General features: G+C 65.3%; 52 protein-coding genes (2 of these 52 only partly in view). 40 read left to right on the top strand and 12 right to left on the bottom strand.

Annotation, left to right across the window (positions count from 1 at the left end):
- On the bottom strand, nt 1-157 hold the beginning of the coding sequence (locus ACVCNR_RS05275; protein WP_447074033.1) for a helix-turn-helix domain-containing protein. It extends 1,256 nt beyond the left edge of the window; 157 of the gene's 1,413 nt are visible here — the first part of the coding sequence; the start codon lies at nt 155-157; its stop codon lies beyond the left edge, outside the window.
- 190 nt (nt 158-347) lie between these two features.
- On the opposite strand from ACVCNR_RS05275, the gene ACVCNR_RS05270 reads away from it, so the two are divergent.
- From ACVCNR_RS05270 to ACVCNR_RS05210, 13 genes are all read left to right on the top strand, one after another.
- A complete protein-coding gene (locus ACVCNR_RS05270; RefSeq protein ID WP_354194006.1) occupies nt 348-1,880 on the top strand; it encodes an acyl-CoA carboxylase subunit beta in 1,533 nt (510 codons plus the stop codon).
- Between the two features lie 32 nt (nt 1,881-1,912).
- Nucleotides 1,913-2,194 carry a hypothetical protein gene (locus tag ACVCNR_RS05265; RefSeq protein ID WP_447074032.1) on the top strand — a complete coding sequence of 94 codons (282 nt, stop codon included), beginning with the start codon at nt 1,913-1,915 and terminating at the stop codon, nt 2,192-2,194.
- A 24-nt stretch (nt 2,195-2,218) separates the two neighbouring features.
- On the top strand, nt 2,219-4,222 hold the full coding sequence (locus tag ACVCNR_RS05260) for an acetyl-CoA carboxylase biotin carboxylase subunit (protein WP_447074031.1): 2,004 nt from the start codon (nt 2,219-2,221) through the stop codon (nt 4,220-4,222).
- Nucleotides 4,222-6,360, top strand: a complete 2,139-nt coding sequence (gene scpA, locus ACVCNR_RS05255) for a methylmalonyl-CoA mutase (protein ID WP_447074030.1) — start codon at nt 4,222-4,224, stop codon at nt 6,358-6,360. Before ACVCNR_RS05260 ends, scpA begins: the two co-directional genes overlap by 1 nt.
- Before the next feature lie 71 nt (nt 6,361-6,431).
- Nucleotides 6,432-7,748: a CRISPR-associated endonuclease Cas3'' gene (locus ACVCNR_RS05250; protein ID WP_447074029.1), complete on the top strand. Its 1,317-nt coding sequence runs from the start codon at nt 6,432-6,434 to the stop codon at nt 7,746-7,748.
- Nucleotides 7,745-8,554 (top strand): phosphonate ABC transporter, permease protein PhnE, encoded by an 810-nt coding sequence (phnE, locus tag ACVCNR_RS05245; protein ID WP_354194015.1) that lies wholly within the window; start codon nt 7,745-7,747, stop codon nt 8,552-8,554. Before ACVCNR_RS05250 ends, phnE (ACVCNR_RS05245) begins: the two co-directional genes overlap by 4 nt.
- Nucleotides 8,551-9,351: a phosphonate ABC transporter, permease protein PhnE gene (phnE, locus tag ACVCNR_RS05240; RefSeq protein WP_354194016.1), complete on the top strand. Its 801-nt coding sequence runs from the start codon at nt 8,551-8,553 to the stop codon at nt 9,349-9,351. Before phnE (ACVCNR_RS05245) ends, phnE (ACVCNR_RS05240) begins: the two co-directional genes overlap by 4 nt.
- Nucleotides 9,352-9,452: 101 nt before the next feature.
- Entirely contained in the window at nt 9,453-10,211 is a 759-nt protein-coding gene (locus tag ACVCNR_RS05235) for an HAD hydrolase-like protein (RefSeq protein WP_447074028.1), read from the top strand.
- A gap of 82 nt (nt 10,212-10,293) precedes the next feature.
- A complete protein-coding gene (locus ACVCNR_RS05230; protein ID WP_447074027.1) occupies nt 10,294-11,073 on the top strand; it encodes a phosphodiesterase in 780 nt (259 codons plus the stop codon).
- A 144-nt stretch (nt 11,074-11,217) separates the two neighbouring features.
- Nucleotides 11,218-11,751 (top strand): RNA polymerase sigma factor, encoded by a 534-nt coding sequence (locus ACVCNR_RS05225; protein WP_354194019.1) that lies wholly within the window; start codon nt 11,218-11,220, stop codon nt 11,749-11,751.
- Between the two features lie 115 nt (nt 11,752-11,866).
- Nucleotides 11,867-12,796 (top strand): FecR family protein, encoded by a 930-nt coding sequence (locus tag ACVCNR_RS05220; protein WP_447074026.1) that lies wholly within the window; start codon nt 11,867-11,869, stop codon nt 12,794-12,796.
- A 217-nt stretch (nt 12,797-13,013) separates the two neighbouring features.
- Nucleotides 13,014-15,650 carry a TonB-dependent receptor gene (locus ACVCNR_RS05215; protein ID WP_447074025.1) on the top strand — a complete coding sequence of 879 codons (2,637 nt, stop codon included), beginning with the start codon at nt 13,014-13,016 and terminating at the stop codon, nt 15,648-15,650.
- Between the two features lie 54 nt (nt 15,651-15,704).
- On the top strand, nt 15,705-16,319 hold the full coding sequence (locus ACVCNR_RS05210) for a biliverdin-producing heme oxygenase (protein ID WP_354194292.1): 615 nt from the start codon (nt 15,705-15,707) through the stop codon (nt 16,317-16,319).
- An 8-nt stretch (nt 16,320-16,327) separates the two neighbouring features.
- Here the strand turns inward: ACVCNR_RS05210 and ACVCNR_RS05205 are convergent, their stop codons facing one another.
- From ACVCNR_RS05205 to ACVCNR_RS05180, 6 genes are all read right to left on the bottom strand, one after another.
- On the bottom strand, nt 16,328-17,860 hold the full coding sequence (locus ACVCNR_RS05205; protein WP_354194022.1) for a hypothetical protein: 1,533 nt from the start codon (nt 17,858-17,860) through the stop codon (nt 16,328-16,330).
- Nucleotides 17,857-18,603 (bottom strand): SDR family oxidoreductase, encoded by a 747-nt coding sequence (locus ACVCNR_RS05200; RefSeq protein WP_447074024.1) that lies wholly within the window; start codon nt 18,601-18,603, stop codon nt 17,857-17,859. Before ACVCNR_RS05200 ends, ACVCNR_RS05205 begins: the two co-directional genes overlap by 4 nt.
- A 38-nt stretch (nt 18,604-18,641) precedes the next feature.
- On the bottom strand, nt 18,642-19,964 hold the full coding sequence (locus ACVCNR_RS05195) for an FAD-binding oxidoreductase (protein ID WP_354194024.1): 1,323 nt from the start codon (nt 19,962-19,964) through the stop codon (nt 18,642-18,644).
- A gap of 3 nt (nt 19,965-19,967) precedes the next feature.
- Nucleotides 19,968-20,384: a GtrA family protein gene (locus ACVCNR_RS05190; protein ID WP_354194025.1), complete on the bottom strand. Its 417-nt coding sequence runs from the start codon at nt 20,382-20,384 to the stop codon at nt 19,968-19,970.
- Between the two features lie 3 nt (nt 20,385-20,387).
- Complete coding sequence (locus tag ACVCNR_RS05185) at nt 20,388-21,812, bottom strand: UbiA family prenyltransferase (RefSeq protein WP_447074023.1); 1,425 nt, start codon at nt 21,810-21,812, stop codon at nt 20,388-20,390.
- Between the two features lie 247 nt (nt 21,813-22,059).
- Nucleotides 22,060-22,401: a hypothetical protein gene (locus ACVCNR_RS05180; RefSeq protein WP_354194027.1), complete on the bottom strand. Its 342-nt coding sequence runs from the start codon at nt 22,399-22,401 to the stop codon at nt 22,060-22,062.
- Between the two features lie 21 nt (nt 22,402-22,422).
- Here ACVCNR_RS05180 and ACVCNR_RS05175 point away from each other — a divergent pair, with 21 nt between their 5' ends.
- From ACVCNR_RS05175 to ACVCNR_RS05150, 6 genes are read left to right on the top strand one after another with little or no spacing between them, the layout of a single operon-like run.
- The gene (locus ACVCNR_RS05175; RefSeq protein WP_354194028.1) at nt 22,423-22,875 is read left to right on the top strand and encodes a c-type cytochrome; all 453 of its coding nucleotides are present in this window, start codon (nt 22,423-22,425) and stop codon (nt 22,873-22,875) included.
- 10 nt (nt 22,876-22,885) lie between these two features.
- Nucleotides 22,886-24,256, top strand: a complete 1,371-nt coding sequence (locus ACVCNR_RS05170) for a cbb3-type cytochrome c oxidase subunit I (protein WP_354194029.1) — start codon at nt 22,886-22,888, stop codon at nt 24,254-24,256.
- Nucleotides 24,257-24,262: 6 nt separating this feature from the next.
- Nucleotides 24,263-25,066: a CbbQ/NirQ/NorQ/GpvN family protein gene (locus ACVCNR_RS05165; RefSeq protein ID WP_447074022.1), complete on the top strand. Its 804-nt coding sequence runs from the start codon at nt 24,263-24,265 to the stop codon at nt 25,064-25,066.
- Nucleotides 25,067-25,069: 3 nt separating this feature from the next.
- Nucleotides 25,070-26,992: a nitric oxide reductase activation protein NorD gene (locus ACVCNR_RS05160; protein WP_447074021.1), complete on the top strand. Its 1,923-nt coding sequence runs from the start codon at nt 25,070-25,072 to the stop codon at nt 26,990-26,992.
- A complete protein-coding gene (locus ACVCNR_RS05155; RefSeq protein WP_354194032.1) occupies nt 26,992-27,528 on the top strand; it encodes a cytochrome c oxidase subunit 3 in 537 nt (178 codons plus the stop codon). The genes ACVCNR_RS05160 and ACVCNR_RS05155 overlap by 1 nt, the downstream gene beginning before the upstream one ends.
- A gap of 3 nt (nt 27,529-27,531) precedes the next feature.
- Nucleotides 27,532-27,768 carry a cytochrome C oxidase subunit IV family protein gene (locus tag ACVCNR_RS05150; protein ID WP_354194033.1) on the top strand — a complete coding sequence of 79 codons (237 nt, stop codon included), beginning with the start codon at nt 27,532-27,534 and terminating at the stop codon, nt 27,766-27,768.
- A gap of 10 nt (nt 27,769-27,778) precedes the next feature.
- On the opposite strand, the gene ACVCNR_RS05145 is transcribed toward ACVCNR_RS05150, so the two are convergent.
- The gene (locus ACVCNR_RS05145; RefSeq protein ID WP_447074020.1) at nt 27,779-28,555 is read right to left on the bottom strand and encodes a Crp/Fnr family transcriptional regulator; all 777 of its coding nucleotides are present in this window, start codon (nt 28,553-28,555) and stop codon (nt 27,779-27,781) included.
- Between the two features lie 297 nt (nt 28,556-28,852).
- Between ACVCNR_RS05145 and ACVCNR_RS05140 the strand changes: the two genes are divergently transcribed.
- Nucleotides 28,853-30,091 (top strand): M24 family metallopeptidase, encoded by a 1,239-nt coding sequence (locus ACVCNR_RS05140; protein ID WP_447074019.1) that lies wholly within the window; start codon nt 28,853-28,855, stop codon nt 30,089-30,091.
- A 17-nt stretch (nt 30,092-30,108) separates the two neighbouring features.
- A complete protein-coding gene (locus tag ACVCNR_RS05135; RefSeq protein ID WP_354194036.1) occupies nt 30,109-30,312 on the top strand; it encodes a hypothetical protein in 204 nt (67 codons plus the stop codon).
- Between the two features lie 61 nt (nt 30,313-30,373).
- On the opposite strand, the gene ACVCNR_RS05130 is transcribed toward ACVCNR_RS05135, so the two are convergent.
- Nucleotides 30,374-31,153 carry a creatininase gene (locus ACVCNR_RS05130; RefSeq protein ID WP_447074018.1) on the bottom strand — a complete coding sequence of 260 codons (780 nt, stop codon included), beginning with the start codon at nt 31,151-31,153 and terminating at the stop codon, nt 30,374-30,376.
- A 96-nt stretch (nt 31,154-31,249) separates the two neighbouring features.
- On the opposite strand from ACVCNR_RS05130, the gene ACVCNR_RS05125 reads away from it, so the two are divergent.
- The 6 genes from ACVCNR_RS05125 (at nt 31,250) to ACVCNR_RS05100 (ending at nt 37,739) form a co-directional block, all read left to right on the top strand.
- Nucleotides 31,250-32,164: a LysR substrate-binding domain-containing protein gene (locus ACVCNR_RS05125; RefSeq protein ID WP_354194038.1), complete on the top strand. Its 915-nt coding sequence runs from the start codon at nt 31,250-31,252 to the stop codon at nt 32,162-32,164.
- A 90-nt stretch (nt 32,165-32,254) separates the two neighbouring features.
- Nucleotides 32,255-33,391 carry a polyamine ABC transporter substrate-binding protein gene (locus ACVCNR_RS05120; RefSeq protein WP_447074017.1) on the top strand — a complete coding sequence of 379 codons (1,137 nt, stop codon included), beginning with the start codon at nt 32,255-32,257 and terminating at the stop codon, nt 33,389-33,391.
- A gap of 123 nt (nt 33,392-33,514) precedes the next feature.
- Nucleotides 33,515-34,360 (top strand): ABC transporter permease, encoded by an 846-nt coding sequence (locus ACVCNR_RS05115; RefSeq protein WP_354194040.1) that lies wholly within the window; start codon nt 33,515-33,517, stop codon nt 34,358-34,360.
- The gene (locus tag ACVCNR_RS05110; protein WP_447074016.1) at nt 34,357-35,193 is read left to right on the top strand and encodes an ABC transporter permease; all 837 of its coding nucleotides are present in this window, start codon (nt 34,357-34,359) and stop codon (nt 35,191-35,193) included. The genes ACVCNR_RS05115 and ACVCNR_RS05110 overlap by 4 nt, the downstream gene beginning before the upstream one ends.
- Nucleotides 35,190-36,284, top strand: a complete 1,095-nt coding sequence (locus tag ACVCNR_RS05105) for an ABC transporter ATP-binding protein (protein ID WP_447074015.1) — start codon at nt 35,190-35,192, stop codon at nt 36,282-36,284. Before ACVCNR_RS05110 ends, ACVCNR_RS05105 begins: the two co-directional genes overlap by 4 nt.
- A 129-nt stretch (nt 36,285-36,413) precedes the next feature.
- On the top strand, nt 36,414-37,739 hold the full coding sequence (locus ACVCNR_RS05100) for an MFS transporter (protein ID WP_447074014.1): 1,326 nt from the start codon (nt 36,414-36,416) through the stop codon (nt 37,737-37,739).
- Nucleotides 37,740-37,805: 66 nt separating this feature from the next.
- On the opposite strand, the gene ACVCNR_RS05095 is transcribed toward ACVCNR_RS05100, so the two are convergent.
- Nucleotides 37,806-38,810 (bottom strand): GlxA family transcriptional regulator, encoded by a 1,005-nt coding sequence (locus ACVCNR_RS05095; protein WP_447074013.1) that lies wholly within the window; start codon nt 38,808-38,810, stop codon nt 37,806-37,808.
- 126 nt (nt 38,811-38,936) lie between these two features.
- Here ACVCNR_RS05095 and ACVCNR_RS05090 point away from each other — a divergent pair, with 126 nt between their 5' ends.
- The 6 genes from ACVCNR_RS05090 (at nt 38,937) to ACVCNR_RS05065 (ending at nt 46,983) form a co-directional block, all read left to right on the top strand.
- A complete protein-coding gene (locus ACVCNR_RS05090) occupies nt 38,937-40,190 on the top strand; it encodes a sarcosine oxidase subunit beta family protein (RefSeq protein ID WP_447074012.1) in 1,254 nt (417 codons plus the stop codon).
- A 13-nt stretch (nt 40,191-40,203) separates the two neighbouring features.
- The gene (locus ACVCNR_RS05085) at nt 40,204-40,506 is read left to right on the top strand and encodes a sarcosine oxidase subunit delta (RefSeq protein WP_354194046.1); all 303 of its coding nucleotides are present in this window, start codon (nt 40,204-40,206) and stop codon (nt 40,504-40,506) included.
- Nucleotides 40,503-43,502 (top strand): sarcosine oxidase subunit alpha, encoded by a 3,000-nt coding sequence (locus ACVCNR_RS05080; RefSeq protein WP_447074011.1) that lies wholly within the window; start codon nt 40,503-40,505, stop codon nt 43,500-43,502. The genes ACVCNR_RS05085 and ACVCNR_RS05080 overlap by 4 nt, the downstream gene beginning before the upstream one ends.
- A 64-nt stretch (nt 43,503-43,566) precedes the next feature.
- A complete protein-coding gene (locus ACVCNR_RS05075; RefSeq protein ID WP_447074010.1) occupies nt 43,567-44,127 on the top strand; it encodes a sarcosine oxidase subunit gamma in 561 nt (186 codons plus the stop codon).
- A gap of 262 nt (nt 44,128-44,389) precedes the next feature.
- Entirely contained in the window at nt 44,390-46,003 is a 1,614-nt protein-coding gene (gene ggt, locus ACVCNR_RS05070; RefSeq protein ID WP_447075643.1) for a gamma-glutamyltransferase, read from the top strand.
- Nucleotides 46,004-46,023: 20 nt separating this feature from the next.
- A complete protein-coding gene (locus ACVCNR_RS05065; protein WP_447074009.1) occupies nt 46,024-46,983 on the top strand; it encodes a 2-hydroxyacid dehydrogenase in 960 nt (319 codons plus the stop codon).
- 21 nt (nt 46,984-47,004) lie between these two features.
- Here the strand turns inward: ACVCNR_RS05065 and ACVCNR_RS05060 are convergent, their stop codons facing one another.
- Nucleotides 47,005-47,934, bottom strand: a complete 930-nt coding sequence (locus ACVCNR_RS05060; protein WP_354194050.1) for a LysR substrate-binding domain-containing protein — start codon at nt 47,932-47,934, stop codon at nt 47,005-47,007.
- Nucleotides 47,935-48,038: 104 nt separating this feature from the next.
- Between ACVCNR_RS05060 and ACVCNR_RS05055 the strand changes: the two genes are divergently transcribed.
- The 6 genes from ACVCNR_RS05055 to ACVCNR_RS05030 are packed head-to-tail and all read left to right on the top strand — an operon-like array spanning nt 48,039 to nt 54,558.
- Nucleotides 48,039-48,962, top strand: coding sequence for an ABC transporter permease (locus ACVCNR_RS05055; protein WP_447074008.1), 924 nt, complete (start codon nt 48,039-48,041; stop codon nt 48,960-48,962).
- Nucleotides 48,959-49,798 carry an ABC transporter permease gene (locus ACVCNR_RS05050; protein WP_354194052.1) on the top strand — a complete coding sequence of 280 codons (840 nt, stop codon included), beginning with the start codon at nt 48,959-48,961 and terminating at the stop codon, nt 49,796-49,798. The genes ACVCNR_RS05055 and ACVCNR_RS05050 overlap by 4 nt, the downstream gene beginning before the upstream one ends.
- A 40-nt stretch (nt 49,799-49,838) precedes the next feature.
- On the top strand, nt 49,839-51,413 hold the full coding sequence (locus ACVCNR_RS05045) for an ABC transporter substrate-binding protein (RefSeq protein ID WP_447074007.1): 1,575 nt from the start codon (nt 49,839-49,841) through the stop codon (nt 51,411-51,413).
- Nucleotides 51,414-51,421: 8 nt separating this feature from the next.
- Nucleotides 51,422-52,243, top strand: coding sequence for a creatininase family protein (locus tag ACVCNR_RS05040; protein ID WP_447074006.1), 822 nt, complete (start codon nt 51,422-51,424; stop codon nt 52,241-52,243).
- Nucleotides 52,240-53,874, top strand: coding sequence for a dipeptide ABC transporter ATP-binding protein (locus ACVCNR_RS05035; protein WP_447074005.1), 1,635 nt, complete (start codon nt 52,240-52,242; stop codon nt 53,872-53,874). The genes ACVCNR_RS05040 and ACVCNR_RS05035 overlap by 4 nt, the downstream gene beginning before the upstream one ends.
- Before the next feature lie 12 nt (nt 53,875-53,886).
- Entirely contained in the window at nt 53,887-54,558 is a 672-nt protein-coding gene (locus ACVCNR_RS05030) for an RraA family protein (protein WP_447074004.1), read from the top strand.
- A 40-nt stretch (nt 54,559-54,598) separates the two neighbouring features.
- On the opposite strand, the gene ACVCNR_RS05025 is transcribed toward ACVCNR_RS05030, so the two are convergent.
- Complete coding sequence (locus tag ACVCNR_RS05025; RefSeq protein WP_447074003.1) at nt 54,599-55,357, bottom strand: IclR family transcriptional regulator; 759 nt, start codon at nt 55,355-55,357, stop codon at nt 54,599-54,601.
- Nucleotides 55,358-55,513: 156 nt separating this feature from the next.
- Here ACVCNR_RS05025 and ACVCNR_RS05020 point away from each other — a divergent pair, with 156 nt between their 5' ends.
- Nucleotides 55,514-57,082, top strand: the 5' portion of a protein-coding gene (locus tag ACVCNR_RS05020; RefSeq protein WP_447074002.1) for a GMC family oxidoreductase. The gene runs 33 nt beyond the window's last position; only the first 1,569 of its 1,602 coding nucleotides appear in the window; it begins with the start codon at nt 55,514-55,516; the stop codon falls past the right edge of the window.

Here is a 57,082-nt window from a genome sequence, read left to right as displayed (position 1 = left end):
GAAGCACGGTCGCCGAAACCGGACGCTGGTTGTTCTCGATCTGGTTGAGATAGCTGGTCGAAATGCCGAGCCGCTGGGCGAAGGCGGCTTGCGTGTGGCCATGGGCAAGGCGGGACTCGCGCACCTTGCGGCCGATATAGAGCTTGCCTGTTGTCATGTTCGCATTTTTACAATTCGCAATTTGCAAATTTCTACACTATGCAATTCCACCTGTTCCAGCATTTTCTTGAGCTCGCCTTCGCACTAGGGACAAGGTGAAGGAAGCCGGCTCACACCGGCGAGGGAGAGGCCATGCCCGCATATCTTTTCGCGCCCGTTTTGCGGCCCGCCGCGCAGGAGGCATTGTGATGCGCAACGTTCTCGATCAACTGGAGGCGCGCCGCGCCGAAGCCCGCCTCGGCGGCGGCCAGCGGCGCATCGACGCCCAGCACGCCAAGGGCAAGCTGACGGCGCGCGAACGCATCGAGGTGCTGCTGGACGAGGGCTCCTTCGAGGAGTTCGACATGTATGTCACCCACCGCGCCACCGATTTCGGCATGGCCAGCCAGAAGGTGGCGGGCGACGGCGTGGTGACGGGCTGGGGCACCATCAACGGCCGGCTGGTCTATGTGTTTTCGCAGGACTTCACCGTGCTCGGCGGCTCGCTGTCGGAAACCCATGCGCAGAAGATCTGCAAGATCATGGACATGGCCGTGAAGAACGGCGCGCCGGTGATCGGCCTCAACGATTCCGGCGGCGCGCGCATCCAGGAAGGCGTCGCCTCGCTCGCCGGCTATGCCGATGTATTCAAGCGCAATGTCGACGCGTCGGGCGTGGTGCCGCAGATTTCGGTGATCATGGGGCCGTGCGCGGGCGGCGCGGTCTATTCGCCGGCCATGACCGACTTCATCTTCATGGTGCGCGACAGTTCCTACATGTTCGTCACCGGGCCGGACGTGGTGAAGACCGTCACCAACGAGATCGTGACGGCCGAGGAGCTGGGCGGGGCGCGCACCCACACGCAGAAATCCTCGGTGGCCGACGGGGCCTTCGAGAACGACATCGAGGCGCTGGAGGGCGTGCGGCGGCTGTTCGACTACCTGCCGCTCAACAGCCGCGAGAAGCCGCCGGTGCGGCCCTTCCATGACGATCCGGCGCGCATCGACATGAAGCTCGACACGCTGGTGCCGGATTCGGCGGCCAAGCCCTACGACATGAAGGAACTGATCACCGCCATCGCCGACGAGGGCGATTTCTTCGAGATCCAGGAAGCCTTCGCCAGGAACATCATCACCGGCCTGATGCGCATCGAGGGCCAGACCGTGGGTGTGGTCGCCAACCAGCCCATGGTGCTGGCCGGCTGCCTCGACATCGATTCCTCGCGCAAGGCCGCGCGTTTCGTGCGCTTCTGCGATGCCTTCAACATTCCGCTTTTGACGCTGGTGGACGTGCCCGGCTTCCTGCCCGGCACCGCGCAGGAATATGGCGGCGTCATCAAGCATGGCGCAAAGCTCCTGTTCGCCTATGCGCAGGCCACCGTGCCGATGGTGACGCTGATCACCCGCAAGGCCTATGGCGGGGCCTATGACGTCATGGCCTCCAAGCATATCGGCGCCGACATCAACTATGCCTGGCCGACCGCCGAGATCGCGGTGATGGGCGCCAAGGGCGCGACCGAAATCCTTTACCGCTCGGAACTGGGCGACGCGGAAAAGATCGCTGCGCGCACGGCCGAGTATGAGGAGCGCTTCGCCAACCCCTTCGTGGCGGCCGAGCGCGGCTTTATCGATGAGGTGATCATGCCGCATTCCTCGCGCCGCCGCATCGCGCGCGCCTTCGCCGCGCTGCGCACCAAGCAGGTCGAGGGGCCCTGGCGCAAGCATGATACGATGCCGCTTTGACGGAGAGGCCGCTGTACGGGCCGATGGGAAGGATGGACAAGCCGAAGCTGACGCCGGAGGAGGCCCGCAAGGACCACCGGCAGATGTTGCGCTTCATGGCGATCAATGCCGCGGTTGGCGCGCTGATCGGCGCGCTCACCGCCGTGGCCCTCATCTGGCTCGACATTGGCGGGATCGGCACGCGGATCGGGCGGGCGGCCAATCCGATCATTCCGGCGCTGCTGATCATCGCGCCTTTCGCCTTCGTGTTCGGCGGCGTGGTGACGGCCTCGGCCATTCTCACCATGCCGTATGAAAAGAAATTCAAAGATTGAACCTTTAGGGGCTGAGACCGGCTGATGTTCAAGAAGATCCTCATCGCCAATCGCGGCGAAATCGCCTGCCGGGTCATCCGTACCGCGAAGAAGCTCGGCATCAGGACGGTCGCGGTCTATTCCGACGCCGACCGCGAGGCGCTGCATGTGCGGCTCGCCGATGAAGCGGTCCATATCGGCCCGGCGCCGTCGTCGCAGTCCTACATCGTCATCGACAGGATCCTCGAAGCCATCCGCAAGACGGGCGCCGATGCCGTTCACCCGGGCTATGGTTTCCTGTCGGAGAACGCCGCCTTCGCCGAAGCGCTGGAGCAGGAGGGCGTCGCCTTCATCGGTCCGCCGGTCAAGGCCATCGAGGCCATGGGCGACAAGATCACCTCCAAGAAGCTGGCGGTGGAAGCCGGGGTCAACACCGTGCCCGGCCATATGGGGCTTATCGAAGATGCGGACGAGGCCGTCCGCATAGCGGGCTCGATCGGCTATCCGGTGATGATCAAGGCATCGGCCGGCGGCGGCGGCAAGGGCATGCGCATCGCCTGGAACGATGCCGAGGCGCGCGAGGGCTTCCAGTCGTCGAAGAACGAGGCGAAATCCTCCTTCGGCGACGACCGCATCTTCATCGAGAAATTCGTCACCCAGCCGCGTCACATCGAGATCCAGGTGCTGGGCGACAAGCACGGCAACATTCTCTACCTCGGCGAGCGCGAATGCTCGATCCAGCGCCGCAACCAGAAAGTCATTGAGGAAGCCCCGTCGCCCTTCCTCGACGAAGCGACGCGCAAGGCCATGGGCGAACAGGCCGTGGCCCTGTCGCGCGCGGTCGGCTATTTTTCGGCCGGCACGGTCGAGTTCATCGTCGATGGCGACCGCAATTTCTACTTCCTCGAAATGAACACCCGCCTGCAGGTCGAGCATCCGGTGACCGAACTGATCACCGGCATCGATCTGGTGGAGGAGATGATCCGGGTGGCGGCCGGCGAAAAGCTGCGCATCGCGCACGACGATGTGAAGCTGAACGGCTGGGCCATCGAAAGCCGTCTCTACGCCGAGGACCCCTATCGCAACTTCCTGCCCTCCATCGGCCGGCTGACGCGCTACCGCCCGCCGGCGGAGGGCGAGCAGCCGGACGGCACCGTCATCCGCAACGACACCGGCGTGTTCGAGGGCGGCGAAATCTCCATGCATTACGATCCCATGATCGCCAAGCTGTGCGCATGGGCACCGGATCGCATCGGGGCGATCGAGGCGATGGGGCGCGCGCTGGACGATTTCGAGGTCGAGGGCATCGGCCACAATCTGCCGTTCCTGTCGGCGGTGATGGACCAGCAGCGGTTTCGCGAGGGCCGGCTGACCACGGCCTATATCGCCGAGGAGTTTCCGGACGGTTTTGCCGGCGTCACGCCAAGCGAGCGCCAGGCGCGCCTGCTCGCCGCCGTCGCGACCTTCATCCATGTGAAGCTCGCCCGCCGGGCGGCCCAGATTTCGGGCGTGCTTGCCAACCATCCGCGCGCCATCGGCAAGGACTGGGTGGCGACGGTGGCCGATCACGAGTTCGCGCTTGCCGTGACCGAAGGCGAGGCCGGCGACATCGTCACCTTCGCGGATGGTCCGAGCGTGAGCGTGGCGGGTGACTGGCTGCCGGGCGCCACCCATGCCGGCTTCACGGTGGATGGCGAGGCCATGGGCGTGAAGGTGACGCTCAATGGCTCGCCCACGCGGCTGCGCTGGCGCGGCATCGATGCCAAGGCCTATGTGCGCAGCCCGCGCGTCGCCGAGCTTGCGCAACTGATGCCGGTCAAGCTTCCGCCCGATACGTCGAAGATGCTGCTGTGCCCGATGCCGGGCGTGGTCACCGCCATAGCCGTGCAAGAGGGCGATGAAGTACAGGAAGGACAGGCGCTCGCCACCGTCGAGGCGATGAAGATGGAAAATGTCCTGCGCGCCGAAAAGCGCGGCAAGGTCAAGCGCGTCGCCGTCGAGCCGGGCGTAAGCCTGGCCGTCGACGAACTCATCATGGAGTTCGAATGATGACCGATCCGAAAATCGACAAATGGCGGGCGCTGGCCGAAAAGGAGGTCAAGCGCGATCCCGATGCGCTGATGTGGAACACGCCGGAAGGCATTCCCGTCAAGCCGCTCTATACGGCTGACGATCTCGAAGGCGTCGGGCATCTGGACAGCCTGCCGGGCTTCGCGCCCTTCGTGCGCGGGCCGCGCGCCACCATGTATGCCGGGCGGCCGTGGACGATCCGCCAATATGCCGGCTTCTCGACGGCGGAGGAATCGAACGCCTTCTACCGCAAGGCGCTGGCTGCCGGCCAGCAGGGCGTTTCCGTGGCCTTCGACCTCGCCACCCATCGCGGCTATGACAGCGACCATCCGCGCGTCGTCGGCGATGTCGGCAAGGCCGGCGTGGCCATCGATTCCGTCGAGGACATGAAGATCCTGTTCGACGGCATTCCGCTCGACCAGATTTCCGTGTCGATGACCATGAACGGCGCGGTCATTCCCGTGCTCGCCAATTTCATCGTCGCCGGCGAGGAGCAGGGTGTGCCGCGCGCCAAGCTGTCGGGCACAATCCAGAACGACATCCTCAAGGAGTTCATGGTCCGCAACACCTATATCTATCCGCCCGAGCCCTCGATGCGGATCGTTGCCGACATCATCGAATACACGGCGAAGGAGATGCCGAAGTTCAACTCCATCTCCATTTCCGGCTATCACATGCAGGAGGCCGGCGCGACACTGGTGCAGGAACTGGCCTTCACGCTGGCCGACGGGCGCGAATATGTGCGCGCCGCGCTGAAGAAGGGGCTGGATGTCGACGCCTTTGCCGGGCGGCTGTCCTTCTTCTTCGCCATCGGCATGAACTTCTTCATGGAAGCGGCCAAGCTGCGCGCTGCGCGGCTTTTATGGACGCGGATCATGGAGGAATTCGAGCCGAAGAAATCCTCTTCCCTGATGCTGCGTACCCATTGCCAGACCTCCGGCGTGTCCCTGCAGGAGCAGGACCCCTACAACAACATCGTGCGCACGGCTTTTGAGGCGATGTCGGCGGCGCTCGGCGGCACCCAGTCGCTGCACACCAATTCCTTCGACGAGGCGATCGCACTGCCGACCGAATTCTCGGCCCGCATCGCCCGCAACACCCAGCTCATCCTCCAGCACGAGACGGGCGTCACCAAGGTCGTCGATCCGCTGGCCGGCTCCTACTATGTCGAAAGCCTGACCAAGGAGCTTGCCGACGCCGCCTGGAAGCTGATCGAGGAAGTCGAGGCGATGGGCGGCATGACGAAAGCCGTCAACGAGGGGCTGCCCAAGCGGCTGATCGAGGAAGCGGCGACCCGCAAGCAGGCGGCCATCGACCGCGGCGACGAGGTGATCGTCGGCGTCAACAAATATCGCCTCGAAACCGAAGACGAGATCGACATTCTCGACATCGACAACAAGGCGGTGCGCGAGGCGCAGATCGCCCGCATCGAGCGCACCAGGCGCCAGCGCGACCCGAAGCGGACGGAAGAGACGCTGGCGCGCCTGCGCGAGGTGGCCCGCTCGGGCAAGGGCAACATCCTCGAAGCCGCCGTGGAGGCGGCACGGGCACGCGCCACGCTCGGCGAGATTTCCGACGCCATGCGCGATGCCTTCGGCGACCATTCCGCCGTGCCGAAGGTGGTGCGCGAGGTCTACGGCCCCGCCTATAAGGGCGAGCCGGAATACGAGAATCTGGTGGATCGGCTGGACCAGTTCGCCAGGACGCTGGGCTCCTCGCCGCGCATCATGGTGGCGAAGCTGGGACAGGACGGGCACGACCGCGGCGCCAAGGTGATCGCCTCGGCCTTCGGCGACCTCGGCTTCGAGGTGATCGCCGGCCCGCTGTTCCAGACGCCGGACGAGGCGGCCGACCTTGCGGTGAAGTCCAAGGTGCAGGTCGTCGGCATGTCGTCGCTGGCGGCCGGCCACAAGACGCTGGCACCGCAACTGGTGGAAGCACTGAAAGCGCGGGGCGCCGACGAGGTCATCGTCGTGGTGGGCGGCGTCGTCCCGCGTCAGGACTATAAGTTCCTGCTCGACCATGGCGTGGCCGCCGTGTTCGGCCCCGGCACCAATGTGCTCGACGCCGCCCGCGCCGTGCTGGATCTCATGGAAGGCAAGCGCCGCAACATATAAGCGGTCTGGCCCAATGGGCCAAGCTGGCCGGGCCAGGCGAATCGGATAGGCTGCTTCCCGGTGAAACGAGCATGTCGCGGGGGCGCATGGACTATTTCGCGCATTCCGGTCGGCTCGCCGACCGGAGCGACTGGCAGGCATTGCGGGATCATCTTTACGAGACCGCGGAGCTGGCGGCCTCGTTCGCCATACGTTTCGGTCTTGAAAAGGCGGCTTTCACCGCCGGCCTGTTCCACGATCTCGGCAAATATGCCGAGGCCTTCCAGAAGCGGCTCAACGGGGCGGAGATCCGCGTCGATCATTCGACGGCCGGTGCCGTGGTGCTGCGCGACCGCACCAGCGGCATGGACGCCGATGTCGCCCAGCTCATCGTCTATGCGATCCTCGGCCACCATGCCGGCCTGCCGGACAAGCAGAACGAATTCGGCCATTGCGTCAGGCGCCGGCTGGAAGAGTTTCAGGGGCGGCTCGATCCGATCTGGGAACGCGAAATCAAGGCCGATCTGACCGGGCTGATGCCGCCGGAACTGCTGCGCCAGCTTTCGGCACGAAAGAGCCGTGAAGATGCGTGTTTCGATCTTTCGGTGGTCACGCGCTTTCTGTTCTCGTGTCTGGTCGATGCCGATTTCCGCAACACCGAGGCCTATTATGCGAAGCTGGAGGGCTTGCAGCCCGACCGCGAATGGCCTCTGCTTCAGGACCTGCTGCCGGATTTCACCGCGCGGTTCGACGCGCATATGGCGAAGCTGGCCAGTGACAGCGATCTCGGCCGTCTGCGGGGCGAAATCCTCGCCCATGTCCGTTCCGGCGCGCGGATGGAGCCGGGATTCTTCACGCTCAACGTGCCGACCGGCGGCGGCAAGACGCTGGCCTCGCTGGGCTTTGCGCTCGCCCATGCGCGTCTCCACGGCCACAGCCGCATCATCTACGCCATTCCCTTCAACTCGATCCGCTACAAGTTCCCGCCCGAGGATATCCGGGCGGCCTTCGAGCTGCTCGACCGGGTCGGCCTCGAAGGCTACGAGAACCGCCGCGCCGACGCCCTTTCGGGCGGCCAGCGCCAGCGCGTGGGCATTGCCCGCGCGCTGATGCAGCGGCCGGAGCTGCTGCTGCTCGATGAGCCGACCGCCAGCCTCGACCCCAAGACGTCGCGCCAGATCATGCGTCTGGTCGGCGAACTGGTCAACGAGCGCAAGACGCCGGCCATCATCAACATCCATGACGTGGCGCTGGCCAAGGCGCACGCCGACCGCATCATCGGCTTCAACGATGGCCGCATCGTCTTCGACGACGTGCCGGCCAACCTGACCGACGAGGCGCTGGCACGCATCTATGGCGACGAGGACTGGAATCCTCCGGCTGACGACGGCGAGGCGACCGGGTCATGAGCGTCCTCGCCAGTTCCGACCGCGCCGCCGCATGGCGGCCGCCGACCCTGTTCGGCACGCGCCTCAAGCGCGCCGTCTTCTGGGGTTGCGTCATCGTCTACCTCGTGTGGTCGCTGACCACCATCGACATCGATTTCGCCCGTGCCGTCGCCGGCCTGCCGCGTGCGCTGGACATCATCACGCGCATGTTCCCGCCGAACTTCGAGCGCTGGCCGCTCCTGGTGACCGGCATGCTGGAAAGCGTCCAGATCGCCATCGCGGCCAGCATCGTGGGCATCGTGCTGTCGATTCCGCTCGGCATCTGCGCCGCCCGCAACCTGGCGCCGAAGCCGCTCTATCTGGCGGCGCGCGGCCTCATCGTGGTCGGCCGTACCTTCCACGAGGTCGTCATCGCCATCTTCTTCGTGAAGCTGTTCGGTTTCGGTCCCATCGCCGGCCTGCTGACGCTGGCCTTCGCCTCGGCGATCTTCCTCGGCAAGATGCTGGCGGAAGACATCGAGAACATGAAGGAAGGTCCGGTCGAGGCGGTGCGTGCCACCGGCGCGAGCTTCTGGCAGGTGGTGTTCTACGCGGTCACCCCGCAGGTGCTGGTCAAGACGCTCGGCGTCATCATCTACCGGCTCGACGCCAATCTGCGCCATTCCACCGTCATCGGCATCGTCGGTGCCGGCGGCATCGGCCAGACGCTGTCGGCGTCGTTCTCGCGTTACGACTTCGATTTTTCGAGTGCCATCCTGCTCACCATCGCCGCCATGGTCGCGCTTGGTGAATGGTTCAGTGACTGGGTGAGGAGGAAGCTGCGGTGAACACCAAGAATTATCCTGACATCTGGCAGCGCTACACCCCGCGCGAGCGGCTGGTCCAGTGGCTGTGGCTCGCGGGCGCGGCGTTCGCCGCCGCCTGGTCGGTGTCGGCCCTCGATATCGAATGGGCCTTCTTCGCCGATGCCCATGAGCAGGCGCTCGATCTCGTCACCCGCATGTGGCCGCCGAGATGGGAATATCTGCCGGTCATCATCCAGCCGCTGATCGAGACCATCCACATCGCCACGCTGGGCACGATGGCGTCCATCGTGCTGGCGCTGCCGGTCGCCTTCCTAGCGGCCCGCAACACCACCCTCAACTCGGCCACCTGGCTGCTCGGCCGCGCCATCCTGGTGGCGTCGCGCTCGATCAACACGGTCATCTGGGGCCTGGTGTTCGTGGCGATCTTCGGTCCGGGACCGCTGGCCGGCATCTTCGCCGTGGCTGCCCGTTCGGTCGGCTTCATCGCCAAGCTGATCGCCGAGGCGATCGAGGAGGTGGACCACGGCCAGATCGAGGCCATCGAGGCGACCGGTGCGCGTACCCTGCAAGTCTACGCCACCGCGATCATGCCGCAGATCCAGCCGGTGCTGATCGGCACGTCGATCTACCGCTGGGACATCAACGTGCGGGAATCGAGCGTGCTCGGCTTCGTCGGCGCCGGCGGCATCGGCCTCCAGCTCTACGCCTCGATCAACGGCTTCGCCTGGTCGCAGGTGCTGGTCGTGCTGATCGCCATCCTTGCCATCGTCGTCATCAGTGAAGGCATCTCGGCCTATGTCCGTTCTCGCATCTCCTGAGGCCGTCCGCGCCGCCGCCACATCCTTCACTTCGGTGAAGGGTGTGGCCGAGGCGGTGGCCGGATATGACGGTTTCCTCATCGACCAATGGGGCGTGCTGCATGACGGCAAGCGCGCCTATGCCGGGGCCGTCGAGGCGTTGCAGCGCCTGGGCGAATTCCGGGCGCCGCGCGGCCGAGAACGAGGACCTGCTGGCCGCGATGGGCTTCGACCGCTCGCTCTACAAGGCCGTGATGCCGGCCGGCGACGATGCTCGCGACGCCATCCTGAACGATCCCGATCCCTTCTATGCGGGGCTCGGCAAGCGGTGCCTGCTGATGGCCCGCGATGGCGAGGACCACCTGGCCGACGGGCTTGGCCTGGAACTGGTCAGGGAGGTCGACGACGCCGATTTCCTCCTCCTGCTCAGCATGGAACCTGCCTATCAGTCCGTGCAGGGATGGAACGGCCTGCTCCGGAAGGCGGCCGCGCGCGGCCTGCCCATGATCTGCGCCAATCCCGACTTCGTGCGGGTGAGCCCCGAGGGCAAGCTGCTGGAGGCACCGGGCGCCGTCGCCCGTGTCTACGAGACGCTGGGCGGCGCGGTTCGCTATCACGGCAAGCCGCATCAGCGCATCTACGCCACCTGCCTCAAGCTGCTCGGGCTGCCGGCGGAACGTGTGGCGGCGATCGGCGATTCCCTCGACCACGACGTGGCCGGTGCCCGCATGGCGGCGCTGGGCAGCATCTTCGTGGCCGGCGGCATCCACTACAAGCAATTGCACTGGACCGGCGGGATGCCCGATCCGGAGGATTGCGCGCGCCTGTTCGCCGAAACCGGGCTCGTGCCCGATTTCATGGTACCTTCCTTCCGCTGGTAATGGTCCTGCGGTCCGCTTCCGGCTGCCATTCGCGGCGGCCGGTCCGCGGCTGCGGGCGCCGTGACATTGTCGGGACTTGCTCATGCTGATCGCCCATATCTCGGACTTCCATCTGTTTTCCGACAGGCCGGAATCGGCGCTGGTGCGAGCCGATGCCACAGAAGCGGCCCGCAAGCTGGTCGCCAACATCGCGGCCTTCACGCCCGCCGTCGAGGCGGTGATGCTGACCGGCGATCTGGTCGATGGCGGCACCGAGGAAGACTATGCGCTGCTGAAGGACGTGCTGTCGCCGCTGTCGGTACCGGTCTTCGTCATTCCCGGCAATCACGACCGGCGCGCCACCATGCGCGCCGCCTTCGCCGACCGTCTTCCGTTCGCGGCCGGAACCTATCTGAACTATGAGGCGAGCCATGGCGATCTTCGCATCCTGGCGCTGGATACGCTGATCGAAGGCAAGGTCGAGGGCCGTCTGGCCGAGGAAAGCCTGGACTGGTTCGAGGACAGGCTGGACCGTGCCCATGCCGGGCCGACGCTGGTGCTCATGCACCACCCGCCCTTCGATTCCGGGATCGGCGCCATGGACCGGCGCGGCCTTGTCGAGGGTGGTGAGCGGCTGGCCAGGCTGGTGCGCGCCTATTCCGGAAGCCTGCGCATCCTGTCCGGTCACGTCCATCGGCCCTATCAGGCAATATGGAACGGGGTGCTGTGCACGGTCGCCGGCAGCCCGGCCTTCCAGATCGGCCTCGATCTCGACGGCCAGGCGGCCAAGTCGCGCCCGGTGCAGGAACCGTTCGCCTATTTCATCCACAGGCTGGACGCGGTAGGGGGCGTCGTGGTCCATGCGCGCTATGTGGATCTCTGATCCGGGTTCGGGCCTGACGGCGCGGTGAATCGAGGGCTGTCGGCGGGCAGCCCTGGCGCGTTGTTTAGAACTTCTCCAAATCATTGATGTTGCGTCACTTTTTCGATGTCGCTAAGAGGAGCCTCCGGTTCCAGCAACACAGCGATGACCATGAGTGCCGCCGCCTCGGATGCGTATCACGAACTGATCTCCGTCTATCTGCGCCAGTGGAGCGTGTTGTGCGCGCGGCTGAAGCGCCAGACCGGCTCCCGCGAACTGGCCGAGGATGCCTTGCAGGAAACCTGGCTGCGGCTGTCGCGGATGAAGGGCCAGCCTGTCGATATTCGCGACCAGCACGCCTTCATCCTGCGCGTGGCCGGCAACATCGCCATCGACCTTGCCCGCAAGGAGGGGCGTCATTCGGCCCGCTGCGTCAGCGACGAGGCGGTGCTCCAGGCCATTGAGGATGGCTGCCCCTCGCCGGAGCGGGTGGTTATCGATCGTGACCAGTTGCGCTTTCTCGTCCTCGCATTGGCGCAGCTTCCCCCGAAACCGCGCGCCGCGCTGCTGATGAACCGTTGCGACGGGCTTTCCCACCGGGAGATCGCCTCCCGGCTCGAGGTGTCCGAAAGCATGGTCGCACGCTATCTGATGCAGGCGCTGCGCCATTGCCGGGACCATTTCCGCGACCAGTCCTGAGCTTTTTTCGCGGGCAGGGTGCAAGTTCCCGGGCCTGGATTCGTCCTTGCTATAGAGGGCTCTGGTTCCGGGGTGCGCCTTTGCGGGAGCGTGGCAAAATCGTGAGGAGCGACAGATGGACACCGGCCTGAGCGACGAAGCGCTGGAATGGCTGGTCCGGCTCCATTCCGGCCGGGCCGGTGAGGCCGACCATGCCGCCTTCGACCGCTGGCGCAAGCGCAGCCCCGCCCATGAAGAGGCCGCGCGGGAAGCGCAAGCCATTTGGGACGGCGTGGGCCTTGCCGGCAGCACTGTGCGGCAGGCCGAGCGCAAGGCGCAGCGCGCCCGCGTCACCCGCCGCGCGGTGCTGGGCGGCGGCGTGGCCGCGATTTCGGGCGTGGCCCTCTATGGCAGCGGCGTGCTGGGGCCGCATCTGTTTGCCGACCATGTGACCGGCATTGCCGAGCAGCGCAGCATCGGCCTGCCGGATGGCTCGACGGCATTCCTCAATGCGGGATCGGCGCTTTCGGTCGATTTCAGCGAAAGCATCCGGGCCCTGCGCCTGTTCCGGGGGCAGGCGACCTTCACCGTCGCCCATGATGCGGCGCGGCCCTTTGTCGTCGAGGCGGATGGCGGCCAGGCGCGCGCCCTCGGCACCGTCTTCGACGTCGATATCCGCCCGCGACAGGTGGTGGTCACGGTGCTGGAAGGCGCGGTCGGCGTTTCGGGCAGGACCGGGCCTGCGGCGCCGGTCGTCGCGCATGCCGACCAGCGCGTGCGCTACGACATGCGGGGCGTCGTGTCGGCCATAGAGACGGTCGATGCCGAAATGGCGACCGCATGGCGCCGCGGCAAGCTGATCTTCAACCGCCGGCCGCTGGGCGAAGTGGTGGCCGAGATCGAGCGTTATCGAGCCGGGCCGATCGTGATCGCCGGGGCGCGCCTGCGGGCGCTGGAAGTGACCGGCGTGTTCGACCTTGCCGATCCCGATTCGGTGCTGGAGGTCATGGCACAGACCTTGCCGGTGCATGTCACCCGGCTGCCGTTCGTGACGGTGATCCGGTAGGGCCGCACGCCAGGGACGAAAATAGAACGCTTTGATATCAATAAGTTGATAGAAAATATCAAGTTTATTCGATTTTCCGGTGCAGGATCGTGCCCGTCATTTCGTCCTAGGGGATGAGGACCAAGCCAGACCGCGCCGAAGCACGAGTGCCCGGCAGCATAAGCGAAAGCTGCCAGCCACGTCCTCGAAGGGTGTCAACACGGCAGGACGGGTATTCATGCGCAAAGTGGCTTCGGGGCAAGGCTGGCATTACGGTTTCAGGCGGTTCAGGGCGGGGCTTCTCGGCTCGGTCGCCCTGCTGCTGGCGGCGGGGGCGTGGGGCACAGGCGTCGCGCATGCGCAGGCCGCGCGCACCGTTTCGGTCAATGTCCGCGCCCAGGATCTCGGTGCGGCGCTGACCATATTCGCCGATCAGGCCGGGCTTAGGCTCTTGCTGCCCTCGGGCGTCGTTGCCGGCCGCACCAGCCCGGCGCTTTCGGGAACGATGACGCAGGAGGAGGCGCTGTCGCGGCTCCTGGCCGGCACCGGCCTATCCTACCGCTTCACCAGCGCCGACACGGTGACGATCGGCGACCGCGTGTCGGCCGCTCATGCTCCGGTCGACGCGCAGGGTGCCCTGGTGCTCGATCCCGTCGATGTGGTCGGCACGGGCGGCGCCGACGCGCCCTACAGGACGCCGGCTTCGGTGAACCATATCTCGCGCGAGGAACTCGACCGCACAGGGGGCACCTCGACCAGCGACATCTTCCGCAACACGCCGGGCGTCATCGCCGCGGACGGGCGCAACAGCCCGGCGATCGAGGTGAACATACGCGGCGTGCAGGGCATGAACCGCACGCCGGTGCGGGTCGACGGCACCTTGCAGAACGTGCCCGTCTATCTCGGCTATTTCGGCGCCTCCAACCGCACCTATGTCGATCCGGACCTGCTGGCCGGCATCGACATCACCAAGGGGCCGGGCGCAGGCGCCGACGGCGCCGGCAGCATCGGCGGCGTCATCAACATGCGGACCCTCGATGCCGACGACATCATCAGGGAAGGCAAGGACTGGGGCATCCGCCTGCGCGGCAGCGTGTCCAGCAACAGCGTGAGCGCACCGCCGATCGGCACCTTCGACAAGAGGATCGGCGCTCCCGGCCTGTTCGATATTGCCAGCGGCCACGGCAGCATCGTCGCGGCCCGTCGTTTCGGGGACGCCGAAATCGTCGCCGGCCTGGCCCGCCGCAAGCAGGGCAACTATTTCACCGGCAGGCACGGCCCTGATACCATCCTGGAGGAGACCACCGAAGGCTCCTTCCAGGAACACCAGATCACCGCCGTCAAGCGCGACAGCGAGATCGTCAACAGCCAGCGCGAGGTCCTGTCCGCCTATGTCAAGGGCAAGGCCAGCTTCGACGGCGGCCACAGCGTCGAGGCCAGCTACGTCTACTATGACAGCGATTTCGGCGAGGTGATGCCCTCGCAGGTGTCGCGCTTCGGCTGGGACTTTGTCGGCCAGCAGGAGCCGAACCAGGTGACGGCGCACAGGCTGATCGCCAAATATGGCTACAAGCCCGACGACAGCGACCTGATCGACCTGCGCTTCAATGTGTGGGGCACCTTGCTGGATCAGAAGACGCGCTCGGCGACGCCCGTCATCTGGGACCCGAACACCCTGCCGATCAACAGCCGCTCGATCGTTCCCATCGACACCTACATGGTGGGGTCGGAAATCTCCAATACCTCCTCCTTCCATTCCGATTACGGCGACCTGACCCTGAACTACGGCGCCTCCTACCTGCTGGAGGACACCAAGCCGCTGGACGAAGGCAACTGGTATCTGCCGCAGAACGGCCGCCGGCACGAAGGAAGCGCATTCGCCCGCTTCGATTATGCGCCCCTGGACTGGCTGAGCTTCAATGGCGGCCTCCGATACACCGCCTACAAGACCAAGGACCGGGTTTCCTACCGCAACTACCCGCAATACGAGCAGTATTTCCTCGACGAATACGGCATCTCGCGCAATGCGCTCGACGGTTCGGGCTGGTCGCCGCATCTCGGCGTCGTGCTGACGCCGGTGGATAGCGTGCAGCTCTTCGCCAACTACACCACCGGCTATCGCGGGCCGAGCCTGACGGAAGCCAATTTCAAGTATGACTTCTTCCCCAACCCCTACCTGAAGGCGGAGCGCTCGCAGAACTGGGAGCTGGGGGCCAATGTGCTGAAGGACGATGTGTTCGTGCCCGGCGACAAGCTTCGCCTCAAGGTCGCCTATTTCGACAACACGATTAAGGACTACATCGCCCGCGGCACCTTCACCAAAGCCAGCTATCCGTGGCTGGGAATGCTCATTCCCTACAATATGGGCGCCGCCAAATTCGCCGGCACGGAGGCATCGGCCTCCTACGACGCCGGCTCCTGGTTCGTCGAGGCGAACGGCATCCGCTACAGCAGGATCGCGTTTTGCGACGGCGTGGCCGGCTATGGCGCCGGATTGCCGGTCGCGGGCTGCGTAAACCATTCCCTGCCGGAGGACTATTCCACCAACTACATCCCGCCGGAATACACGCTCTCCGGGACGCTGGGCGTGCGGCTGTTCGACGAGCGGCTGACGATCGGCGCGCGCGTCTCGAAGGTCGGCAAGCGGGCGATCAGCGCGCCCAGCAGCCTCGACGGCGGCCTGATCATGCCCAAGAAGCTATGGGCCCCCTATACCGTGGTCGACGCCTTCGCCAGCTACAAGGTCAACGACAGCGTGACGGTTTCCTTCTCGGGCGAGAATCTGACAAACCGGTTCTATATGGACGCAATGAGCCTTGCAGCCGTGCCCGCGCCGGGGCGGACCTTCAGGGCAAGTGTGACGACCAACTTCTGAAATGCCGCCTTGGGAGCGGTTCGTGACTATGCCCCGGGGGCAGGAAAGGACATGATGACTGTGGAAGTGCTGGACGCCGGTATCACGGCAGATGAGGCGAGCCGCGCGAAGCGGCTGAAGGCGGCGACGCGAGAGACGCATCAACGCCTCGACCAGGCGATCATGGCCGGCGAGCCGTTTGCCGGCCGCGAACGCTACGGGCTGTTCGTGGCGGTCCAGCATGCCTTCCACCGGGAAATCGATGCCCTCTATGACGACGCCGGGCTCGACCGGATGCTGCCGGATTTGCAGGGGCGGCGCCGGCTTTCCCAGATCGAGCAGGATCTTTCCGATCTCGGCATCAATGTGCCGGCCTATGACGGCCAGCCGGCCTTCGCCGCCGGAGCTGCGGTGGACGTGGCCACCGCGCTCGGCTGGCTTTATGTGGCGGAAGGCTCGAACCTCGGGGCCGCCTTCCTGCTCAAGGACGCGCAGAAACTCGGCCTGTCGGAAGAGTTCGGCGCCCGTCATCTGGCCGGCGCCCCGGAAGGGCGCGGCCTGCACTGGCGCACCTTCACCGCCGCCCTCGATGCCGTCGAGCTGTCGCCGGCGGAGGAAGCGCGGGTCATTGCCGGCGCTGAGAAGGCCTTCGGCCATGTCCACGCACAGGTAAGCCGGGTCTTCGGCTGAACGGCGCGTTACCCGAAAAGCGCTTCCCGCATCCGCCCGAGCAGGCCCTTGTGCCGTTCCGGCGGCGGCTGGCTGCAGGCGAAGCGGGCGATCTGCGCCAGGATCAGGGGATCGATCCTCGTGCCGTCGCCCAGCCGGACCCCGCGCTGCCGTTCGCAGAATGCAAAGGCGGATCGCCTATCGAGGACAATCTGGGCGGGGCGATAGTCGGGCGCGACCATGATGCCGGCATAGGGCCAGGTCCACGACGTTCCCGGCCCCCATCGTTCCAGTGCGGTCCTCAATTTGTCGGAGCCGGGCAGGTCCTCGAACAGAATCATATTGAGGGGGCCGGAGCCCACGCCGGCGTTCGTCGATTCGACGACCTCGTCCCTGATGCCGTTCCACTGGTGAAGGAATATCGCCGAAGACAGGAACACGGCGATCAATGAGGACGCGGCGAGGAAGCGGGAAGACCTTTCGGATCGTTGCCTGTCGACAGGTCTCCACAGTACGGATGCGTCTCGTCGCTTTTCCATCTGCCCCAGAAGGAAGACTATTCCGAGAGCCAGGTTTGCGAATGCCGCGACGGTTCTCGCGGAATCGTAGCGCCCATTGGAAAAGTTGAACCCGGCATAGATGAAAATGCAAAATATGAGGATGGCCGAAGACAGGAACGTTGCGATCCTGACTCTGGCCGAACCTATCCTCGCGCTGAAATAGCCGGCCCCCATAAGGAGAATGACAAGCCAAAGCGTTGGATTGTTGAGAACCCTTCTTGGGTCCAGGACATAGATGATGTTTCCATCTCCGCCCGAACTGGACCCGGACAGCTTCAGGTAAGCCCAGACGCAGGTCAAAGATACTATGTATATAATATGAATTATATTTTTTCTATTTATGAAATAGAAATACGATACGAAAATGAGAGAAAATAATATTATAGATAGCTCATGCGTGAATAATAAAAGCGTTTCCGACATATAAAAATAAATCAGGTTTGATTTGTCCTGAATCAGCAGGAAAAGACAGATCCAGAAGAATCCCGGAGACAGCATCATCTCGGAGGGGAAGCCATATCCCAGCGCAGGGCCGAGAACGTAGCCAAGCAGCGGAAAGAGCAGGAGGTTCCTGTGATTTTTTCCGGCGAGTTTATAGACGGCTATGAGTTGGAGCAGGATGACCAGGCTGAAAACGAAGGAATAGAGGCGGACAAGCGGAATTCCCTGCATGTGGAAGAGCTTGTTGGCGAGCCAGACCGGGGCGGCGGTGAACAGGAAGGCGGTGGCGCGCGCCGGGAAACGGTGCCAGTGCAAGGTCCATGGCTGGTCAGCGGCGATGACGAAGGAAAAATAGGACCCGTCCGCGAACAGCATGACCAGAAATGCCGCGCCAAGCACCGCCAAAACGGCCTGCATGGCGATCGCAAGCCGGAAATGAGGGCCGTAGTCATGCTGGCTCGTGGCCAGAAGACCGGAATATGATTTCAGCCCGTCGATCCATGAAACCATGATGGTTCCACGGTCCTTGCTTGCGGGGCGTCTTGAGTTGATAAAGATCATAGCGACATCTTCTTGAATGCCGTTTCCGGTATGGACCCGATAAGGAACATGATCGGCCGCCACACGCGCCGCACATAAATGACGTTCCTGCGCTTCTCGACGGCCCGGTAGATGGCCTCGCCAAGCTCGCGCGGCTCGGCGGTCAGCGCCGCGGGAAGCTTCATGCCGGCCGTCATCCGGGTTCTGACGAAGCCGGGCTTGACCGTCAGCACATGCACACCCTTGCCGGCGAGCCGGTTGCGCAGCCCGGAAAGGAAGGCGGAAAGCCCCGCCTTGGCGGCGCCGTAGACATAGTTCGACGCGCGGCCGCGATCGCCCGCCACCGAGGATATGCCGATGATCGCGCCTCGGCCGCGCGCCTCGAAGCGATCGGCGATGAGGCCGAGCAAGAGGCCGGGGCCTTCGAAGTTGGAGCGCATGATCAGCGAGGCATGGGCGGGGTCGCGCTCGGCCTGTCCCTGGTTGCCGAGCAGGCCCACGGCGCACAGCACCGCATCCGGCAGGGAAGGCAGGCGGTCGAGGAACGGCACGAAGCTTTCGGTATCGAGTATGTCGAGTGCTGCGGCCGCGACCCTGCTGCCCGGCACGCGCAGTTCGAGATTGGCCGCCTCGGCCGCGATATCGTCCGGATCGCGGCCGCTGATGATGACGGTCCAGCCGTTGCGGGCAAAGGTGAGCGCGGTCTCCTTCGCGATATCGGAGGTGCCGCCGATGACCAGCAGGGACCTTTTCTGTGTCGCCATGATCGGTTCCATGCGTGCAGACCTCCAGTGCCGGGGTGTCAGAGAAGAAGCCGCTCCGACTGCAATGAGGAAAAATGGTGGGCGGCGCCCGAGATGCTGCGCATTTCACGAAAGGCGCCGACGCGCGGGTCGGCCCTTTCGAGGGTCGCGGCATTCATGCGGGCATCCTTGGCCAGATAGAAGCGTCCGCCATGGGCGAGGGTGATGGCATCCAGCCGTTCCATCAGCGCCAGGCTGGCGGCGCCTACGGGGAAGTCGAGCGCCAGCGTGTAGCCTTCCATCGGGAAGGAGAAGCGGCTTTCCTGGGCACCCATGCGTTTCAGCACGGCAAGGAACGAGCCCTGGCGGGCGCTCGAAATGGCCGCCAGCAATTCGCTCAGGCCCTTCAGCGACGTGGCGAGCGGCAGCACGCACTGGAACTGCGCGAAGCCCCGTCGTCCGTAGATGCGGTTCCAGTCGAGGATCGTGTCCAGCGGATAGAAATAGCTGTCCCAGTCGACGAGGCTCGAACCGGCGTTTCGCCGGCCTTTTGCGTAGTAATATGCGTTGAAGGCGCGGATCGAGAAGCGGTTGAGCGCAAGGCGGGGCGCGTCCAGCGGCAGGCGGCGCCTGCGCCGGGGCGCCATGGCGTAGGGAGTGGATTTCGTGCTGCCGTCGAGTTCCGCGCGGACGGCATGTTCCCCCAGCATGACGATGGACCGGCCAAGCGCGTTGCCTTGCGCGAAGCAGTCGATCCAGGCCACCGAATAGGTCCAGCTACGGGACCGTTCGAAGATTTCGATGGCGTCCGCCAGGCAGCAGGCGGGAATGGTCTGTTGCCTTACCCATCCGCTTTCGACCGGCATCAGCCGGATGGCCGCGCGCAGGATGATGCCGGTGAGCCCCATGCCGCCGACGGTGAAGGCGAAGAGGTCCGGGTTTTCGCCGCGCGAGCAGCGCAGCACGCTGCCGTCCGCGACCATGAGGTCAATCCACTCCACGAAGGCGCCGAACGAACCGTGCTTGTGGTGGTTCTTGCCATGCACGTCGGCCGCGATCATGCCGCCCACCGAGACGAATTTGGTGCCGGGCGTCACGGGCGGGAACCAGCCGCGCGGCAGAAAGGCCTCGATGATATCGCCGAGAATGACGCCGGCCTCCACGGTGAGCGACCCGGTTTGCGGCTCGAAAGCCAGCATCCGGTCGAAGCCGGTCATGTCGATGGTGCGGGCGGGGTTGAGGGCGCTGTCGCCATAGGCGCGGCCGTTGCCGCGGGCGATGCTGCGGCCGGAGGTGACGAGCCTGCGCAGGCTTTCCTCGTCATGCGGAAAGCCGATCCGGCACTCGACCCGCGGAAAACGCCCCCAGCCGCAAATCTCCATTGCTCACGCCTCCGCTTTCCGGAGGGTGAACACGAACCTGCGGTCGAGATTGTACTTGATGACATAGCCGACCGTCAGGCCGATGACGGCGCCCGCTTCCCGCGCCACATCCGTTCCCCAGGCGAGCCAGAAGGCCGTCTCGGTGCCCCAGAAGACCATGGTCGTGACGATGCCCATGACCGTGTAGAGGCCGAACTTCCGACCGTGGGTGGCGAGGCCGGTGGAGGTGTCGAAGAAGATCCATCTCTTGTCGAGGATGTACTTCGTCAGCAGCCCCGTCGCCGTCCCGGCCAGGATGGCGAGCGCGAAGCTCATGCCGCCGGCCGTCCCGGAGGCTGCCAGCACCAGGCGCTGCGTCGCGAGGTTCACGATAGTCGCAATCGCCGCGAAGAGGCTGTAGCGGATGACGAGTTGCAGCATGGGTCACACGACCCCGGCCGTGATGACCAGACATACGATCACCCCGCAATAGCGGCTGACGGGGTCCTTCATGGCGAACACGATGGGATCGTCGTCCATCCAGCCGCGATGCGCGGTCATGACCATGCGGCTGATCCAGTAGAGCAGGATGGGGCAGATACCCCACAGATAGACCGGGTGCGCGTAGAGCTGCCGGACCGTCGGCGAATCGAGATACAGCGCCAGCACGAGGTCCGCGACATAGCCGGAGCTGACGGCCATCATCGACACGATCAGGCGGTCGTCGCACTCATAGCCGCGCCCGGCCACCTTGGTATGCCCGGAATGGGCGGTGTCGACCAGTTCCCCCTGTCGTTTGACCGCCGCGAGCGAGAAGAAAAAGAAGATCGAAAACGCCAGCAGCCATTCCGAGATCGGCAAGCCGGCTGCCGTGCCGCCGGCGAAGATGCGCAGCGTATAGAGCCCGGCAAGCGTGCAGATATCGATGATGAGCTTGCGCTTCAGGCTGAGCGAATAGGCCAGGGTGAGCAGGTAGTAGAGCGCCATGACCCCGAAGAAGGCCAGGCTCTGGACAAGCAGGCCGAACAGGCACCCGCCCAGCAGCAGGGCAGGCACCATCCATGTCCCGTGCTCGATCGGCAGCGCGCCGGAGGCCAGTGGCCGCTTGCACTTGCGCGGGTGGATGCGGTCGGCGGACAGGTCCAGCAGGTCGTTCAGCACATAGACGCTCGAAGCGACCAGGCTGAAACAGATGAAGGCGGCGACGCCGTTGAACCACATCGATGGCGAGGTCTCGTGGGAGGCGATCAACGGCAGGAAGACGAGCACGTTCTTCGCCCATTGATGGGGCCGAAGGGCCTTGATGTAGGGGCCGATGTCCTTCCGGGTGCCGGGCAGGTGGACCACCTCCCCGCCGAGGGAATGCACCTGGTTCCGTTCCATCGGCGACAGCCCCACCGTGATGGCCTTGCGGGCCGAATTCCAGACCGGGAGATCGGCGTGGGCATCGCCGATATAGTCGTAGGCGCCCGCTCCGTAGCGCTGCACGAGAAAGCCGGCCTTGCGGTTTCCCTTGAGGTTGTGCGTCCCGTCCGAGCCATGGGCTTCGTCGAAGAGCCCCAGATGGTCGGCAATGGCCTTGGCGACGTGCTGGTCCGTGGCGGTCACCAGGGCCGCTTTCCCGCCCTGCGCCCGCCAGTCCCGGATGTAGTCCAGAACCTCGGGATTATAGGCGAGCCGGGCGGGGTCGACCGTCACGCATCGCGACAGATGCGCCTTGAACTGCGCCCTGCCGAGCAGCAGCAGGACGAGCGCCTGCAAGAAGCCCCAGATGTTTCTGGAGGCATATTCCCAGGCGGCCTCATGCAGGATGTTGCCGTCGATCAATGTCCTGTCGAGATCCACGGCAAGAATTGGAAGCCTGTCCATTCATGCACCCCGTCCCAGATGCAGTACGCAACGATTGCTGGAGATGCTTTCGTTTCGTATTGCGTGCCGGCCATGCACCTCCGCTCTTGCGGGCGATTGGCATCTGGTCTGACGATTGGCGAATATAGGCCTTTCCCGTTGCGATTATCATCTCGGGATCGTCGCTGCGGGCTCCGCATTGCGTTGAATTCCGAAGAGGGTTCTACCTCTTGGGTTCAGGCCCGATTAATGCGGAAGCGGTACGGGTTCAGTTGCCCTCGGCGGCCTCATCGAGCAAATGGCGGGCCCAGCGGCCGGCGGCCCAGGCTGCCGGAACGCCGAGCGGACCGGAAAGCAGCAGGCTCTGGACGGGCGAAAGCGCGGCGAAGCCGAACTTCTGAAACATCAACCCGAGCATGAACAGGTTGATGGCCACGGCCGCCGCCGCGAAAACATAGAGCAGCAGCGCCAGCTTCCAGACCGGCCAGCCATCGTGCATCGTTCGATCCTTTTTGTTCATGCCCGATAGTGCCTCCGTCAAAACGCCGCAGCCTTGACTTTGGTTAAGGCCGGTCGCGACGGGGAGGGGCATCCGTGGGGTGTTCGTCAACAGCTCCGGGAGCCCCTCGCCATGCGCGAAGTCCTGACGAAGAGCATGGCCCGCAACATCTTCTATGGCGGGTCACTGTTCTTCATTCTCATATTCGCTGCGCTCTTCGTGCATAGCCACATCTATATCGTGAACACGTCCACCGATCGCGCCGGCCTGACCGACAGCGTCGCGGCCGGCAAGCACCTGTGGGAAAAGCACGGCTGCGTCAATTGCCACACCATCCTCGGCGAGGGCGCCTATTTCGCTCCCGAGGTCGGCAACGTCATGACCCGCTGGGGCGTCCAGGACGACCCGGACGGCGCCTTCGAGGTGCTGAAGGGGTGGATGGAGTCCCAGCCTTCGGGGGCCGAGGGGCGTCGCCAGATGCCGCAATTCCACCTGACGGATCAGGAGATCCGCGAACTGTCCGACTTCCTGCTGTGGACCAACAAGATCCGTACCCAGGACTGGCCGCCAAACGAAGCCGGCTGAGGAGCATGTCATGAAATATCAATCTCAACGGATCGCGCTGGCCTATATCTATGTGGCGCTCGCGCTCTTCGCCGTACAGGTCTCGGCGGGGCTTGTGCTCGGCTACATCTACGTCCAGCCGAACTTCCTGTCGGAACTCCTGCCCTTCAACATCGTGCGCATGGTGCATTCCAATGCGCTGGTGGTGTGGCTGCTGCTCGGCTTCTTCGGCGCGGCCTATTTCCTGATCCCCGAAGAGGCGGAGCGGGAAATCCACTCGCCGGCGCTCGCCTACCTGCAACTCGCCATCCTTGCCGTGGGCACGCTGGGCGCGGTGGCGACCTATCTCTTCAACTTTTTTGAAGGCAATTTCCTGCTCGGCAAGCAGGGCCGCGAGTTCCTCGAGCAGCCGCTCTGGGTCAAGGTCGGCATCGTCGTGGCGGCCCTGATCTTCCTCTACAACGTCTCGATGACCGTGCTGAAGGGACGCAAGACCGCCATCTCCTCCATTCTTCTCATCGGGCTGTGGGGTCTGGCGCTGCTGTTCCTCTTCGCCTTCTACAATCCGCCGAACCTCGCGCTCGACAAGCAGTACTGGTGGAACGTCATCCATCTGTGGGTGGAGGGCGTGTGGGAACTGATCATGGCGTCCATCCTCGGCTTCCTGATGCTGAAGCTGACCGGCGTGGACCGCGAGGTGGTCGAGAAATGGCTCTATGTCATCGTCGCGACCGCCCTGTTCTCCGGCATCCTCGGCACAGGCCATCACTATTACTGGATCGGCATGCCGGCCTACTGGCAGTGGATCGGTTCGATCTTCTCGTCCTTCGAGGTGGTGCCCTTCTTCGCCATGATGGCCTTCGCCTTCGTCATGGTCTGGAAGGGCCGGCGCGATCATCCGAACAAGGCGGCGCTGTTGTGGAGCCTCGGCTGCTCGGTCCTTGCCTTCTTCGGCGCCGGCGTGTGGGGTTTCCTGCATACGCTGCACGGCGTCAACTACTACACCCACGGCACGCAGGTGACGGCGGCGCACGGGCACCTGGCCTTCTACGGCGCCTATGTCTGCCTCAACCTGGCACTCTTCACCTATGCGCTGCCGCAGCTTCGCAACCGCGATCCCTACAACCAGGTGCTGAACATGGGGTCGTTCTGGCTGATGTCGGGCGGCATGGTGTTCATGACCTTCGCGCTGACCTTCGCCGGAACGGTGCAGACCCATCTCCAGCGCGTCATGGGCATGAACTTCATGGAGGTTCAGGAGCAACTGGCCCTGTTCTACTGGATGCGCTTCGGCTCCGGCGTAGCGGTGGTCTTGGGTGCGCTCATCTTCATCTTCTCCTCGCTCTTCCCGCGCAGCGAGATGATCGAGCCCGGCCCCGTGGTCAAGCACGCGGCGGAGTAGGGAAAAATGGACCAGTTCGTAAATCCCGAAAGCGGGACCGTGCCCTTCTACCTTCCGCAGGGCGATGAATGCGACGTGTTCGCCGCTGCCCATCGCTCCTGCCTGCCCCTTCTGCTGAAGGGGCCGACGGGATGCGGAAAGACGCGCTTCGTCGCCCATATGGCGGCGAAGCTCGGGCGGCCGCTCTATACGGTCGCCTGCCATGACGATCTTTCGGCCGCCGACCTGATCGGCCGGTATCTGCTCAAGGGCGGGGAGACGGTGTGGGTCGACGGCCCGCTCACCCGCGCCGTGCGCGAGGGCGCGATCTGCTACCTCGACGAGGTGGTCGAGGCCCGCAAGGACGTCGCCGTCGTGCTGCACCCGCTGACCGACGACCGGCGCATCTTGCCCATCGACCGCACCGGGGAGGAGTTGCAGGCCGGCCCCGGTTTCATGCTGGTCGCCTCCTACAACCCCGGCTACCAGAACATCCTCAAGACGCTGAAGCCTTCGACGCGGCAGCGTTTCCTCTCGGTCGAGTTCGGTTTCCCGAAGCCGGAGCACGAGGTGCCGGTTGTGGTCGCCGAAAGCGGGCTGGCGGAAGACCGGGTGAAGCTCTTGGTGCGCATCGCCGGCAAGCTGCGCGCCCTGAAGGGGCAGGACCTGGAGGAGGGCGTTTCCACCCGCCTGGTCGTCTATTGCGCCACGCTGATCGCGCAGGGCATGTCCTTCGACCGCGCGGTGCAGGTGGCGATGATCGAGCCGCTCACCGACGATGCCGAGGTCAAGCGCGGCCTGGCCGATCTGGTCACGGCGGTGGCAGGCTGAGGCATGGGGCATATCGAGATCATCCCCTGGGAGCCGGAGGAGACGGTCGGCAAGCTCTGGCATGGGCTTGCCAGCCGTTTCGACCCGCCGCCGAGTTTTCCCGAAGCCGGGGTGACGCTGGAGGCGATGCGCCCGCGCATCGGGGTGATGTTCCGTGGGCTGGGGGGCGATCCGGCGGTCGAGGTCAAGGCGGTGGCGGAGGAGGAAAGCCGGCATAGGCGCTCGTTCCGCCGCCGTCTCGCCACGCCTGCGGAGCGCGTGGCGCGCGCCAGCTTCGACGGCGAGGCCCTGCGCCTGCCGGTCGAACTGGCGGTCTTTCCCGAGCGTGCCGACAATGAGGCGCTCTATCTGTGGCTGGCGGCCTCGTCGGCCTGTGTTGCGGCGGCGCCGGACGAGGACGATCTCTTCCGCGCCGATCTCGCCGCCATCGTGGCGGCACAAGCCATGACCCGCGCCACGCTGGCCGCAGCGCCGGGCCTGCGCCCGCTCTGGCAAAGGCTGGCGGCGGCGCACCTTTCCTTGCGCACCCGCCCGAACCTGCGCGGCACCGAGGCGAAGGTGGAGGCGCTGGTCCGTCATCTGCTCGGCGCGCCCGAGGCACCGGACCCGTCGCTGCTTTCGGCGCTTCATGCCCTGCCGGCCCATTGGCGCGCGCCGCGCGGCTATCGCACCTTCCTGCCGGTGCCGATGTGGGTTGACCTGCGCCGTCTGGCGACGTCGGCCCCGTCCGAGGTCGAGGCCGTTCCCACCGGCGGCGATCCGGAGGAATCCAGCGACGGGCCCGCCCGCCGCGCCCGCCGCCGGAAGGCGGACCAGGCCGAGCGCAAGGACAGCATCATCCTCTACAAATTCGAGGCGCTGCTGTCCTGGACCGAGTTCCTCAACCTCAACCGCCGCGTCGAGGACGACGATTTCGACAACGCCAAGAAGGCGGCCGAAGATCACGACGACATCGCCCTCGGGCAGGTGTCGAAGGCGCCCGCCACCCGGCTGAAGCTGCATCTCGACCTCGCCCCGGAGGATGTGGACCGCGAGCGCATCGCCGGCGTCTTCACCTATCCCGAATGGGACGTCCGCACCGGAGCCTATCTTCCCGCCCACACCCGTGTCCTGGCCGCTCCGGTGGAGCCTGATCCCGGGAAAAGCGGCTGTTTCGACGCCATGGCGCGGCGGCGCATCCGGGCGGTGCGCCAGCAGTTCGAGGCGCTGCGGCCGGCCAAGATCATCCGCCATGCCCAGCCGGACGGCGAGGAACTGGACCTCGACGCCACGCTGCGCTCCGTCGCGGATCTGCGCGCCACCGGGCGCGGCAGCCACAGGATCTGGCGGCAGGCCCGGCCCGAGCAGCGCGACCTTGCCGTTTCCATCCTTCTCGACGTTTCGCGCTCCACCGAATCCGCCGTCACCGGACGCCCGGTGATCGACATCGCCCGCGAGGCGCTCACGGCGCTGGCCTGGGGGCTGCATGCCTGCGGCGACCGCTTCGCCATTCAGGGCTTCTCGTCGCTCAAGCGCGACCGGGTGTGGCTGCATGGCTGCAAGAGCTTCGACGAGCCGATGAATGCCGTCATCGAGTTCCGCATCGCCGCGCTGCGGCCGGGCTTCTACACCCGCCTCGGCGCCGCGATCCGTCATGCCTCGGCTGGCCTTGCACAGGAGGCGCGGGCCCGCCGGCTGCTGATCGTGCTGACCGACGGCAAGCCCAACGACCTCGACCACTACGAGGGACGCCATGGCATCGAGGACAGCGCCATGGCGGTGCGCGAGGCGCGCCGCGCCGGCCATGCCGTCTACGGCATCACCATCGACCGCGACGGCCAGGCCTGGTTTCCGCGCCTGTTCGGGCAGGGCGGCTTTTCGGTGATCCGCGATCCCGACCGGCTGATTTCCGCGCTTCCGGACATCTACCGGCATCTGGTGGGCTGATGCGGATCGAGGACCTGCCCGGCGAGCTCCTGATGTGGGTGCTCATCGCCTCCGAGGTGCTGGTCTTTGCCGCCGGCATCACGGCGATGGCTTCGGTCAGGCTCACCGATCCGGAAGGATTCGCCGCCGCCCAAGCCATGCTCGACGGGCGGATGGCGGCGCTCAACACCGTGGTGCTGGTCACCTCCGGCCTGTTCGCGGCGCGGGCCGAGCGGGCGGCGGCGCATCAGGAGCGTCGCGCGGCTCGCCTGTTCCTCGGCCTGGCGGCGCTGGGAGGCGTGCTGTTCCTCGTGGTCAAGGGCATGGAATATGCGGCCGACATGGAGGCGGGCATCGGCATCGAGACCCACCCCTTCTACACCTTCTATTTCCTCATCACCGGCTTCCATGCCGCGCATGTGCTGGCCGGCATCGTCCTGCTCGGCATCGTCGGGCTGCGGGCGCGGGCCGAGGCCGTTCAGGCGGGTGCTGCCTTCTGGCACATGGTCGATCTGGTCTGGGTGCTGATCCTGCCGCCCATCTACCTGCTGGCGTGACGCATGGAGGGCTTGACCCGCACCTGGCTTCTGCTCGTGGCGTTGACGGCCGCAACCACCACGCTGGCCTTCTTCGACGGCCGGGTGGCGGCGGCCCTGCTGCTGGTGCTGGCCTTCCTCAAGGCGCGCGCGATCCTGTCCGGCTTCCTGCACCTGAAGCGGGCGACGGGCTGGATATTCGTGGCCACAGTGCCGCTCGGCATCTGGCTCACCGTGCTTTTCGGACTCTACGCGATCTGAAATCTGCGGTTCAGCGCGCCCATGCGGCGGCCGGGTCGGCATTGGCGAGGTCGCACAGCGCATTCACCGATGCGATGACGGCGCTGCTCTGCTGGACCGTCACCCCATGCTCGCGCAGCCGCGCGAAGGCCCGGCTCAGGCTTTCTGGCTTCATGCCGAGCCGACCGGCGATCAGCACCTTGTCGTAGGGGAGGGTGACGGTGGCGCTTTCCGCGCCCTCGGGGCACAGTTCCAGCAGGAATTCGGCCACCCTTTGCGCGCCCGAGCGGGCCTTGAGTTGTTCGATCTGCTCAACCAGCCCCTGAAGGTGCAGGAAGGTCGAGGCAAGGATCGAGATCGCCGCTTCCGGGCGCGACTGGAGCAATGCCAGCAGGGCCGTGGCCGGCACGGCGATCAGCCGGCAGGCGGTGCTGGCCTCGGCCGAAACCGGATAGGCGGCGTGGCGCAGCGCGATCGGCTCGCCAAAGCTCTGGCCGCGGGTCATCACGCCGACGACCGCCTCGGTGCCGCTCGGGGCGATGCGGTAGAGCTTCACCCAGCCCTCGGCGACGATGTGGATGGAGCGGGCGGTGTCGCCGCGGTGGAAAATCGTGGTGCCGCGGCCATGACGGGTGACGCGGGCCGCATCGAGCAGAGGTGCCCGCAGTTCGGGCGGCAGGGTCGAGAACAGCCGCGACTGGCAGGCAATCTGACGAAGTGCGGGAGACAGGCCCGAGGGAGCCGGGGGAGATTTTTCATGCGCCAGGACGGAACCTGTCTGCGCACACTGCTCCATGACGTTTCTCATCCGGTGATCCTCATCTGTCCGAATCGCTGGCGATCCCCAGCCATGCTCCTCCCGTTCCGCCGGCAATTCTGCTCCATTGTTGGAGGAACCCTACGCCGGATCGGTATCGGGCTGCTTGCGATTTCGCAAACAGGGGACAGATTCCGGTAGCAGTCTGTGGATTGCCGCCCCGGTTCGGCAGGCACCGCAGTCAATATAAGCAATGTTCATGGCGGCATTTCTTGAATAAATTTTTGAAATGCCATCGGCGACTCTAGTCTGGGCCCATAAACCCGGCACTTCAAGGAGGAGCACCCGATGGCCGACAATCTCTCCCATGCGACGACCGACGACATGCTGCATGTCATGAAATGGCACAATGGCGAGAAGGACTATTCGCCGTTCTCCGAGGCCGAAATGACCCGCCGCCAGAACGACGTGCGGGGCTGGATGGCCAAGAACGACGTCGATGCCGCTCTGTTCACCTCCTATCACTGCATCAACTATTATTCCGGGTGGCTGTACTGCTATTTCGGCCGCAAATACGGCATGGTCATCGACCACCACAAGGCGACCACCGTCTCCGCCGGCATCGATGGCGGCCAGCCCTGGCGGCGCAGCTTCGGCGACAACATCACCTATACCGACTGGCGCCGGGATAATTTCTATCAGGCGGTGCGCCAGTTGACGAAGGGCGCCAAGCGCGTCGGCATCGAGTTCGACCACGTTTCGCTCGACTTCCGCCGCCAGCTCGAGGAAGCGCTGCCGGGCGTCGAGTTCGTGGATGTCGGCCAGCCATCGATGTGGATGCGCACGATCAAGTCGGCGGAGGAACAGAAGCTGATCCGCGAGGGTGCGCGCGTCTGCGACGTGGGCGGCGCGGCCTGTGCGGCGGCGATCAAGGCCGGCGTGCCGGAACACGAAATCGCCATCGCCACCACCAACGCCATGGTCCGCGAGATCGCCAAGTCGTTCCCGTTCGTCGAACTGATGGACACCTGGACCTGGTTCCAGTCGGGCATCAACACCGACGGCGCGCACAACCCGGTCACCAACCGCATCGTGCAGTCGGGCGATATCCTTTCGCTCAACACCTTCCCGATGATCTTCGGCTATTACACCGCGCTTGAGCGCACACTGTTCTGCGACCATGTCGACGATGCCAGCCTCGACATCTGGGAGAAGAACGTGGCGGTCCATCGCCGGGGGCTGGAACTGATCAAGCCGGGTGCCCGCTGCAAGGACATCGCGCTCGAGCTCAACGACATGTATCGTGAGTGGGACCTGCTGAAATACCGTTCGTTCGGCTACGGCCATTCCTTCGGCGTGCTGTGCCATTATTACGGCCGCGAGGCCGGGGTGGAACTGCGCGAAGACATCGACACGGTGCTGGAGCCCGGCATGGTGGTTTCCATGGAGCCGATGGTGATGCTGCCGGAAGGCACGCCGGGCGCCGGGGGCTATCGCGAGCACGACATCCTGATCGTCAAGGAGGACGGCGCCGAGAACATCACCGGCTTCCCCTTCGGCCCCGAGCACAACATCATCAGGAACTGAGCGGACAGGGGCTCGTCATGGGGTTCTATATCCCGGTCGACTGGCCGCAGGGGCGGATCGGCAAGCCCTTGCCGCCGTCCCCGCCTCGCCGGCCGCCGCGCGGGCCGGGGCTGCTGGCCCGCATCGGGGCCTGCGTTGCCGCTATGCTGCCAACGGGCAGGCCTTCGGCCTTGGCAGTGGTGAAGGCCCGCAGGACCGCGATCATCCGGCGGCCGCTGTAGAATGGAAGGAAGAAAGAAAAAGCCGCGGGCAACCGCGGCTTTTTTGTGTGGGGGATGGTTTTCAGCGTGGGAATTCGGTTTCCAGCGCCTTGACGATCCCCTCGATGCAGACGTCGAGCAGGATTTCGCCCTTCTCGGCGGAGGCTTCCCGGGGCGAGGACAGGGTGCCGCTCGCCGGCGTCCATTCGGGCCTTGCCGGATAGACGTCATAGGGCGGGAACGACGCCGGCTCATGGTGGATGGCGCGGTCGATCCTGACCAGGTCGGGATAGAGCGCCAGCATCAGCGAGGTTTCCAGAACGCCGCCATGTTCGAGGTCCCAGCCGGTGAATCCGTCGGGGTAGAGCCGCGCGATGGTCGGCTTGTCGACGAAGTCCCAATAGGACAGCACCACGATCTTCACGTCGTCGATGCCGCCCCATTTCAGTTCGCGCAGCGCCAGGTCGATGCCCTCCACGATGAACCAGGAATTCTCGAAGTGGCCGTTGAACAGGCAGATACGGCGCACGCCGTGGCGGGCGAATTCCTTGATGACGTCGCGCAGCGCCGCCACCAGCGTGGCGCTGTCGAGGCTGGTGGTGCCGGGCAGGTGGTTGCCGCCGCCGGATTTCTGGTGCGATTTGTAGCCATAGGTGAAGGGCGGTGCCACCAGCGCGTCGATGCGGCCGGCGACGCGGCGCGCGAACTCGACCGGCAAGAGCACGTCGACATTCATCGGCATGTGGTGGCCGTGCTGCTCCATCGAGCCGGTCGGCAACAGGATCGGCGTCGCACCATCGCGGACGCGGGCTTCATAGTCGGGCCACGAAAGCTCCGCGGCGAAGACCGATTGCTCGTGCATAGTCATCTCCCAGTTTTGCGAACATGGATGATTTGAAGCTCCGTGCATGATATGGGAAATTTATAATTGTCATCCTCCCATGAGGAATGGAAATCCATGGCCAATATCGTCAATTTCCAGACCGATCTCCTGCGCACCTTCGTATCCGTCATCGATCTCGGCGCCTATACCAAGGCCGGGGAGGTGCTGGGCCGGACCCAGCCGGCGATCTCGCTGCAGATGCGCAGGCTGGAGGAACTGGTCGGCGCGCCGATCATCCGGCAATCGGGGCGCTCGCTGCTGCTGACCAGCGAGGGCGAGATGCTGCTGAGCTATGCACGCGAAATCTTGCGGCTCAATGACGAGGTTGCATCCTATTTCAACCGGTCGCGGATTTCGGGCGTGCTGCGCGTCGGCCTGCCCAACGACTACGCGGTGGCGTTCCTGCAAGGGGTAATCACGCAGTATCAGCGCCAGCATTCGGGAATCTCGCTGGAGATCTATTGCGGCTGGAGCGCCGACATACTGGACCGCTTGCGCGCTGACGAACTCGACCTGGCCATCGCCATGGTCAACAACGAGCGCACGCAATATCTGTCGCGGTCGTGGATCGAGCGGCCGATCTGGGCGGCGGCGGAAGGGGTGCGCTTCAACCCGGCCGACGGCATTCCGCTGGCCGCCCATCCGGAAGGCTGCGCCTACCGCGCGCGCATGATCCAGGCGCTCGATGCCGCTCATATCCGCTGGCGCGTCGCCTATACGGGCTCCGGCATCGGCGGCTTGCAGAACGCCGTGGTCAACGGGCTCGGCGTCAGCGCGCTGACGCGCTACACGATGCTGCCGGGCATGCGCCTGCTGGACGAGAGCGACGGCTTTCCGCCGCTGGCCGAAATCCGCGTCGGGCTGTTCTACAAGCATCCGCGCCTTTCGGATGCCGGCATCCGGCTGGTGAACCACATCATTGCCCGGCTCGACGAGGCCGGCGTCGTGGGCGATCCCGCCCGGAGCCCCGGAGTGCTCGATTTGCAATAAGCAATGCAAATGCGAAAATTATGAGAATTAATTTTTCAAATGTATCCGGGCTGCTACCCTTGGCGCAACAAAAGCAAAAAGGGGAATGCGATGACCATCGGGAAGAAACTGTCCGTCCGTCGTAGCCGGCGCGACATCTTGAAGGGTGCGAGTATTCTGGGAGGCGGGGTCCTCGCCATGCCCTATCTTGGCCGGCTTGCCTTCGCCCAGCCGGTCGAACTCACCATGCTGGCCTGGTACGGTCACGCCGAGCCGGACGTGGTGGCCGAGTTCGAGGCCGAGAACAACGTCAAGTTCAAGCCGAAATACTACACCGGCGGCGACAACATGCTGGGCCTGATCGCCCAGTCCCCGCCCGGTACCTTCGACGTCATCCTGTCGGATGCCGAATACGTCCAGCAGCTCAACGCCGCCGGCTATATCGAGGAGCTGGACCCGAAGGACTACAATTTCGACGACTATTTCCCCGAGTTCCAGCAGTTTCCCGGCCACTGGCAGGATGGAAAGCTCTATTCGGTGCTCACCCGCTTCGGTTTCCTCGGCGTCGCCTACAACACCGACGCCCTCACCGAAAAGGAAGCCTCGACCTACAATGTCTATTGGGACGGGAAGCTGAAAGGCAAGGTCGGCCATTTCGACTGGCACCTGCCCAATCTCGGCCAGATCAGCCTGCTCGAAGGCAATGCCTCGCCCTACGACATCGAGGAGGCGGCCTGGGAGAAGGTTCAGGAAAAGATGAAGACGCTGCGGCCGCAGATCGGCGGCTTCTTCGATTATGGCGGCACCTTCTCCTCGTTGCAGAACGGGCAGATGCTGGCCATGGCCGGGATCGGCGACTGGATCACCGGCACGCTGGAGCGCAACGGCGCCAAGGTCAAAAGCGTCATCCCCGAGGAGGGCGGGCTGCAGTTCACAGAGTCCTTCTCCATCGGCAAGGGCAGCCAGAAGGCCGATCTGGCCCGCAAATGGATCCAGTACATCACCTCGCCCAAGGGGCAGGTGAAGTCGGCCAACATGGCGGCATATCCCTGCCTCATCCCGAACAGGAAGGGTTGGGAGCTTCTGGCCACGGAAACGCCCGAGGAAGCCAGGCGGCAGGGCATGCTGCTCAACGAGGGCAACGCGATGGACCTCATCCGCAGCGGCCGCATCAAATATCGCCAACTGCCCGTGCAGCAGAGCCTGGAGGACTGGAACGACTTCTGGTCCGAATACAAGGGCTCGTAGTCAGGGCCTGCGGTCCGCCAGTTGACCGCAAGGCGGGGCAGGGGCGTTCGCGCCTGCCCCATTCCCGCAATCCCTGCACGGCAGCCGGCCGGCAGGGCGGATCATGAGCCTGGAATCGAGGCGATGCGGAAGTCGATCACACTCTACGGACTGACCTTTTCCCTGCCGATGCTGGTGTGGCAGGTGATGTTCTTTCTGGCGCCCCTGCTGTTCCTGATCGCGCTCAGCTTCTGGACAGTGCGGAATTTCCGCATGGAGCCGGATTTCGATACCGTCAACTGGGTCCGGATGCTCGGCCGCGGCGTCTTCTGGGACGCCTATCTGCGCACTTTCGGGCTGGCGACGGCGGCGGCGGTCATCACCAGCGCGCTGGCCTTTCCCTGCGCCTATGCCATCGCCTTCAAGCTGTCGGAGACGGCGCGGCGCTGGGCCGTGTTCCTGATGGTCATTCCCTTCTTCACCAGCTATCTGGTGCGGGTCTATTCCTGGCAGATATTCCTTTCTGACAACGGCATCATCAACGCCCTGCTCGCCCAGGCGGGGCTCGGGCCGTACGGCATGCTCAACTCCAATTTCGGGACCATGGTCGGCTACCTGACCCTGAGCTTCCCGCTCGTCGTGCTCCTGCAACTGTTCAGCCTGGTGTTCGTCGACAGGACGCTGATCGAGGCGGCGCACAATCTGCGCTGCGGCCGGTTGCGCACCGTGTTCGAGGTCGTCGTGCCCTCGGCAAGGGTGGGGCTCGTCATCGCGGCGCTGTTCTGCTTCATCCTCACCTTCGGCGATTTCGTCAGCCCCCTCTATCTCGGCGGCGGCGATCCGCCCACGCTGTCGATCCTGATCACCGACACCACCAAGTCGGGCCAGCAATGGCCGCGCGCGGCGGTCATCGCGCTGACCATGATCGCGACCTTGCTCGCGGTCGCCTTCGCCGCCGTGCGCTATGCCTACAGGGAGCGCGGACGATGAACACCTTCAACAGCAACCGGCTGATCGACTGGGCGCTGAAGCTCTACGTGCTGCTGGCTTTCGCCTTCATCTTCGCGCCGATCGCGGCGAGCTTCGTCTTCTCCTTCAATGTCGACCGCTTCCCCTCGCTGCCGCTCGGCGGGTTCTCGACGGTCTGGTACGAGGCGGTTGCGGCCGATCCGCTGGTCTGGGAAGGCCTGCGCAACACGCTGGTCGCCGGGCTTGTGGTGTCGGTGCTGGCGACGGCCCTCGGTTTCGGCGCGGCCTATACCGATTTCCGCTACAGGTTCTTCGGCAAGAACCTCTATCTCGCGCTGGCGCTGCTGCCGCCGACGATCCCCGTGGTCATCCTCGGCCTCGCCATGCTGGCGTTCCTGTCCAACATCAACCTGTCGGGCGCCATCCATTCGGTCATCATCGCCCATGTGGTGATGTGCGCGCCCTTCGCCATGGCGATCATCCGCCTCAGGCTGTCCCAGATGGACCCCACGCTGGAGGCAGCGGCGTGGAACCTCGGCGCATCGGAATGGAACGCGATGCGCCATGTCATCGTTCCCTTCTGCAAGCCGGCGATTTTCGCGGCGCTGTTCATCACCATGGCCGTCTCCTTCGACGAGTTCGCCGTCGCCTGGTTCGTCTCGGGCCTCAACGAGACGCTGCCGGTCAAGGTGCTCGGCTTCCTCCAGGGGCAGGTCAGCCCGCGCATCAACGTCATCGGCACCTTCGTGTTCATCGCCTCGATGACGCTGGTGGTGCTGGCCCAGATCCTGCTCATGAAACGCAGCGCCGCGCCGAGGGCAGCGGCCATTCCAGCCGGAGTAGAGCTGTCATGACCGACCAGCCCCTCGTCGTCTTCGACGGCGTCGCCAAACGTTTCGGAAGTTTCGTCGCCGTCGAGAAGACGGACTTGGAAATCCGCAAGGGCGAGTTCCTGGCCATCATGGGCTCCAGCGGCTGCGGCAAGACCACGACGCTGCGCATGCTGGCCGGGCTCGAGGCGCCGAGCGAGGGCGAAATCCGCCTCGCCGGCAAGCGCATCAACGATCTGCCGACCTGGAAGCGCGACACGCCGATGGTGTGGCAGAGCCTTGCCCTGTTTCCGTTCCTGACGGTGCGCGAGAATGTCGAGTTCAGCCTGCGCATGCGCGGCGTCGGCAAGGCGGAGCGCCGCAGGCGCGCCGATACCTGGCTGGAGCGGATGCAGATCACCGAATTCGCCGAGCGCAACGTCGCGCATCTTTCAGGCGGCCAGCGCCAGCGTGTGGCGCTTGCCCGTTCGCTGGTGACGGAGCCGGAAATCCTGCTGCTCGACGAACCGCTTTCGGCGCTCGACGCGCATCTGAAGGTGCGCATGCAGACGGTGCTTTCCAACTTGCAGCGCGAACTCGGCATCACCTTCGTCTATGTCACGCACAGCCAGTCGGAAGCCTTCTCGATGGCCGACCGCGTCGTCATCATGAGTCGTGGCCGGATCGAGCAGATCGGCAATCCGCAGGAAATCTACCGCGCGCCGCGCACCCGCTTCGTCGCCGAGTTCCTCGGCTCGTCCAACATCTTCGCCGGCAATGTCTCTTATGCCAACGGCCAGTCGGTGAAGATCGCCACGCCGGCCGGCGAGTTCATCGTCGTGCCGAATGCTGCGCGCCGGCTCGCCAAGGGCGACAAGGCGACCTTCGTGGTCTCGGACGACCGCGTGCAGCTCAGCAACGAGCCGCCGGCCGACGGCTACAACGGCATGCAGGCCTCGGTGGTGGGCGAGGAGTTCGTCGGCGCCACGGCGGTCATTCACCTCGAGGGAGCCGATCGCACCGAGATCAAGGCGCAGAAGAGCCATGAGGAACTGGAGAAGCTAAACCTGGAGCCGGGCGCACGGATCTGGGTGTCGTGGCGGCCCGAAGCCACGCACATCCTGCCCGGCGAATAGGGTTCACGGCGGCGGCCCGCACCGCGCACAGGCGGGCATATGAGAGGAGCAGGGTCCACCGGCCGCGCTGTCTGCGGGCGGACGATCGCGGCCGTCGGCCAGATACCGGCGATTGAAGGGAGAAGAACGATGACCACAACCGATGCCATTGCCGCGGCCGGCCGGCCGCTGGACCAGACCGAGGCGTCGCCGGAGGTTCTGCGCAAGGTGCTGACCGCCAGCTTCATCGGCAATTTCGTCGAATGGTTCGACTATGCCTCCTACGGCTATTTCGCCACGGTGATCGCGGTGGTGTTCTTTCCCGAGATCGCGCCGGCGGCGGCCCTGCTCGCCACCTTCGCGGTGTTCGCCATCTCCTTCGTGATCCGCCCGGTGGGCGGCATCGTCTGGGGGGCGATCGGCGACCGGATCGGCCGGCGCGCGGCGCTGTCGTGGTCGATCATCATCATGTCGGTGGCGACGACGCTGATCGCCGTGCTGCCGTCCTATGCGCAGGTGGGATTGCTGGCGCCGGTGCTGCTGTTGCTGGTGCGCATGGTGCAGGGCTTCTCCGCCTCGGGCGAATATGCCGGGGCCGCCTCGTTCATCGCCGAATATGCGCCGACCTCCAAGCGCGGCTTCTACACCAGCATGGTGCCGGCGAGCACGGCGGCCGGCCTGCTTGCGGGATCGCTGATGTCGGCCGGCCTCTTCGCCATGCTCAGCGCCGAGGACATGCAGTCCTATGGCTGGCGGCTGCCGTTCCTGCTGGCCGCGCCGCTGGGGCTGATCGGCCTTTACATCCGCCTGCGGCTGGAGGACACGCCGAAGTTCCGCCAATTGGAAAAGGCCCATCACGTCGAGGCCACGCCGGTGCGCGAGCTGTTCACCAGCTACCGGCCCCAGATCGCCATCGCCTTCGGCGCGACCTGCCTAAACGCGGTCGGCTTCTACCTGATCCTGAGTTACATGCCGACCTATCTCATCACCGAGATGGGCATGGGCCAGAGCGAATCCTTCATCGCCACCAGCATTGCGCTCGCCGCCTACATCTTCTTCATATTCCTGATGGGCATGCTGTCGGATCGTTTCGGCCGCAAGACCGCGCTGATCGTCGCCTCGGTGCTGTTCATGGTGCTGACGGTGCCGCTGTTCACCATGCTCGACGGTGCCACCTTCTGGACCATCGTGCTGATCCAGATCGCCTTCGGCGCGCTGCTGACGATCAACGACGGGACGCTGCCGTGCTTCCTGTCGGAAATCTTCCCGACCAGAGTGCGCTACAGCGGTTTCGCCTTTTCCTTCAATGCCGCCAATGCCCTGTTCGGCGGCACGGCCCCGTTCGTGGCGACATGGCTGATAGCCGCCACCGGCAGCAAGCTGGCGCCGGCCTGGTATCTGGTCGCGGCGGCGCTGGTGGCACTCGTGGCCATGGTGGCCGCTACCGAAACCGCCGGCAAGCCGCTGAAGGATTGAGCCTGCGGCGCACAGCGGCCTTTGAAGCGAGGCGGGCGGCTTGCCCGCCTCCTTTTTGGGCTGTTTTCAGTTCGCATTGCGGAACGATGCCGGCGTGGTGCCGTGCCGCTCGCGGAAGGCGCGGATGAAGTGCGAGGAATCGCAGAAGCCGCACGCCGCCGCGATCTCGGTCACCGATTGCTCGCTGTGGCGCAGCAGGAACTCGGCATATTCCAGCCGCATGATCTTGTAGGCCAATGCCGGCCCCATGCCGACGCTGGCCTGGAAATGCCGCTCCAGCTGGCGTCGGCTGGCGCCGAGCCGCCTGGCGATCTCCGTGGCCGACAGCGGCGTGTCTATGTTCTGCTGCATCAGGAGCAGCGCCTTCTTCACCAGCGCGTCGTCGGTGGCCAGATCGAGCGGAATGCCCGGCTGCGGCTTCTCCGCCCGCAGCGCGTCGTCGATGATCATGATGTGCAGGCTCTTGCGGGCCTGCGCGCGCCCGACGTGCTTTTCCACCAGATGCGCGGCCAGATGCGCCGAGCTTGCGCCGCCCGAGCAGGTCAGCCGGTCGCGGTCGACGATGAAGATCTGGTCCGAAACCGGTTTCAGCCCGTCGAACTGCTCCAGGAAATCGGCATGGTGGAACCAGCTCACGCAGCAGCGATAGCCGTCCATCAGGCCCGCGCGGTGCAGGATGAAGGCGCCGGTGCACACCCCCGCTAGCGGCACCTTCGCCGCCGCCGCGCGTTGCAGATAACGCGTATAGTCGGGGCTCATGTTGGGGATTTCGTCGATCAGCCCGCCGACCACGACGATATAGTCGAACTTGCGCGGATCGCCGAGCCGTTCATTGGGCTGCACCAGCACGCCGCAGCTCGATGCCACCGGGCTCATCGTGTCCGACAGCACCGTCCATTCGCAGAGGATCGGCCGGCTGCGGTCGCCCTCATCGGCGGCAAGGCGCAGCACGTCGACGAAATTGGCGAAGGCGCACAGCGTGAAACGGCGGGCCAGGATGAAGCCCACCGACAGGCGCGGGGCAGGGCTGGCGCGCCCCGGCTGCTGCCTGGACCTGACGCTTTGTTCCATAGGGCCTCCCCCAGCCTGCCTGTCGAAGGGGCTGTCGCAGGAATAACATTACGCTGACGCAATCGTTCTGTCCAACATGGCGGCGTTTCATGAATAGTGCGGCCATGTTGAACTCCGGGGAGTGCCATGACCCGCTTTTCGTTTTCGTCGCTCCTGACCAATGCCCTGACCGGCAACAAGAACTGGCAGCCGCAATGGCCCGATGCCGAGCCCAAGGCCGAATATGACGTCGTCATCGTCGGCGCCGGCGGCCATGGGCTGGGAGCCGCCTATTACCTGGCCAGGGAATACGGCATCACCAATGTCGCCATCATCGAGAAGGGATGGCTGGGTGGCGGCAACACCGGGCGCAACACCACCATCATCCGCTCCAACTACCTGTATGACGAGTCCGCCGGCATCTACGAGCATGCCATGAAGCTGTGGGAGGGCCTGAGCCAGGAACTCAACTACAACATCATGTTCTCGCAGCGCGGCGTGATGATGCTGGCGCACAATGTGCACGACGTGCAGAGCTTCAAGCGCCACATCCATGCTAACCGGCTGAACGGCATCGACAATGAGTGGCTGACGCCCGAGCAGGCGAAGGAGTATTGCCCGCCGCTCAACATCGCCGCCAATGCCCGCTATCCGGTGATGGGTGCCGCCTTGCAGCGACGCGGCGGCGTCGCCCGCCACGACGCGGTGGCCTGGGGCTATGCGCGCGGTGCGGCCGCGCGCGGCGTCGACATCATCCAGAACTGCCCGGTGACGGCGATCCGACGTGGGCCGGACGGTCGCGTCATGGGCGTCGAGACGGCGAAGGGCTTCATCAAGGCGAAGAAGGTCGGCGTCGTCGCTGCCGGCAACACCTCTGTCGTGATGGACACGGCCGGCGTGCGCCTGCCGCTGGAAAGCTATCCGCTGCAGGCGCTCGTCTCCGAGCCGGTGAAGCCGGTCTTCCCCTGCGTGGTCATGTCCAACACGGTGCACGCCTACATCTCTCAATCGGACAAGGGCGAGCTGGTGATCGGCTCGGGCACCGACCAGTATGTATCCTACAGCCAGCGCGGCGGCCTGCCGCTGATCGAGCACACCGTGGCGGCGATCTGCGAGGTGTTCCCGATCTTCACCCGCATGCGCATGCTGCGCAAATGGGGCGGCATCGTCGATGTCACGCCCGACCGTTCGCCGATCATCGGCAAGACGCCTGTGCCGGGCCTCTACGTCAATTGCGGCTGGGGCACGGGCGGTTTCAAGGCGACGCCGGGTTCGGCGCATGTCTTTGCCCACACCATCGCCCGCGACGAGCCGCACCCGATCAACGTGCCGTTCACGCTGGAGCGCTTCACCACCGGCCGGCTGATCGACGAGGCGGCGGCCGCCGCCGTCGCGCACTGAAGGAGGTTCCGCGATGCTTCTGATCCGCTGCCCCTATTGCGAGGCCGAGCGCCCGGAACTCGAATTCACCTATGCCGGTGAGGCGCATATCGTGCGACCCGCCGATCCGTCGAAGCTGAGCGACGAGGAGTGGCGCGACCATCTCTTCATCCGCTCCAATCCGCGCGGCCTTCACTATGAACGCTGGCGCCACCAGCATGGCTGCGCGCGCTTCTTCAACGCGGTGCGCGACACCGTGAGCGACAAATTTGTGATGACCTACAAGGCCGGGCTGCCGCGCCCGAGCGAGACCGAACTCGAGGATGCACGGTCATGACCAGCTACCGCATTTCCGGCAAGGGCCGCATCGACCGCTCGAAGCCGGTGCGCTTCACCTTCAACGGCGACAGCTACAACGGCTTCCAGGGCGACACGCTGGCTTCAGCGCTGCTCGCCAACGGCGTGCATCTGGTCGGGCGCTCGTTCAAGTATCACCGCCCGCGCGGCATATTGTCGGCCGGGTCGGAGGAGCCGAACGCGCTGGTCGGCACCCGTCGCGGTCCGGGGCGCTTCGAGCCCAACACGCGGGCGACGGTGCTTGAGGTGTATGACGGGCTCGCCACCACCAGCCAGAACCACTGGCCGTCGCTGAAGCGCGACAGCGGCGCGATCAATGACGCGCTCTACATGCTGTTTTCGGCCGGCTTCTACTACAAGACCTTCATGTGGCCGAAGAGCTTCTGGAACAAGGTCTACGAGCCGTTCATCCGTGGCGCCGCCGGCCTCGGCAAGTCGCCGACCGAACCGGACCCGGACAGCTATGCCAGCCGCTTCGCCCATTGCGACGTGCTTGTCGTCGGCGCCGGCCCGACGGGCCTGGCGGCCGCACTTGAGGCCGGCCGCAGCGGCGCCAGGGTCATGCTGGTGGACGAGCAGGCCGAGCCCGGCGGCTCGCTGCTGTCGGAAACGGATGTGCGCATCGACGGCCGCTCCGGCTGGGATTGGCTGAAGGCGGCCGCCGACGAACTGGCGGCGATGGCGAACGTCACCGTGCTGCCGCGCACCACGGCCATCGGTTACTACCACCAGAATTTCATCGGCCTTTGCCAGCGGCTGACCGACCACCTTCCCAACCCGCCGCAGGGTGCGCCGCGCGAGCGCATGTGGAAGGTGCGTGCAAGACAGGTGGTGCTGGCGCAGGGTGCGATCGAAAAGCCGATGGTGTTCGACGGCAACGATCGTCCTGGCGTCATGCTGGCCGGTGCCGCGCGCAGCTATCTCAACCGCTACGGCGTCAAGGTCGGCAACCGCCCGGTGGTGGTGACCTCGCACGACAGCGCCTGGCTCGTCGCCTTCGACCTCGCCGAGGCCGGCGCCAAGGTCGCGGCCATCGTCGATATCCGGCCCGAGGTCGCCGGCCATCTGAAGCAGCGCGCCGCTGCCCTGGGCATCGAGGCGCTGACCGCCTGGACCGTTACCGGCACCAGCGGCCGGTTGCGCGTCGCCTCGGTGCGCGTCAACCCGATCAGTCGCGGCGGCGTGGTCGGGCCCGCCCGCACCATTGCCTGCGATGCGCTCCTGATGAGCGGCGGCTGGACGCCGAGCGTGCATCTGTTCTCGCACACCAAGGGCAAGCTCGACTGGCACGAGGACGGCCAGATGTTCCTGCCGGGTGAACATGCCGAGGCGAGCCGCTGCGCCGGCGCCGGCAATGGCAGCTTCGGCCTTGCGGCCGCGCTTGCTGAAGGTGCCGAAGCCGGTGCGGCAGCGGCGGCAGACGCCGGCTTCAAGGCGAAAGCGGGCAGCTACGCGGTAGAGGGTGAGATGGCGCTGACCGGCGTCAGCAACCGCGAATTGCCGACCGACCGCAATGCGTCGAAGGCCAAGGCCTTCGTCGATTTCCAGAACGACGTCACTGCCAAGGACATCCGCCTTGCCGTGCGCGAGGGCTTCAAGTCCATCGAGCACATCAAGCGCTACACCACCACCGGCATGGCGACCGACCAGGGCAAGACCTCCAACATCAACGGCCTCGCCATCGCCTCGGATGCGGTGAAGCGGCCGGCACCGGCGGTGGGCCTCACCACCTTCCGCCCGCCCTATACGCCGACGACCTTCGGCGCTTTCGCCGGCTACCATCGCGGCGAGCTGTTCGAGGTGACACGCAAGACGCCTATCGACGGTTGGGCCGAGGAGAACGGCGCCGTGTTCGAGCCGGTGTCGCTGTGGCGCCGCGCCTGGTATTTCCCGAAGCCGGGCGAGGACATGCATGCCGCCGTGGCGCGCGAATGCAAGGCGGTGCGCGAGTCGCTCGGCATGTTCGACGCCTCGACACTCGGCAAGATCGAGATCGTCGGGCCGGATGCTGCCGAGTTCCTCAACCGCATGTACACCAATCCGTGGTCGAAATTGGCGCCCGGCCGCTGCCGCTACGGCCTGCTGCTCGGCGAGGACGGCTTCATCCGCGACGACGGCGTCATCGGCCGCATGACCAGCGACCGTTTCCACGTCACCACCACGACCGGGGGTGCTGCGCGGGTGCTGGCCATGATGGAGGACTATCTCCAGACCGAATGGCCGGATCTCAAGGTCTGGCTCACATCCACCACCGAGCAATGGGCGGTCATCGCGCTGCAGGGACCGAACGCGCGCAAGCTGCTGGAACCGCTGGTCGAGGGCATCGACCTGTCGGAAGAGGCCTTCCCGCACATGTCGGTGGCCGAAGGGCGCATCTGCGGCGTGCCGACCCGGCTGTTCCGCATGAGTTTCACCGGCGAGCGCGGCTATGAGGTCAACGTGCCGGCGCGCTACGGCCGTGCGGTATGGGAAAAGCTCCACGAGGCCGGGCAGGAATACGGCATCGTGCCCTATGGCACCGAGACCATGCACGTGCTGCGGGCCGAGAAGGGCTACATCATCGTCGGCCAGGACACCGACGGCACGCTGACGCCGGACGATGCCGGCCTCGGCTGGGCGATCGGCAAGGCCAAGCCCGATTTCGTCGGAAAGCGCTCGCTGACCCGGCCGGACATGCTGAAGGCCGACCGCAAGCAGCTCGTCGGCCTGCTGACGGACGACCCGACCACCGTGCTGGAGGAGGGCGCGCAGATCGTGCTCGACCCGAACCAGAACCTGCCGATGAAGATGGTCGGCCACGTCACCTCCTCCTACTGGAGTGCCGCGCTCGGCCGTTCCGTCGCGCTGGCGGTGATCGAGGGCGGGAGGGCGCGCGAGGGGGAGACCATCCATGTGCCGATGCCCGGCCGCACCCATCAGGCCAGGATCGTCGGCACGGTGTTCTACGATCCCGAAAACAAGCGCCTGAGCGCGTAGTTTCACGCAATTCCGGACGGAAAACCGCTGCGCACTTTTCCTGGAATTGCTCAAGGAGGCAACCATGCTGCATGAACATCACCCGCTGGTGGGCCGCGAGATCGCGGTCCGGGAAGCCGCTCCGCTCAGCATCCGAGTGGCTGCCGATTGTGCCCGCTTCAACCTGAGGCTCGATCCGTCACACATCGAGAAGGCGTCGAAGGCTTTCGGCCTGAGACTTCCGGCGAAGATCGGCGCCGTCGCCGTCGCCGGCGGCAGGATTGCGGCCTGTCTGGGGCCGGACGAATGGTATCTGACGGCGCCGCTGGCCGAGCAGGAAGCCGTCGAGGCTGCCTTCGCCGACCTCTACGCCACGGCGATCCACAGCCTCGTCGATATCGGCCATCGCGAGGTGGGCATCGAGGTGGAGGGCAGGGCGGCGCTGCTTGCGCTGCGCTCGGCGATCGCCTTCGACATCGAGGCGATGCCCGTCGGCAGCGGCTGCCGCACCATCTTCGACAAGGCCCAGATCGTGCTGCTGCGCGAGGCGGAGCACCGCTTCCGCATCGAGGTCTGGCGCACCTTCGCCGATCATGTCTGGGGCATTCTTCAGGCCGCCAGCCATGAAGTCGCGCTCGATATCTGACCGAATTTTTCCGGGCCCGGCCTAGCTTTCCAGCCATCGGCAATGGTCAGCCGTCAACTTCGGCCCCTGCCGGATCGCGGCCCGGGGTGGGCCGGATCGCATCCGGAATATGTGCTTTCCGACTTTTCTTCCCGCTATCTTCGCCTTAAGCCTTCGGCTTGAAGGCTGACGACGAACCGCCGCCGGACGTCAGCCGATGTGTAGCGAGGAAGTCGTGTTGACCCACCCAAATCTCCCCTTCACCTGCGAGAAGCGCCCGGCGATGGGGGCGAGAGGGGTGGTGGTGACCAATGCGCCGCTGGGCACCGCCGCCGGCAACGAGATGCTGGCGGTCGGCGGCAATGCCGTCGATGCGGCAGTGGCGGCGCTGCTGACGCTCACCGTGGTCGAGCCCATGATGGTGGGTATTGCCGGCGGCGGCGTGTCGCATATCCGGCTGGCGGACGGGCGGCATGTGGTGGTGGACGCGCTGTCGACGGCAGGTGCGGCGATGAGCGCAACCATGTTCACCCCGGTCTCGGACCTGCCGGGGCAATATATGGATACGCTGGAGCGCCGCAATCTGGTCGGCCCCTCGGCCGTCGCGGTGCCGGGCAACCTGCGCGGCTGGTGCCTGATGCACGAGAAATACGGCAAGCTGCCTTTTGCCGACGTCGTCGAGCCGGCAATTCGCGCCGCCGCGCGCGGCTTTGCCGTAAGCCACTATCTGAACGGGGCGATCCGCGAACACCAGGCCGACCTCGCGGCCGATCCCGAGATGGCACGCATGATGCTGCCCGGCGGCGCACCGGCCGAACCCGGCAGCCGCATGGTGATGGGCGCCTATGCCGACAGTCTTCGGCTGGTGCAGGCCGAGGGCGCATCGGCGCTGCACGGCGGCGCGCTGGGGCGGGCCCTGATCGAGCGGCTCCAGACCGGCGGCCCGGATGCGAGCGTGCTGACATTGGACGATCTCGCCTCCTACCGTGCCGTCGAGCGCGAAGCGATCTTCGGGAATTATCGCGGCCACACCATCGCCGGCCCGCCGCCGCCGGCCTCATCCGGCGTGCATGTCGTGCAGATGCTCAACATGCTGGAGAACTACGACGTCCGTGCCATGGGCTTCGGCACTGTCGAAAGCCTGCATCTGCTGGCCGAGGTGATCCGCATCGCTTTCGAGGACCGGCGCGCCGCGTCGGGCGATCCCGATTTCGTCGACGTGCCGGTCGACCTCTACACCTCCAAGGATTACGCCCGCATCTGTCTCGGCCGGATACGGGACTTGCCCCGCCCGATGCAGCCGCGACTTCGTGAAAGCGGCGATACCACCCATGTCACCGTGGCCGACCGGGACGGCAATGTGGTTGCCGCCACCCACACCATCAATGGCCTGTTCGGGGCGCGCATCATGGTGCCGGGCACGGGGATCATCCCCAACAACTACATGCTGAACTACGACCCGCGTCCCGGCAAGGCGATGTCCATCGCGCCCGGCAAGCGGGTGCCGACCTCGATGGCGCCGATGATGGCGCTGAAGGACGGCAAAATGCTCTTTGCCCTTGGCCTGCCGGGCGGGGTGCGGATCTTCCCTTCGGCCATGCAGGCCATCGTCAACCTGATCGATCACGGCATGAGCCTGCAACAGGCGGTCGAGGCGCCGCGGCTGTGGACCGATGGCCACCATATGGAGCTGGAGCCTGCCTATGCGCCCATGGAAGCGGCGCTCGCCGCCGGCGGCCGCGAGGTGAGGCTGATGAAGACCATCGGCGGCGGCATGAACGCCATCGCCTTCGGCGAAGACGGGATGATGACCGGTGCCGCGTGCTGGCGTGCGGACGGCACCGTCATGGCCCAGGGCGGAGGGCTGGCCCGGCCCGGCGTGCGGTTCCATATTTGAATGCGAAGATCGGAGTGCGAATGGTGCGACTGGTGATGCTCGACCCCACGACGCCTGCCCGGCTGGACCGGATACGGCCGTTCCTGCCGGAAGGATGGGAACTGGCGACCGCAGCCTCGCGCGCGGCCGGGGACCAGATCGCCGCCCTTTCGGGCGCGACCTTCGGGATCACCGGCGACGTGCCGGTCACGCCCGAGATGATGGCCACCCATGGGTTGCGCGCCATCCATAAATGGGGCGTCGGCTACGACAACATCGACCTCGACGCGGCGCGCCGGCACGGCGTGCGGGTGCTGCGCACCACCGGCTCGAACGCGGTGACCGTGGCCGAGACGACGCTGGGCCTGATCCTCGCCCTGAACCGCAATCTCGTGCGCGGCCATGTCGGTATCCTCGGCGGCGAATGGCGCAAGGGCGAGTTGTCGCCGACATCGATGCGGCTCTCGGGCAAGACAGTGGGCATCGTCGGCATGGGGTATATCGGCAAGGCGCTGGCCCGGCTGCTCTCCGGCTTCGGCTGCACGATCCTCTACACCAAGCGTACGCCGCTGAGTGCCGCGGAGGAGGCCGAAGCGGGGGTCCGGTTCGCCTCGCTGGAGGAACTGCTGCGGAGCGCCGACGTGGTGACGCTCAACTGCGAACTGAATGCCTCGACCCGCAATCTGATCGATCGCCGCACGCTGGCGCTGATGAAGCCCGATGCGCTGCTGGTGAATGCCGCCAGGGGTGGGGTCATGGTCGAGGCGGATGTGGCCGAGGCCATCCGCGAGGGGCGGCTGCGGGGCGCGGGAGTGGATGTCTTCGAGTTCGAGCCGGTGTCCGCGGACAATCCGCTGGTCGGGCTGGATCGGGTCATCACCACACCGCATATCGGCGCCGTCTCGGCCGACGGGTTCGCGCCTTCGATCACCAGGATGATCGGCAACCTGCATGCCATCGCCCGTGGCGAGGATCCGAACCCGATCGACGTTCTGGTGTGACGCCGTCCGGGACCGGCCGCTTCAGGAAACGGGCTCCTGGCCATAGCGTTGCGCAAGCTCGCCGGCAACGTGCCGGGTCGTGGCGATGAAATCCCGCACGATGGGCGAGGTTTCGCCCGTCGGCCAGGCGACGACCAGATCGATGGAACGCGGCAGTTCGGGGATCGGCCGGAATTCGAGGTAGGGCGAGCGGATATTGACAATCCATGAGGGCATGATCGCAACGCCGAGGCCCGACGCCACTTGTGCCGCGACCGCCGTGGTGTGCGTGCATTCCTGCACCACACGCGCCTGCAGCCCGGCCTTTCTCAGGGCGGCCATCATGATGGTGGCATATTTGGCGCCGAGAATGGGTGCGTAACCGATCAGCGGTTCGTCGAGAAAGTCATGCAGCGCGATCTCGGATTTCTCCGCCAGACGGTGGCCGCGAGGCAATGCGGCGACGAACCCCTCGCTCAGGATGGTTTCGACCTGCATGTGGGCGGCGCGCTCGGTCGGGCGGATGAAGGCGATGTTGATCTCGCCCGTCTCCAGTGTCCGCAACTGCTCGGCGGTGCCCAGCGGCACGACATCGACGATCACCGCCGGCCACAGCTTGCGGAATGCCGCCAGCACCGGCGGGATCACGTGGGTCATGGCCACGTTGACGCCTGCGACCGTGATGCGGCCTGTCGCTTCGCCGGCCATGGCTCTTGTGTGCGCCACCGCGCGGTCGGCGGCGTCCAGAAGCTCGCGCGCATGGCGAAGCAGCGTGTGTCCCGCCGACGTCAGCCGGGTCCGCCGCGTGGTGCGGTGGAACAGGGCAACGCCCAGCCGCTCCTCCATCAGGCGGATCTGCTGGCTCAGCGGCGCTTGCGCCATGCCCAGCCGCTCGGCGGCACGTCCGAAATGCAACTCCTCCGCCAGACAGACGAAGTAACGCAACTGGCGCAGATCGACCCCGCTATTCATATCGAAAACATATTAAATGGTTGCTTATTTGGCAATTGATCTAAATAAATTCGCGTGTTTCGCTCACGTGGTTGTCGACGGCGTGCGGAGATGCTCCTGACAAGATGACCCGGTTCTGGCTGATCAAACTCCTGCGCACGATCCTCACCCTCTGGTTCGTGGTGACTTTCACCTTCGTCGTGCTCAGGACTTCCGGCGATCCGGTCGTCGCCCTGCTGGGCGGCGATGCGATGCCGGACGAGATCGAGCAGTTCCGCCGCCAATGGGGCCTCGACCAGCCGCTGATCGTGCAATATCTCAGCTATATCGGGCAGATGGCGACCGGCCAGTTCGGCGATTCCCTGCTCGACCACCGGCCGGTGATGGACATCATCCTCGAACGGGTGCCGGCGACGGTGAGCCTGGGGCTGGTCGCCTATCTGCTGGCGACGCTTGTCGGCATTCCGGCGGGCATCATCGCCGCCCTGCGGCGCGGGCGATTCGTCGACCGGGCAATCATGGCCTTCGCGGTGTTCGGCTTCGCGCTGCCGAACTTCTTCCTCGGCATCCTGATGATCCTCCTGTTCTCGCTGATGCTTCAGGTGCTGCCTTCGTCGGGAACGGGAACGATATGGCATTTCATCATGCCGGCCGTGACGCTCGGCACGTTCACCGCCGGAACGCTGGCGCGCTTCACACGCTCGGCGATGCTGGAGGTTCTGGAGCGGCCCTATATGCGCGCCGCGGCCGCCAAGGGCGTGCCGGCGGTGAAGCGCATCCTGTTCCACGCCTTCCCGAATGCCGCCATCCCCATCGTCACCATCGTCGGCCTGAATCTGGGCCAGCTCATTGCGGGCGCCATCGTGGTCGAGACCGTCTTTGCCTGGCCCGGCGTCGGCCGTCTGCTGGTCACCGCCGTCTCGCAACGCGATCTGGCGCTCGTGCAGGGGCTGGTGCTGGTCATCGCCGCCACCATGGTGCTCGCCAATCTGGCCGTCGACCTGACCTATGGCCTGCTGGATCCGCGCATACGCAAAGGTGCACGATGAAACGCCGCCCTTCCGTCATCGTCATCCTTTCGGCGCTGGTCCTGCTGGCCGTGGTGATCGTCGCCCTGGTGGGCAATGTCTTCACCTCTCACGCCGTGACCGGCCAGGACCTGCTGAACCGGCTGAAGCCGCCCGCCTTCCTCGGCGGTCCCGAGCAATATCCGCTGGGCACCGACCGCATCGGGCGCGACATGGTGGCCCGGCTGGTCGCCGGCTTGCAGATGTCGCTTTCGGTGGCGCTGGCCGGCACCCTGATCGGCGCGGTTTTCGGCACCGTCATCGGCTTTATCGCCGCGCATTTCCGCGGCTGGGTCGAGGAGGTGCTGATGATGTTCGTCGACTTCCAGGCCTCGCTGCCCTTCATCCTCATCGCCTTGACGCTTTTGGCCTTCTTCGGCAACTCGATGACGCTGTTCATCATCCTGATGGGCCTGTTCGGCTGGGAAACCTATGCCCGTCTCGCCCGCGGCGTCGTGCTGTCGGCCACGTCGCAGCCCTACGCGCGGGCCGTCGTGGCGCTGGGCGCACACCCGTTGCAGCTCTATGTGAAGCATATCCTGCCCAATGTGGCCTCGGCGCTGATCGTGCAGATCACGCTGACCTTCCCGCAGATCATCCTGCTGGAAACCGCTCTGTCGTTCCTGGGGCTCGGCATACAGCCGCCGAACACCAGTCTGGGCCAGATCCTCGGCGACGGCCGCGACTATCTCTCCACCGCCTGGTGGATCTCGGTCTGGCCGGGCGTGCTGATCTTCGTGATCACCTTGTCGATGTCGATCCTGGGCGATGCGCTGCGCGACCGGCTCGACCCGATGCTGAAGACGAGAACGAGCTGATGTACCGATTCACGACACAAGGGAACAAGGAGGCAGGCTGATGATTACCCGACGGACTTTCGGCAAATATTCGCTTGGGGCCGGAATGGCGGCTCTCACCCAGCCGATCACAACGGTTTTCGCCCAATCGCGCCCCACCATCACCATCGCGGTGGACAATCTCTGGGCCAACATCAACACCATCAACGGGATCGCCACCACCACGCGGCGCTTCTTTCCCAACATCTACTCCCACCTGGTGGAGCGCGACTACATCGCCGACAAGGAAGGCCTCATCCTGCGCCCCGGGGTGGCGACGGAATGGAACCAGGACGGCAAGGTCTGGACCATCAAGCTGCGCGAGGGGGTCAAGTTCCACAACGGCGAGACGATGACCGCCGAGGACGTGGCCTTTACGCTCGGTCCGGAGCGCCTGTGGGGCGACCAGCCGTTCGAGCCGCGCGGGCGCACCTTCGCCGCCGGCTTCGTGCGCGTCGAGGCCAAGGATAACCTGACGGTGGAGATCGAGACCGAGCGCGTCGATCCTTATATCCCGGGCAAGCTCACCGGCTATATCGGCTTCGTGGTGCCGAAGAAGCACTATCTGGACGTGGGCGTCGATGCCTTCGGGCAGGCGCCGATCGGCTCGGGTCCCTACCAGGTGACCACCTTCCGCTCGGGGGAGGTGCTCGAGATGGAAGCTTTCGACGATTACTGGGAAGGCCCGCCCCCAGCGCAGAAGCTCATCTGGAAGATCGTGCCGGAATTCGCCGGCCGCATGGCCGGTCTGGTGTCGCGCGAGTTCGATTTCATGGCGAACATCCCGACCGACCAGGAAGCGCAGATGGGCAGCTATTCCGACATCACGGTCGCCCGGGCGCTGGCCGGAAACTATCCGGCCTTCGCATTCAACTGTCGCGCGGACCCGGAGGACAATCCTTTGGTCGACGTCAACCTGCGCAAGGGCATGGTGCAGGCCATCGACATGGATTCCATCGTGCAGGCGCTGTTCGGCGAAACCACGTTCCATCCGGCGGTGCCGTTCAATTTCCCCGAATACGGGAAGTTCTACGACCCGGACATGCCCAATCCTCTGCCCTACGATCAGGAGGCGGCGCGCGCGCTGATCGCCAAGTCGGGCTATGACGGAAAGCCGCTGCGCTGGCACATCACCCGCTCGTTCTATCCGAACTACGAGGCGGCGGCCGAGATCATGATCGAGATGTGGCGGCAGGTCGGGGTGAACGTGCAGGCGATCATCCTCGACAATTTCGAGCTGGTCTACACGCGCCCCTACCACCTGATGAACATGTCGATGTCCACCGACTTCATCCCCGGCGATCCCTATCAGCCGCTATGGCTGGATTGGGGCCCGACCGCCAGCCGCTCGACCGCCCACTGGAAGACATGGGATCCGACACCGGAATATCTCGCCGCCGGCAAGGAGTTCGAGGAGGCGACCGACTTCGAAAGCCGCAAGGCCGCCTATCTCAAGCTGTCGAAGGCATGGCAGGACGTGACGCCCGGCTACTACATGTGGAAGAGCGTCTACAACTGGGCTCACCGCTCCGACATCGAGTTCGTGCCGCGCCCGGACGGCGAGATGCGCATCTTCGGCGACTACACCAAGCTTTGAGGCGCCAGGTGTCGAAACACGCCCTGAAAGACATGACGGCCGCGGAATTCCGCGACCGTCTCACCCCGCAAACCGTGATCCTCCTGCCGTTCGGCAGCCAGGAGGAGCAGGGGCCGCATGCGCCCATGGGCGACTATATGCTGGCCGATGCGGTCGCTTGCAGGGCGGCTGAGCTTTCGGGCGCCATCGCGGCTCCTTGCGTGCCGTTCGGCTATGCCGAATTCTTCCGCGGCTTCCCCGGCGGCATCCAGTTGCGCGCCGCGACGTTCACCGCGCTGGTCGAGGACATGCTCGGCGCGTTCCTCGACCACGGCATCGAAAGGCTTGTGATCCTGAACGGCCACACCACGAATTCCACCCTCATCGACCAGGTGCAGCGCAAGATCCGCCGTGAGCGCGGCGTGGCGGTGGCCTCGATCGACCTGTGGCGCTCGATCCCCGACAGCCTCTGGTCGGATATCCATGGCCCCGACGCGGCCCGAGCCCGGGGGCATGGCGCCGATCCGCTGACGTCGCTGGGCCTTTATCTCTATCCCGAAAAGATGCGCGCCGACCTGATCCGTCCTTCGACCGCGGCCACGGCTTTCGGCCTGCCCGGAGCCTCCGTCGCCGGCGTGAAGTTCGAAGGCGCGCATGTGAACCTGCCGCTCGACGCGCATGAGGTGAATGCCGACGGGATGCTGGCCGGCGATGCCCTGCTGGCCTCTGCCGAAGCCGGGGCGCGCATCTTCGATCATGTTACCGGTTTCGTCGCCCGCTTCGTCGGTCACATGCGCCGGTGCGATCCGCGCCAGCCCTTTGCCCTCCCGCTTGGCGAGGTGGTGGAATGAGCGCGCCGCTGCTGGACATCCGCAACCTGTTCGTGCCGTTGCCGGAAGGCTCGGACCGGCCCTATGCGGTGGAGGACCTGTCGCTCACGCTGGCGAAGAGCGAGATCCTCTGCATCGTGGGCGAGACCGGATCGGGCAAGTCGTTGACCGCAATGGCGACGATGGGCCTTCTTCCGCCCAATCTGCCGCCTGCGCGCGGGCAGGTTCTGTTCGAGGGCGACGACCTCCTGACCTTGCCGAATTCGGTGCGTCTCAAGATGGCGGGCAGCCGGCTGGCGATGATCTTCCAGGAGCCCATCGCGGCCCTCAACCCGATCTACAGGGTCGGCGAACAGGTGTCGGAGACGTTCCGTCTCCATACGGATCTTCCCGCCGCGGAAATCAGGAAGCGGGTGATCGATCTGTTCCACGAGGTACGCCTGCCGAACCCGCAGGAGATCTTCAACGCCTATCCGCACCAGCTTTCGGGCGGCCAGTGCCAGCGGGTGATGATCGCCTCGGCCCTCGCGCTTGACCCGGCGCTGCTGATCGCCGACGAGCCGACCACCGCCCTGGACGTGACCACGCAGGCGCAGATCCTGAAGCTGATGCTGGACCTGCGCGAAAAGCACGGCACCGGCATCCTGTTCATCACCCACGACTTCGGCGTCGTGGCCGAGATCGCCGACCGGGTGGCCGTTATGCGCCATGGCAGGCTGGTCGAGATCGGCCCGGCGGGGGAGGTGCTGGCCAATCCGCAAGCCGAATACACCAGGCAGCTTCTGGCGGCCGTGCCCAAGCTGGAGCCGAGGCGGTCGCGCCCCGGCCTCGGCGAGGCCGTGCTGAAAGCCACCGGTATCGACAAGCTGTTCAGCACCCGCAGCATCCTCGGCGCCGCGCGCGAAGTGCGGGCGGTGGACAATGTCGACCTTACCATCCGCCGCGGCGAGACGGTGGGGCTGGTCGGCGAAAGCGGCTCGGGCAAATCCACGCTGGCGCAATGCGTCATCCGCCTGATCGAACCGGACAGCGGCGATGTGATCATCTCGGGCGGCGAGTTTACAGGACTGAAGGGCGCGGCGCTGCGCGCGGCCCGCCGCCGCGTGCAGATCGTGTTCCAGGACCCCTATACCGCGCTCGATCCCCGTCAGGCAGTGGGCTCCGCTATCGCCGAAGGGCCGATGATCCACGGCCTGTTCGCCGGCAAGGCGCGCGAACGGGCGCTCGACCTGCTGGAAGCCGTGGGCCTCGACCGGTCCGCCGCCAACCGCTTTCCGCATGAATTCTCCGGCGGCCAGCGGCAGCGGATCTGCATCGCGCGTGCGCTCGCGGTGGAGCCCGAATTGCTGATCGCAGATGAAAGCGTCTCGGCGCTCGATGTTTCCGTGCAGGCGCAGATACTCGACCTGCTGGCGAGGATGCAGGAGCGGCTGAAGTTCGGCATGCTGTTCATCACGCACGACCTGCGGGTCGCCTCGCGGGTCTGCGACCGGATCGCCGTGATGCGGCAGGGAAAGGTGATCGAGGAGGCCGAGCCCGCCACGCTTTTCGCCGAGCCGCGCGAGCCCTATACCCGCGCGCTGCTGGCGGCCGTTCCGGGACGCGACTGGCAGAATGCCCCGGACACCCCTCCGCTCCCGGCGGGCGAATAAAGGAACCAGCCCATGCAGAAGTACCATATCGGCGCCGAGCCGAACCGTATCGACCAGGCCCTTGTCGAGGGGCTGGGGGCGGTGGAGGTCGCCACCATCGGCCATTTTCGCCATCGTGGCTTCGTCAGCCATCGCCTGCGCCCCCTTGCGCCGCTGGAGCATACGCTTGTCGGCACCGCCATCACCGTGGCGATTCCCGCCACGGATTCGACGCTTCTGCACCATGCCCTGTCAGTTGTGAGACCGGGCGATGTGCTGGTCATCGACCGTCTGGGAGACACCCGCCACGCCTGCCTGGGCGGTGGCGTGGCCTTCGCCGCGAAAGTGGCGGGTGCCGTCGCCGTCGTTCTCGATGGCCCGTGCACCGACGCCGAAGAGATCGTCGAGGTGGGCCTGCCGGTGTTCTGCACCGGCATTTCGGGGATCACGACAAGGCTCAACGACCTTGGCGGCAGCCTCAACAAGCCGGTATCGTGCGGCGGTGTGCCGGTATTGCCCGGCGATGTGGTGATGCTCGACAATTGCGGCGTGCTGGTTCTGCCGCCGGACGAGGCGTCGCAGGTGCTCGAGGAAGGCGCTGCCCGTCAGGCGCGGGCCAACCGCAACCGTGGCCGTATCGAAGCAGGCGAGAAGCTGGGCGATCTCTCCGGCGCCAGCGCCCTAGTGACCGCCGGGCTGCGCTGACGCTCCTGTCGCGGCATCGCGCCATAGCCCCGGAAACGGTTCAGAAGGTCTGGGACAGCTTTCGCGAGGCTGCCTGCAATACGGGTATGTAGCGCTTTGCCTTCTCAAGGCTCATCCGGGCCTTGGGAGCATGGCAGGCGAGGGAGGCCACGACCCGTCCGTTGCGGTCCAGGACCGGCACCGCGATGGCGATGAGCCCGACCATGAACTCCTCCCGGTCGGTGCTGTAACCGTTGCGCAGGATGGTGGCGAATTCCGACTCCAGCGCCTCGGGCGCGGTCAGGGTGGTCGGGGTGTACCGCTCGAAAGTCACGAGCGACAGAAGCTTCTGGCGCTGCTGTTCGTCCATGTGGGCCAGCAACAATTTGCCGCTTGCCGTGCAGTGCAGGGGAACCCTGGAGCCCACCTCCAGATGCACGCGCAGCGGCCAGTTGGCCTCGACGCGGGCGAGGTAGATCGCTTCGGTGCCGGTTCGCGTCACGAAATTGCAGGTCTCTCCCGTGATGTCCACGACCTGCTGGAGGATCGCGTGCCTCTGGGTTCCGACCCCCAGCCGCACGATGCTGAGGCCCATGCGGAACAGGCGCGGCCCGACCGAATAGTGGCGTCCGTCGGGCTCGCGGAACAGGAATCCCTCGTCCACCAGCCTCTGGCACAGGCGATGCAATGTGGCCTTGGGCATGTCGATGTGCCCGGCCAGCTCCGGCAAGGTGACCGGACGGTCCGCCAGGCCGATCAGTTCGATGATGTTGAGACTGCGGGTGATGGCGGAACTGGAGAGATCGGCCTGCGCGTTCATGGTGCCTCCTTGTCTCATCCAGTGAGACAGCAAACAATCTCGATGAAAAATTCCTGCATATTTTTGTCATCATCTCAACCAGTGAGACAAACGAACTCATAAAGTTTTGACACACGATGCCTCTTTGCCGGCTTTTGGCGGTGGGAGGAAATTGAATTGAGCGAAGCGCAATACGACTACATCGTGATCGGTGCCGGTTCGGCAGGCTGCGCGGTCGCGGCGCGGCTTTCCGAAGACGGCAGGTTCCGGGTGGCCCTGATCGAGGCCGGCCCCAGGGATACAAGCCCCTGGATCCATCTCCCGCTGGGCTATGGCAAGACCATGTGGGACGAGCGCGTCAACTGGAAGCTCTACACGCAGCCCGATCCGAACATGAACGGCCGTCCGATCTATTGGCCGCGCGGCAAGGTTCTTGGCGGCTGCTCGTCCATCAACGGCCTGATCGCCATTCGCGGGCAGGCACAGGACTACGACGAGTGGACCGAATATGGCGGGGAGCAGTGGAGCTACCGCGAGGTGCTGCCATGGTTCCGCAAGTCGGAGACGTTCACGGACGACGTCAATCCGGACTACCACGGCAAGTCCGGGCCGATCCGTGTCGATCCCATCCGCCGCCGTCATCCGTTGATCGATGCCTTCATCTCGTCGGCGGGCAATCTGGGCATTCCCCGCAACAGTGATTTCAACGGGCCGGACCAGCAGGGAGCCGGCTATTATCATCTCACCACGCAAAACGGCCTGCGCAGCAGCGCCGCGGTCGGATACCTGCGCCAGGCGCGCGGGCGCGCCAACCTCACCGTGGTGACCGACGCAAGGGTGACCCGCATCCGCTTTGCGGGTCGCCGCGCCGAGGGCATCGAGTATCGCCGCGACGGCAAGACGCTTCGCATGGATGCGCGAAAAGGCGTGATCCTGTCGGCGGGGGCCGTCCATACCCCGCACCTGATGATGCTTTCCGGTCTCGGCCCCGCTGCGCATCTGAAGGAGCACGGCATCGATGTCCTGGCCGACATGCCCGGCGTGGGCGCCAATTTGCAGGATCACCTGCAGTTCCGGCTGATCTTCCGCTGCAACCGGCCCATCACCACCAATGACGATCTCAACAGCCTTCCGGGCAAAATCAAGATCGGCTTGCAGTGGCTGTTGTCGCGCTCCGGCCCGCTTGCGGTCGGCATCAACCAGGGCGCCCTGTTCACCAGCGTGACGCCGGGGTCGGATCGTCCCGATGTCCAGTTCCATATCGCCACGCTTTCGGCCGACATGGCCGGCGGCAAGGTCCATCCGTTTTCAGGCTTCACCATGTCCGTATGCCAGTTGCGCCCCGAAAGCCGGGGGCAGATACGGCTGGCTTCGGCGGATCCGGGCGACCAGCCTCATATCCACCCGAATTACCTGTCCGAGGAAAACGACCGGAAGGCGGCCGTGGCGGCGATACGGCTCGCCCGCCGGATCGCCGCGACCGATCCGCTGAAGGGCTTGATAGAGGGCGAGGAACTGCCCGGCTCGTCAGCCCAGAGCGATGAGGACATCCTCGAATTCGCGCGCGGCAACGGCGCCACGATATTCCATCCCACCAGCACCTGCCGCATGGGGCGCGAGGACGACCCGCTCGCGGTGGTCGGCCCCGACCTGAAGGTGCGCGGGATCGGCAATTTGTGGATCGCCGATTGCTCGGTCATGCCGCGCATCGTGTCCGGCAACACCAACCTGCCGGCAATCATGATC

The sequence above is a fragment of the Aquamicrobium terrae genome, from assembly GCF_052978165.1.
Note: the sequence above shows the minus strand (reverse complement) of the source record. Positions and strands in the feature narration are given on the sequence as shown.

Coding starts and splice junctions, on each gene's coding strand:
- ACVCNR_RS05050 (WP_354194052.1), top strand. CDS start 48,959: ATGAAACGCCGCCCTTCCGTCATCGTCATCCTTTCGGCGCTGGTCCTG.
- ACVCNR_RS05110 (WP_447074016.1), top strand. CDS start 34,357: ATGAACACCTTCAACAGCAACCGGCTGATCGACTGGGCGCTGAAGCTC.
- ACVCNR_RS05060 (WP_354194050.1), bottom strand. CDS start 47,934: ATGAATAGCGGGGTCGATCTGCGCCAGTTGCGTTACTTCGTCTGTCTG.
- ACVCNR_RS05135 (WP_354194036.1), top strand. CDS start 30,109: ATGGGGTTCTATATCCCGGTCGACTGGCCGCAGGGGCGGATCGGCAAG.
- ACVCNR_RS05195 (WP_354194024.1), bottom strand. CDS start 19,964: ATGGAGATTTGCGGCTGGGGGCGTTTTCCGCGGGTCGAGTGCCGGATC.
- ACVCNR_RS05045 (WP_447074007.1), top strand. CDS start 49,839: ATGATTACCCGACGGACTTTCGGCAAATATTCGCTTGGGGCCGGAATG.
- phnE (WP_354194015.1), top strand. CDS start 7,745: ATGAGCGTCCTCGCCAGTTCCGACCGCGCCGCCGCATGGCGGCCGCCG.
- ACVCNR_RS05035 (WP_447074005.1), top strand. CDS start 52,240: ATGAGCGCGCCGCTGCTGGACATCCGCAACCTGTTCGTGCCGTTGCCG.
- ACVCNR_RS05165 (WP_447074022.1), top strand. CDS start 24,263: ATGGACCAGTTCGTAAATCCCGAAAGCGGGACCGTGCCCTTCTACCTT.
- ACVCNR_RS05090 (WP_447074012.1), top strand. CDS start 38,937: ATGACCCGCTTTTCGTTTTCGTCGCTCCTGACCAATGCCCTGACCGGC.
- ACVCNR_RS05220 (WP_447074026.1), top strand. CDS start 11,867: ATGGACACCGGCCTGAGCGACGAAGCGCTGGAATGGCTGGTCCGGCTC.
- ACVCNR_RS05225 (WP_354194019.1), top strand. CDS start 11,218: ATGACCATGAGTGCCGCCGCCTCGGATGCGTATCACGAACTGATCTCC.
- ACVCNR_RS05125 (WP_354194038.1), top strand. CDS start 31,250: ATGGCCAATATCGTCAATTTCCAGACCGATCTCCTGCGCACCTTCGTA.
- ACVCNR_RS05085 (WP_354194046.1), top strand. CDS start 40,204: ATGCTTCTGATCCGCTGCCCCTATTGCGAGGCCGAGCGCCCGGAACTC.
- ACVCNR_RS05075 (WP_447074010.1), top strand. CDS start 43,567: ATGCTGCATGAACATCACCCGCTGGTGGGCCGCGAGATCGCGGTCCGG.
- ACVCNR_RS05030 (WP_447074004.1), top strand. CDS start 53,887: ATGCAGAAGTACCATATCGGCGCCGAGCCGAACCGTATCGACCAGGCC.
- ACVCNR_RS05130 (WP_447074018.1), bottom strand. CDS start 31,153: ATGCACGAGCAATCGGTCTTCGCCGCGGAGCTTTCGTGGCCCGACTAT.
- ACVCNR_RS05105 (WP_447074015.1), top strand. CDS start 35,190: ATGACCGACCAGCCCCTCGTCGTCTTCGACGGCGTCGCCAAACGTTTC.
- ACVCNR_RS05155 (WP_354194032.1), top strand. CDS start 26,992: ATGCGGATCGAGGACCTGCCCGGCGAGCTCCTGATGTGGGTGCTCATC.
- scpA (WP_447074030.1), top strand. CDS start 4,222: ATGACCGATCCGAAAATCGACAAATGGCGGGCGCTGGCCGAAAAGGAG.
- ACVCNR_RS05250 (WP_447074029.1), top strand. CDS start 6,432: ATGTCGCGGGGGCGCATGGACTATTTCGCGCATTCCGGTCGGCTCGCC.
- ACVCNR_RS05185 (WP_447074023.1), bottom strand. CDS start 21,812: ATGGACAGGCTTCCAATTCTTGCCGTGGATCTCGACAGGACATTGATC.
- ACVCNR_RS05200 (WP_447074024.1), bottom strand. CDS start 18,603: ATGGCGACACAGAAAAGGTCCCTGCTGGTCATCGGCGGCACCTCCGAT.
- ACVCNR_RS05190 (WP_354194025.1), bottom strand. CDS start 20,384: ATGCTGCAACTCGTCATCCGCTACAGCCTCTTCGCGGCGATTGCGACT.
- ACVCNR_RS05095 (WP_447074013.1), bottom strand. CDS start 38,810: ATGGAACAAAGCGTCAGGTCCAGGCAGCAGCCGGGGCGCGCCAGCCCT.
- ACVCNR_RS05120 (WP_447074017.1), top strand. CDS start 32,255: ATGACCATCGGGAAGAAACTGTCCGTCCGTCGTAGCCGGCGCGACATC.
- ACVCNR_RS05175 (WP_354194028.1), top strand. CDS start 22,423: ATGCGCGAAGTCCTGACGAAGAGCATGGCCCGCAACATCTTCTATGGC.
- ACVCNR_RS05150 (WP_354194033.1), top strand. CDS start 27,532: ATGGAGGGCTTGACCCGCACCTGGCTTCTGCTCGTGGCGTTGACGGCC.
- ACVCNR_RS05055 (WP_447074008.1), top strand. CDS start 48,039: ATGACCCGGTTCTGGCTGATCAAACTCCTGCGCACGATCCTCACCCTC.
- ACVCNR_RS05080 (WP_447074011.1), top strand. CDS start 40,503: ATGACCAGCTACCGCATTTCCGGCAAGGGCCGCATCGACCGCTCGAAG.
- ACVCNR_RS05145 (WP_447074020.1), bottom strand. CDS start 28,555: ATGAGAAACGTCATGGAGCAGTGTGCGCAGACAGGTTCCGTCCTGGCG.
- ACVCNR_RS05065 (WP_447074009.1), top strand. CDS start 46,024: ATGGTGCGACTGGTGATGCTCGACCCCACGACGCCTGCCCGGCTGGAC.
- ACVCNR_RS05170 (WP_354194029.1), top strand. CDS start 22,886: ATGAAATATCAATCTCAACGGATCGCGCTGGCCTATATCTATGTGGCG.
- ACVCNR_RS05215 (WP_447074025.1), top strand. CDS start 13,014: ATGCGCAAAGTGGCTTCGGGGCAAGGCTGGCATTACGGTTTCAGGCGG.
- ggt (WP_447075643.1), top strand. CDS start 44,390: ATGGGGGCGAGAGGGGTGGTGGTGACCAATGCGCCGCTGGGCACCGCC.
- ACVCNR_RS05230 (WP_447074027.1), top strand. CDS start 10,294: ATGCTGATCGCCCATATCTCGGACTTCCATCTGTTTTCCGACAGGCCG.
- ACVCNR_RS05115 (WP_354194040.1), top strand. CDS start 33,515: ATGCGGAAGTCGATCACACTCTACGGACTGACCTTTTCCCTGCCGATG.
- ACVCNR_RS05205 (WP_354194022.1), bottom strand. CDS start 17,860: ATGATCTTTATCAACTCAAGACGCCCCGCAAGCAAGGACCGTGGAACC.
- ACVCNR_RS05235 (WP_447074028.1), top strand. CDS start 9,453: ATGACGGCAAGCGCGCCTATGCCGGGGCCGTCGAGGCGTTGCAGCGCC.
- ACVCNR_RS05100 (WP_447074014.1), top strand. CDS start 36,414: ATGACCACAACCGATGCCATTGCCGCGGCCGGCCGGCCGCTGGACCAG.
- ACVCNR_RS05260 (WP_447074031.1), top strand. CDS start 2,219: ATGTTCAAGAAGATCCTCATCGCCAATCGCGGCGAAATCGCCTGCCGG.
- ACVCNR_RS05210 (WP_354194292.1), top strand. CDS start 15,705: ATGACTGTGGAAGTGCTGGACGCCGGTATCACGGCAGATGAGGCGAGC.
- ACVCNR_RS05025 (WP_447074003.1), bottom strand. CDS start 55,357: ATGAACGCGCAGGCCGATCTCTCCAGTTCCGCCATCACCCGCAGTCTC.
- ACVCNR_RS05160 (WP_447074021.1), top strand. CDS start 25,070: ATGGGGCATATCGAGATCATCCCCTGGGAGCCGGAGGAGACGGTCGGC.
- ACVCNR_RS05140 (WP_447074019.1), top strand. CDS start 28,853: ATGGCCGACAATCTCTCCCATGCGACGACCGACGACATGCTGCATGTC.
- ACVCNR_RS05270 (WP_354194006.1), top strand. CDS start 348: ATGCGCAACGTTCTCGATCAACTGGAGGCGCGCCGCGCCGAAGCCCGC.
- ACVCNR_RS05265 (WP_447074032.1), top strand. CDS start 1,913: ATGGACAAGCCGAAGCTGACGCCGGAGGAGGCCCGCAAGGACCACCGG.